The organism is Streptomyces sp. NPDC004539 (assembly GCF_040610055.1).
GTDB lineage: Bacteria > Actinomycetota > Actinomycetes > Streptomycetales > Streptomycetaceae > Streptomyces.
Genome location: NZ_JBEXLS010000007.1, coordinates 153,603 through 211,096 on the forward strand (window position 1 = coordinate 153,603; position 57,494 = coordinate 211,096).

The following is a 57,494-nucleotide window of genomic DNA, read 5'->3' on the forward strand; positions in this document are numbered from 1 at the left end:
CTCGCGCGGGCCTCCCCGGAGTCCGGCGGGCGGGCGTCCCGGTGTGCGGGGTTGACAAACACGGTTGCCGAAACTGCAATGCGGGGCATGAGTACCGAGGACGTTCTCGCCGAAGTGGGGCCCCGGCTGCGCCGTATCCGCAAGGAGCGGCAGGTGACGCTGGCCGGGCTCGCGGAGGCCACCGGGATCTCCGTCAGCACGCTGTCCCGGCTGGAGTCGGGGCTGCGCAAGCCCTCGCTGGAGCTGCTGCTGCCGATCGCGCAGGCGCACCAGGTGCCGCTGGACGAGCTGGTGGGGGCGCCGCCGGTCGGGGACCCCCGGGTGCGGGCGAAGCCGCTCGTGCGGGGCGGGCGGACGTTCTATCCGCTGACCCGGCAGCCGGGCGGCGTCCAGGCGTACAAGGCGGTCGAGCCGAAGCGGTCCGAGGAGCCGGAGACCCGGACGCACGAGGGGTACGAGTGGCTGTACGTGCTCTCCGGGAAGCTGCGGCTGGTGCTGGGGGAGCACGACGTCGTCCTGACGGCCGGGGAGGCGGCCGAGTTCGACACCCGGACGCCGCACTGGTTCGGGTCGACGGGGGAGGGGCCGGTTGAGTTCCTCAGCCTGTTCGGGCCGCAGGGGGAGCGGATGCATGTGCGGGCGCGGCCCAAGAAGGGGCGGGGCGCCGCCGAGGACACGTAGGTGTTCCTTCTCGGCAAGCGACCGCTTAGTATGCGAACCGACCCCGGTCAGACGAAGCAGTCCCCCGTGGAGGCACCACATGCAGGCATGGCAAGTGCACGAGAACGGCGAGCCGAGCGAGGTGATGCGGCTCGTGGAGGTGGCGCCGCCCACGCCCGGCGAGGGCCAGATCCTGCTGAAGGTGCGCGCCGCGAGCATCAACTTCCCCGACGTCCTGATGGCCCGGGGCCAGTACCAGGTCAAGCCCCCGCTGCCCTTCACCCCGGGCGTCGAGCTGTGCGGTGAGACCGAGGACGGCCGCCGGGTCATCGGCAACCCCGCCCTGCCGTACGGCGCCCTCGCCGAGTACGCCGTCGCCGACCCCGCCGCCCTGTTCCCCGCCCCGGACTCCCTGGACGACGCCGAGGCCGCCGCCCTGCACATCGGCTACCAGACCGGGTGGTTCGGACTCCACCGTCGGGCCCGTCTGGAGGCCGGCGAGACCCTCCTCGTGCACGCCGCCGCCGGCGGGGTCGGCAGCGCGGCCGTCCAGCTCGGCAAGGCCGCAGGGGCCCGGGTCATCGGCGTCGTCGGCGGCCCCGACAAGGCGGCCGTCGCCCGCGAGCTGGGCTGCGACGTGGTCATCGACCGGCGCGCGGACGACGTCGTCGGCGCCGTCAAGGAGGCCACCGGCGGCCGGGGCGCCGACGTGATCTACGACCCCGTGGGCGGCGAGGCGTACCAGCAGTCCGCGAAGACCGTCGCCTTCGAGGGCCGGATCGTGGTCGTCGGCTTCGCGAGCGGCTCCATCCCGAGCCCCTCGCTGAACCACGCCCTGGTGAAGAACTACTCGGTCCTCGGCCTGCACTGGGGCCTGTACGCCGTCAAGAACCCCAAGCTGATCCAGCACTGCCACGAACAGCTCACCGAACTCGCCGCCCAGGGCGCCATCAAGCCCCTCGTCAGCGAGCGCGTCCCTCTCGCGGGCGCCGCCGGCGTCGTCCAGAAGCTCGCCGACGGCGTCACCACCGGCCGGGTCGTCGTGGAGGTGTCCGCGTGAGCGACGCCGCCGAACTGAGCCGCCTCACCGCCGAGTTGCTCGCCGCGCACCCGCCGCAGAGCACCGGCCGGCTCGACTTCCTGCGCGCCCGCTTCGACGCCGGGCTCGCCTGGGTCCACTACCCCGTCGGTCTCGGCGGACTGGCCGCGCCGCGCGCCCTCCAGGCCGCCGTGGACGCCGAACTCGCGGCGGCCGGGGCACCCGACAACGACGCCCGCCGCAACGGCATCGGCCTCGGCATGGCCGCGCCGACGATCCTCAAGTACGGCACCGACGAACAGAAACGGCGCTTCCTGAAGCCGCTGTGGACCGGCGAGGAGGTCTGGTGCCAGCTCTTCAGCGAGCCCGGCGCCGGCTCCGACCTCGCCGCGCTCGGCACCCGCGCCGTCCAGGAGGACGGGGGCGACTGGATCGTCAACGGGCAGAAGGTGTGGACGTCCGGCGCGCACAACGCCCGCTGGGCCATCCTCATCGCCCGCACCGACCCGGCCGTCCCCAAGCACGCCGGCATCACGTACTTCCTGTGCGACATGACCGACCCCGGCGTCGACGTCCGCCCGCTGCGCCAGATCACCGGCGAGGCCGAGTTCAACGAGGTCTTCCTCACCGACGTCCGTGTCCCCGACGCGCACCGGCTCGGCGAGACCGGCGACGGCTGGCGGGTCGCGCAGACCACGCTGAACAACGAGCGCGTCGCCATCGGCGGGATGCGCCTGCCCCGCGAGGGCGGCATGATCGCGCCCGTCGCGAAGACCTGGCGCGAACGCCCCGAACTGCGCACCCACGACCTCCACCAGCGGCTGCTGAAGCTGTGGGTCGAGTCCGAGGTCTCCCGGCTCACCGCCGACCGGCTGCGCCAGCAGCTCTCCGCCGGACAGCCCGGCCCCGAGGGCGCCGGCATGAAACTCGCGTTCGCCCGCCTCAACCAGGAGATCAGCGGCCTTGAGGTCGAACTCCTCGGCTCCGAGGGCCTGCTGTACGACGACTGGACGATGCGCCGCCCCGAACTCGTCGACTTCACCGGACGCGAGGCCGGCTACCGCTACCTGCGCGCCAAGGGGAACAGCATCGAGGGCGGGACCACCGAGATCCTGCTGAACATCGTCGCCGAACGCGTCCTGGGCCTGCCCGCCGAGCCGCGCACCGACAAGGACGTCGCCTGGAAGGACCTGGCCCGATGAGCTCGACTCCCGACCTGCTGTACTCGGAGGAGGAAGAGGCCCTGCGGTCCGCCGTCCGGGACCTGCTCGGCGACCACTGCGACCCGGCCGGGGTCATCACCCGCGTCGAGTCGGACGCGCCGCACGACCTCGCCGCCTGGAAGGCGCTCGCCGAGGGCATGGGCCTCGCCGGACTCCTGGTCCCCGAGGAGCACGGCGGCCAGGGTGCCACGCACCGCGAGGTCGCCGTCGTCCTGGAGGAGCTGGGCCGCGCCGTCGCGCCCGTGCCGTACCTGTCCAGCGCCGTCGTCGCCACCGAGGCGCTCCTGGAGTGCGGGGACGCCGAACTCCTCGGGCGGCTCGCGTCCGGGCGGACCGTCGGGGTCCTCGCGGTCGGGCTGCACCGCGCGCCGGGCACCGCGTTCTCCGTCGCCCGCCTCGAAGACGGGCGGCTGCACGGGCAGTTGACGGGGATCGCGGACGCCGGGGCAGCCGACGTGCTGCTCGTCCCGGCGGAGGACGGCGGGCTGTACGCGGTGGCGGCGGCCGACGCGACCGTCACCCCGCAGGCGTCCCTGGACCTCACCCGGCCGCTGGGCACGGTCGGTCTCGACGGGGCTCCCGGACGCCGCCTCGGCGAGGCCGGGCCCGCCGTGCGGCGCGCGCTGCGGTCCGCCGCCGGACTGCTGGCCTCCGAGCAACTGGGCGTCGCGGACTGGGCGTTGACCGAGACGGTCCGCTACCTCAAGGACCGCAAGCAGTTCAACCGGCCCGTCGGCGGGTTCCAGTCGCTCAAGCACCGGCTCGCGCAGGTGTGGCTGGAGGTCGTCAACCTGCGCGCGGCGGCCCGGAGTTCGGCCGACGCGCTGGCCACGGGCTCGGATGCCGAGGTGGCCGTCGCGGTCGCCCAGGCGTACGCGTCGCCGGTCGCCGTGCGGGCCGTCGAGGAGGCGCTGCAACTGCACGCCGGGATCGGGATGACCTGGGAGCACCCGGTCCACCTCTACCTCAAGCGGGCCAAGGCCGACTCGATCGCGTACGGCACGGCCGGCGCGCACCGGACGACTCTGGCCGCACTGGTCGACCTGCAAGCCCCCTGACAGCCGAGGGCGTTCACCCCGCCGGAGCCCGCCCCACCTGGGGCGGGCTCCCGCATGTCCCGGGCCGCCCCCGGTGAACGCGTGACGGCGGTCCGGCCAACTCCCGCCCCGCTTCCTCCTCTTGAGGTGTCCACGCCCGCATACTCGCGGGGGACCCCCACGAGACAGGGAGCAGCGCATGGCCCTCACCACCCGTCGCAGAGCCCTCGGCGCGTTCGGCGCCGCCCTCGCGAGCACCGTCGCCCTGCCCGGCGTCAGCGCGCTCGCGGCCGAACGGCCCCCCACCCGCCGTGAACCCCTGTGGCGCGCGCACGCCCACAACGACTACGAGCACCCCCGCCCCCTCTTCGACGCCCTCGACCACCGGTTCGGCAGCGTCGAGGCGGACATCTTCCTCGTCGACGGACAGCTCCTCATCGCCCACGACGCGAGCGAACTCGACCCCACGCGCACGCTCGAATCCCTCTACCTGGCGCCCCTCGCCGCCCGGGTGAAGGCCAACCACGGCTCGGTGTACCGGGGGTGGCGGAAGCCCCTCCAGCTCCTGATCGACATCAAGACCGAGGGCTCCTCGACCTACCTGGAGCTGGACCGCCATCTCAAGCGCTACCCCGGCCTGTTCACCACCTACGCGCACGGCCGCATCCGCAAGGGACCCGTCACCGCCGTCATCTCCGGCGACCGCGCCGCACGCGGCCCCCTGGAGGCGCAGACCGTCCGCCACGCCTTCTACGACGGCCGCCTCGCCGACCTCGGCACCGCCGCGCCCGCCTCCCTGATCCCCCTGATCAGCGACAACTGGACCCTCAACTTCACCTGGCTCGGCGCCGGTCCGTTCCCCGAGGCCGAGCGGCAGCGGCTGCGCGGGATCATCTCCTCGGCGCACGAGCGGGGACAGAAGGTGCGGTTCTGGGCCACGCCGGACCTCGCCGGCCCCTCCCGCGACGCCCTGTGGACCGAGCTTCTCGCCGCCGGCGCCGACTACTTCAACACCGACGACCTCGCCGGCCTCGAAACCTTCCTCGACACCCACAAGGACACCCCCCGGGCCGGGTAACCACCCGTTCGAGGGACAGGTCACTCAGCCGCTTCGCCCCTCCACTGCGCCACACTTGCGGCCGAATGCCGCGAAAGCGGGCGTAGTGGAGGAGGTTGGCGTTGGCCGTGTCCGTTTCCCTGGTCGTGCTGCTGCTGATTCTGGTGGTGGTGTTCGTCCGCAACGGGGGATTGAAGGTGTCGCACGTGTTCACCTGCCTGCTGCTGGGGTTCTTCCTGGCGAGCACGAGCATTGCGCCGACGATCCAGAGCGGACTGACCGCGACGGCCGATCTGGTGGCGGGCATCCGGCCGTAGTCCCCGTCAGTCCTCGAAGACCCCGATGCCGTTGGGAACCGGGCGTTCGGCCCCGCCCGAGGGATGGTTGACGGCCTTCGTCGCGGTGGCCCCCGGCGCCCGCGTCACCATCGTCGTCGACCCTCCGCCGTCCAGGCTGAACCCCTCCCGGGCGCCCAGGTCCCGCAGCGCCCGCGCCACTTCGGCCACCGTCAGACCCGTGCGGTAGGCCGGGCCGCCGTCCAGGGCCAGGAGGACGACGTGGCGGCCGTCCGCCGAGACGCCGACCGCCGTGCGGACCGCGGACGTCGTGTCGTCCAGGCCGGACAGGGGGCGGCCCTGGCGCAGGAGGGGGTAGCCGCCGAGGGCGAAACGGAACGGGGGGTGGAGCACCTCGGCGGGGTAACGCACCGACAGGGCCTGGCCCTTGACCAGGGCCCGCAGATACTGGGCACCCCGCTCCCGGCCCAGCAGCACGGTCGTGCCCGGGGGGATGGAGCCCGCGCCGGGGGTCGCGGAGACCTCGGTGACCTCGCCGCCGCGCACGCTCACCTCGTACGTGTCCTTCGTGCACGGCGCCGCCCGGTCCGTGTCGGTGCCGCAGACCGCCCGGGTGCGGGGGAGGCCGCCCCAGCGGGAGGTGTAGGCGCCGACGGAGTTGCGGGGGAGGGCGTACTGGTTGAGGCCGGAGACCGGCAGACCGGAGTCGGTCGTGGCGCTGAAGGCGAGGGTGCCGAGGCGGGCGCGGCCGTCGAGACCGACGCCGACGACGTCCCGCGTGCTCGTGCCGGGCGGCGGGGTGGGGCCGAAACGCTGGCCGTCCGGGACCGCGCCCTTCAGGAACTCGCCGTCGGCGACCGCCGGTCCGACGCTCGCGCCGGTCGCGGTGACGCCCGGGTGCTGGGTCTCGGTGATGTTGAAGAAGTCCCCGTTCACCCCGGCGACCGCCCGCTGCGCGTCGGCCAGCCGGGAGACCGTCGCCCGCCCTGCGACGACCCCCGGGTACAGCAGACCGAGCCGCGCGAGCGAGAGGTCGACGCTCAGGACGTGCGCGTGGGCCGTACCCGCCGCACCCCGGATGTCGTACTGACGGTAGGTCACCCCCCGCGCCACGGCCGCGTCCGCCGGGGTTCCCGTCAGGGCCGCGCCCACCAGCGCGGTACACACCGTCAGGACCGTCGTCAGTCGTCTCACCAGTCGCCCCCTGCCAGTCCGTCGACGAATGACGGAATGCTCTTACGGCGAAGCGCCCCGGAACGGGTGAAACGGTGTCAAACCACAAGAAAAGGTGATGAAAGCACGCCTGTACGGACGGGTCACCCGGCGAACGGAGTGAAATGGGCGGGGGCGTGGTCGATCGGGAGGCCGGGCCGCCACGCCGTCAGGGACTGGGCGCTGCACACGAACAGCGAGGGCGGCAGCCCGTCCAGCGGGTACCAGCGCCAGTCCCCGACCCGCTCCCCGGGCTGGTCCGAGGGCTCGCCCCGCCAGGCGGAGACGACCGAGCCGACGGTGATCCGCACGACCCCGTCCACGTCGTCGAGCAGCGTCCCCAGCAGCCGTACCGCACCGGTCTCCGCCTCGATCCCGGTCTCCTCGCGCAGCTCCCGCACGACCGTCTCCGCCAGCGACTCGCCCGGTTCGACCGTCCCGCCGGGCAGCTCCCACGTGCCGCGCCGGTGCCGGCCGAGGAGGAGACCCCGGGGGCCGTACAGGATCGCGCCGACACCGAGCGCCGCGTGCGGGACGGGCGGCAGGTTCGTGCGCGGCCGGGAGGCGGTGCGCAAGGGGCGGTGGGCGCGCAGCACGCGGTACGAGTCCGGGCCGACCGTCTCGACGCCGTCCACCACCAGCCCGTGATCGGCCAACGGGCGGGCCCACACGTCCGGTTCCGGCACCCGCAGGCACAACGTCCCGCCCGGCGCGAGCGCGGTCGCCAGCGCGGGCAGCAGCCGGGCCGGGTCGAGGCAGGGGGCTGAATCCGCCGTGTCCACCGCGTACACGACGTCGTACGACGCCGGCGCGCGCCGCAGGTGGTCCACTGGGTCCGCCTCGAACAGCCGCAGCCCCGGCAGGCCGCCGTACCGGGCGCGGGCCTGTTCGATCCGCTCCGGCGACGTGTCGACCGCGTCCACCTGCGCCCCGTACGTCCGCACGAGGTGCGCGGCATGGCGGGCGGTGCCGCAGCCGAGGTCCAGGACGCGCCGGCCCGTCAGGTCGCCGAGGAGTTCGGGGCCGAACACTCAGCGCACCGGGTGCTTGCTCATGATGGACACCCGGTTGAACGCGTTGATCGTGACGGCCGCCCAGACCACCGCCGACAGCTGGTCCTCCGTGAACACCTCGCGCGCCTGCGCGTACGCCGCCTCCTGGGCGTCCGCGTCGGTGGTCAGGGTCGTCACCTCCGCGAGGGCGAGGGCCGCCCGCTCCTGCGGGGTGAACAGCTCGGTGTCCCGCCAGGCGGCCAGCACCCCGAGCCGGCGCGCGGAGTCGCCCTCCCTGAGCGCCGCCTTGGTGTGCACGTCCAGGCAGAACGCGCAGCCGTTGAGCTGCGACACCCGCAGGTTGACCAGTTCGATCAGGGTTCGCCCGAGCCCCGCCTCGGCGGCCGTCGCCCGTACCGCCTCCGAGGTCTGCACCAGCGCGTGGTACGCCTTCGGGCTCTGCTTGTCGATGAAGATCCGTCGTGTCACGGGAAAATCCAACCACGGAGAACGGGCGGGTGGTTCGGGCACCCCTCGGCATGCCCTAGTATTGATCTTGCGCCGGTCGCCCCAACTCGGGGGAACGGACGATGCGTTGGTGGTCCAAGGAAAGACGCCCCGCTTCCTGCGGGGAAATGCAGGTGCAAGGCTTGCCCAGCGCTCCGAGACGAGGCCCGTCCCACAACTGTGGGGCGGGCCTCGCGCGTTGGGGCGGGCCGTGCCGTCACACCGGCAGCAGCGCCACGATCGCCGGTCCGAAGCCGGCGCCGAGCTGGAAACAGAGGGTGAAGAGGCCGAGGGCGGTGGTGCGCAGACGCGCGGGGGCGCCGCCGACGGCGACGACCGAGAGGGTCGCCTGACCGGAGGCGGCGACGAAGACGGCGACCCCGAGCGCGGCGAGCGTCAGGAGCGCCGGGGCGCCGAGGGCCACCGTCACCGGGGCGACCACACCGAGGGTGAGCAGCACCGTGAGGACCGTCCCGCGGCGCAGGCGGTTCGCGGCGGCGGCCATGCCCCAGGACAGCGAGGACCCGACGAGCAGGGCGACGAGGACACCGGCGCCCACGGCGGACGTGTCCCAGCCGGCGTCGTCCGCGAGGAGCCGGGGGACGGCGTACAGCAGCGCGAAGTACGTCGTGGAGAGCGCGCACACCACGGCGCACGCCGTGAGATAGACCGGGGTTCGCAGCAGGGCGGCGGGCACGAACCCCTCCGGCCGGCGCCGGGTCCACACGGCGAGGCCGCAGACCAGGGCCACCGCGCAGAGCGCCGCCGCCGGCGGGAAGCGGCCCAGCAGGACGAGCGCGCAGATCAGCGCCCCGGTCAGCAGCGCGCCCACGGCGTCGAAGGGGGCGTGCCCCTCGGCGGGCCGGTGCGCGGGCGCGCGCAGCCACACGTACGGCGCGGCGAGCAGGGCGACGGCCGACAGGGAGAGCGCCGCGTGCCAGGAGACGTGGTCGCCGAGCAGGGAACCGCCGAGCGGACCGAGCGCCCCCAGCATCCCGCTGCCCGCCGTGACGACCCCCATCCGGCCGGGCGTCCCGGCGAGGTTGATCGCCGTACTGATCATCCCGCCCCCGCCGAACGCCTGGGCGGCCCGGCCGGCGAGCAGTACCGGCAGCGAGTCCGAGAGCAGGACGGTCAGCGTCCCCGCGGCGATCAGCGCGGCGCTGACCAGCACGGCCGTACGGACGCCCCGGTGGCGCAGCAGCGCGGTGATCATCGGGGTGCCGAGGGCCATGGCGAGCCCGAAGACGGTGGCCGCCCAGGTCGCCGTGGAGACCGAGATCCCGAGGTCGCGCGCGATGTCCGGCAGCGTCGTCGTCGCGGCGTTGGCGCTCAGCGCGGTCGGCGTGGCCAGCAGGCCGAGCGCGAGCGCCGCCGGCCGGGGCCCTCCGGGCGGCGCCCCGGGGCGTGATACCGGCGCGTTTTGGGACTGCCGGTCCGGTGCGGAACGGGTCATGGCGGAGAGCCCCCCTCTGGAGCGTGACGCAGGAGCGAACTGCTACGGCTGGAGTATGAGTTGCACCGATGGGTGCAAACAATGCGACGATCGATGTAGGTCCTCCGGCGTAGCCCCGAGGGACACCGGCCCCCCACCGGTGCCGGGTACGCTGCGCACCTGCGGCCGATCGGAGGGACTGCCATGGCGACGGGTACGGCGACGGCGGACGCCCGTCGCGGCATGCCGGAGAAGCGGCGGGCGATCATGCGCGCGGCCCGTGCCGTCTTCGGCCGCGAGGGCTACACCCGAGCGGGCGTGGACACCATCGCCCTGGAGGCCGGGGTCTCCAACCGCACCATCTACAACCACTTCGCCGACAAGGAAGAGCTCTTCCAGACGGTCGCCCTGGAAGGCGCCGAGCAGGTCACCGCCGCCGTCGCGGAGATCCTCGAACGCCACCTCCGCAAGGTCCTCGACATCCGCGAGGACCTCATCGCCTTCGGCCTGGAGCGCGTCGCGGCCGTCACGGCGTTCCCCGACCACTTCGCCCTGGTCCGCACGATCGAGGCCGAGGCGTCCCGCATCCCCCGGGACGTCCTGGAGGCGTGGCGGGACGCCGGCCCGCTCTCCGCCCACAAGCGGCTCGCCCCCTACCTGCGCCGGATCGCCGAACGCGGCCTCCTCGACCTCGACGACCCCGAGCGCGCCGCCAACCACTTCAACCTGCTGACCATCACCGACGTCAACCAGCGCACGTTCTACGGCGCGCTCCCGCTGCCCGAGTCCGAGGTCACCTCCATAGTCGTGGACGGCGTCGACACCTTCCTGCGGCTCTACGGCACCGCGGAGAGCTGACGCCCGCCGCGGTTCAGCCGCCCAGCGCCCGGTCCACCAGCGCCGGCGCCGCCCCCAAGTACGCGGTCGGGTCGCAGAGTCCGGCGATCTCGTCGGCGGGCACCTCGGGGACGAGGTCCGCCAGGACCCCGGCCAGCGGGCGGCCCGAGCCGTCGGCCTCGGCGGACGCGCGGGAGAGCAGCTCCTTCGCGCGGGCCCGGCCGAGCCGGGGTGCGAGGCGGGCCGCGATCCGCTCCGACACGATCTGACTGTCCGTCAAGTCCAGGTTGGCGCGCATGCGTTCAGGGCGGACCTGGAGCCCCGCCGTCAGCTCGACGGCGGTGTGCGCGGCGCCGCCCACCAGCCGCAGACACTCCCGCAGCAGCAGCCACTCGGCGTGCCAGGCCCCGGCCGACCGCTCGTCCTCCGTCACCATGCACTGCGTCAACGCCCCGCTCAGCGCCGGGACTTGCAGCGCCGCCGCGCGGATCATCGTGCTGAGCACGGGGTTGCGTTTGTGCGGCATCGCGGAGGACGCGCCCCGGCCCGCCGCGGCGGGCTCGGCGACCTCGCCGACCTCCGTGCGGGCCAGCGTCTGGACGTCCACCGCGAGCCGCCCCAGCGCGCCCGCCGTGAAGGCGAGGGCGGCGGCGAGGTCGGCCAGGGGAGTGCGCAGGGAGTGCCAGGGGAGGACCGGGACGGCGAGGCCGGTCTCGGCGGCGAACGCTTCCAGCAGGCGCGTCGGGTAGGCGGCGTCCGCGCCCGCGCCGTCCACCGCCGCGTACTCCAGATACCCGGCCAGCGTGCCCGCCGCGCCGCCCAGCGACACCGGCAGGCCCTCGTCGGCCACCCGGGCGAGTCGGCGGCGGGCGTCGAGCAGCAGCTCGCGCCAGCCGGCCGCCTTCAGTCCGAACGTGGTCGGGACGGCGTGCAGGGCCAGGGTGCGGCCCGGCATCGGGGTGTCCCGGTGGGCGCGGGCCGAACTCCCCAGCGCTTCGGCCGACTTGTCCAGGTCGGCGATCGTCGGGCGCAGCGCTCGCCGGGCGACCAGCATCGCCGCCGTGTCCAGGACGTCCTGGCTGGTGGAGCCCCGGTGCACGAACTCGGCGGCAGTCGCGTCGACTTGGGCCACCCGCCGGGTGAACGCCTGGACCAGCCCCACCACCGGGTTCGCGGTCTCCCGGGAGGCCAGCGCCAACTCCCTTACGTCCAGGGCGGCTTCGGCGGCGACGGCGGTGATCGTCCGGGCCGCCCCCGCCGGCACCGTACCCAGCCGGGCCTGCGCGCGGACCAGTGCCGCCTCCGTGTCGAGCATCGCCCGCACCCACGACTCGTCGGAGACCAGCGCCTCGACGGGGGTGCCGGCGCGGACGGGGGACAGGAGCCCGGAGTCGAGACCGGCGGCGGTCATACGACCACCCCGGTCCACTCGGTGTCGTCCTGCGCCGGGCGGACCTCGTGGGGGACACGGGAGAGCGGGGGGAGGGCGAGGACGGCGCGGGCGATGGCGTCGGAGTCGCCGAGGGTCACGGAGTCGACGCCGGGGCGGATACCGGCGGCCGTCACCCAGTGGACGGCCTCGGTGGGCACGCCGAACGCGAAGCGGCGCGGATGGGGGCGGCCCTGGCTGTCGAGGAGGTGGTACGGGCGCTCGCCGACGGCCAGCCCGCCGGTCTCGTACAGCGTCCCGCAGCTCCCGTCGATCCGGAACGGGCCCGCCTGCTCGGTCGCCAGCAGATGACGCAGCAACGGGTCGTCGCAGCGGCGGACGTCCGGCTCCGGGAGGCGTGCCTCGATCAGCGCGCGGGCCCTGACCGGCGGTCCCGGCACGGTCGTCGAGCGGGCGACGAACGACGGGTGCGCGGTGTCGAAGCGGATCTGCGTGCCCGGACCGGTGAGGGTCAGGAGACCGGCGTCGAGGAGCGCGATCATCTCCTCGACGCGGGAGGCGGGCGGGCCGATGGAGAGGAACGCGTTCAGGGGGGTGTACCAGCCCTCGACGTCGTCGCGGTAGGAGTTCCCGTCGATGCCGCCGTGGTCGACGGCGAGCCGGATCTCGTTGCGCAGGTCGCGCAGCACGTCGAGCGCGGCCTTCAGCGGCCCGTCGACGTTCCCGGCCCTCGCCTCGCGGACGTCCCGCTCCAGGTAGCCCCGCAGCCAGGCGCCGAACTCCTCGCGGCTCGTGAACCGCCGTGCCGCGAGCGGCGAGACGAGCCGCTCCCAGTCCCAGCGGGCGGCGGGCTCGACACCGTACCGCTCCAGCAGCGCGCCCGCGTCCGCGCCGGGGCCCAGCGCGAGGAACTCCCCGTCGAACGCCTCCGCCCGGCCGCCCCGGGAGGTGAGGAGCGTCGCGTAGTACACGCTCTCCACCTCCCAGCGGATCAGCGGCCACAGGTCCTCGCCGAAGTACGGCCGCCTCCCGTCGGCGGCCCCCGCGCGCAGCCCCTCGACGTACTCGGCGGTGAGCAGCCGGGGCAGGTGACGGCCGTGCGGGCCCTTCTGGTTGGTACCGCGCGCGTGGTACGGCACCCCGCGCCGCGAACTCGCGTACATCACCGGCTCCCGACCGCTCGGCCGGTAGCCGAGCCCGCCGTCCGCGCCCCGTTCGAAGACGCCGCCCCGGCCGAGCGTGAGCAGCGCCATGTAGTCGAAGAAGTTCAGGCCGAGCCCGCGCAGCAGCACCGGCTCACCGGCCCGTATCCCGCTGAGGTCGGCGTCGGCCGGGTTGGCGGGCGGCAGGTAGGTCAGGTGGTGGATGCGGGCGAGCGTGGCCGTCCGCTCCTGGCGCGACGTCGGCCGCGCCGGTAAGTGGCCCTGCGCGAGGACGACCGAGTCCAGGTCGGTCAGCCGGGTCCCGTCGGCGAGCCGCACGCCCTGCCGGCCCCCGCGCGCGCCGTGCACGTCGGACAGGGCGACCGCCTGCGAGCGGTGCACCCGGACCTCGACGTGCTCGGGGGCGCGGGCCAGGATCTGCCGGAAGCAGTCGCCCAGGTAGTGGCCGTGGAACGCGCGGCTCGGGTACGCGTCCGGCCCCAGCCGGCGGGCCTCCGCGAGGGTCTCCTCGTCGTAGTCGTGGCCCTCGACGCCGAGCAGCGCGAGCTGGCGCGACCAGTCGTACAGCGAGGGGCCCGGTTCGATCGGCCCGTCGATGCGGACGCTGTCGTCGGTGAACACGGTCACCTGCGAGGCGACGGTGTTCATCAGCAGGTGCCGGGACTGCTCCGGCCGCCACACCCGGCCCGCGCCGGGGGTGCCGGGGTCGACGAGATGCACGACGACCGGGCCGCCGGACGGGGCCCGGCGCGCGTTGGCGCACAGCCGCTCCAGCACCGACAGGCCCCGGGGACCCGCACCGACGACACAGATCTCTTTACGCCTTCTGTCCATCCGGCTCTCCTCGGACGCGCGGGACACGTGCACGGTGCAAGAGATAGCTGCGTGGTACAGCTATGCGAATTCTCTGGGAGCCTCCCGGCATACCGGGCTCGCGTCAACGCGGAATCCGGCGACAAGCCGCGTGTGTCGAATGTGGCTTGTCGAACGGTTCACCCTGGGACCACCGGGGCGGGAGCATCGGAGGAACCGGCCGGCCGCCGAGAACGAGGAACCACCCCCCACGGAGTCCGCATGCTGCGCATCCACTTCACCCGCGAGGACGTCGCCCGCGTGCGCGTCGCCCCCGGCCCCGACCCCCTGTGGGAGATCACCAACAGCTACCAGGCGCTCATCACCGAGGGGAACGCGCCGGTGTTCGGCGAGTGGAGACGCCTCGTACGGCCCCGGCTGCCCGCGGCGGGCCGGCTCCTCGGCCTGCTGCTGCCGCCCCAGGGCTACTCGCCCGACTTCCTCACCCCCGACCTGCGCGGACACGACGAACTGGAGGGCGGCGTCGACACGGTCCTCGCCACCCCCCGCCCGGTGCTCCACCGCGACCTGGGCCGCCTCGCCGCCTCCCGGCGCGGCAGCCCGTCCGTCCCGTCCGAGATCCGCGCCCTCGCCGACGGCGACCTCACCACCCTGCACCGGCTGCGCACCGCCCTCCTCACCCACCACCGCTACGCCCTCGCCCCGTTCTGGACGCACATCCGCGCCCAGCTCGACGCGGACCGGGCGCTGCGCGGCCGGGCGGTGATGGAGGGCGGCACCGACGGGCTGCTGGCCGGATTCCGCCCCCTGCTGCGCTGGCGGCCCCCCGTCCTGGAGGCCGACTACCCCGTCCACCGCGAACTGCGCCTCGACGGACGCGGACTGCTCCTCCAGCCGTCGTTCTTCTGCGTCCGGCGGCCGGTCATGCTCGCCGACCCCGACCTGCCGCCCGTCCTCGTCCACCCCGTCCAGCACACCCCCGGCTGGGCCCGCCGAGCCCGCGGCCTCCCCGAGCACCACACCCCGCTCGCCGCCCTCATCGGCCGCACCCGCGCCGCCCTCCTCACGGAGGCCGCCACCGGCCGCACCACCGGCGAACTCGCCCGCCGCCTGCGGATCTCCGACCCGGCGGCCAGCTATCACACGGCCGTGCTGCGGCGGGCGGGGCTGGTGCTGAGCATCCGGCACGGCAAGACCGTCGTGCACACCATCACCCCGGCGGGGCTGGCGCTCCTGCACGGGTCGGTGGGCACCGGACCGGGCGGCTGAACCACGGGCGCCGCCCACGGAGCCGCTGCCCCGTGGGCGGACACCGGGTCCGGCCGTCCGTCACACGGCCTTCGGCAGCAGCTCGTCGAGCCGGACCGAGGAGAGGACCGTCACCGGGCCGGCCGCCTTCACGCCGTCCCTTCCCGCGCCGTCCCTTCCCGCGCCGCTCGTTTCCGGGGCGCGGCCCACGAGGGCGATCCTGCCGTCCCACCCCGCGACCACGACCCGGTCGCCGTCCCAGGGCAGCATGCAGGACAGCCCCTGCCCGAACTCGTCGACGACCCGGCCGGAGGCGAGCGTGCCCGCGCTGTCCGACCAGTCGATCTCCCAGGCGTACAGCCCGAAGTCGTAGGACCCGGCCAGCACCACCGGACGCTCCGGACCGCCCAGGAGACCGACGCACTTCACGGACTCGTCGGGACCGAGCAGCGTCTGCACACCGGCGGCACGCACCCCGGAGGCCCCGCCGGTCAGCCGGCCCACCTTCACCGTGTGGTCCCGCGAGGCGCTCGCCACCACGCTCCCCGCGAGCTGCGCGACCGCGTTGACGAGGTTGCCGTGCTCCCACAGCGCCGTCCGGCCCGCGTACCCGCCCGACGCGACCGTCCGGTCCGTCGCCGCCGACAGGAACCCGCCGCCGTCGAGGGAGACCAGCGACTTCACCGAACCGCCGTGCGCCTCCCGCCGGCCCAGCACCTCCAGCGTGCCGGGGTCGAGCGCGATCAGCTCACCGTTGTAGGTGCCGGCCACCAGGACGTCGCCGTCCAGGCACAGGGAGGGGACCGGCGCCCCGAGCGGCTCGCTCGCGGTGCGCACCCCGTTCGCCCAGCGGATCACCCGCCCGTCGTAGGTCCCGGCGTAGAAGACGTCGTCCCGGACGGCCAGGGCGAGGACGGGACCGTCGGCGACCTGGTGGACCAGCGCCGGCGCCCCCGGCTCGTCGAGGTCGAGGGCGAGGACCGCGCCCGAGTCGCAGCCGACGAGCAGCCGGGTACCCCTGCGGGCCAGCGCGTTCGGGCCGTACGTGGGGGTCGTGGGCGCGGACAGCTCCCGGCCGTCGGACAGGGACAGCAGATGCGGGCCGCCCCAGAAGCTCCCGGCCGCGACGAGCCCCCCGGCCGTGGACACCGACCGGGGCCAGATACGGGAGTCCGAGATCTGCCGCAGCCGGTTCCCGGAGCGGTCGAAGAAGTGCAGACCGCCCTCGTAGGCGCCGACGACCAGGGTGGCGCCGTCGTCCGACCACTCGACGCTGCGCGCCGCCGACCTCGACACCTGGACGGTGGTGAGCGACTCCAGCCCGGGGGAGAGCAGTTCGACGACGCCGTCGTCCCGGGCGACCGCCAGCGCCGAGCCGTCGGGGGCCCAGGAGCAGCCCTCGATGGACGCGGAGTAGCGGCGGGTGACGGGCTCGGCCGTCTCGTCGAGGGCCGTCACGGAGACGAGGCCGTCCTCGCCGACGGTCGCGACGCGGCCCTGGACGCTCACCGACACCATCATGCAGTGCGCGGTGTGGGAGCCGATCTCGGACAGGAAGGCGCCGGTGGCGGTGTCCCACACCGTGGCGCGGCCGTCCTCCGACACGCAGATCAGCCGGCGGCCGTCCGGCATCCAGGCGACCGAGTTGATGTCGTCGGTGTGCCGGGCGAGGACGGTGACGAGGCTGCTCGCCCCGTCGTCCGCCACGTGCCAGACGGCCGTCGTCTTGTCCGCGGACGCGGTGGCCAGCAGCTGCGGGGTGACCGGGTTCCACGCCGAGGAGTTGACGAGGCGCCGGTGCTTGAGACCGGCCAGCCGGACCGGGCGCTCCGGCACGCTGGTGTCCCAGACGATCACCGAGCCGTCGTACGAGGCGCTGGCCAGCCGCAGGCCGTCGGCGCGGAACGCCACGTGGGTGAGGGGGGCGGCGTGCCCCGAGGGGCTTTCCGGGAGGTCGATCGTACGCATGGGTTCGTCCCTTGGGTCGTCGGGAGTTACTCGGCGGCCTCGATGACGAGGGCACCGGGCGCGGGGCGCAATGGCACGCCGTCCGCTCCGGGGGCGTTCACGAACTGGACGGACCAGTCCGGTACCGGCCGGTCCACCGAGACACGGGTGCGGCCGGCACGCCGGTCGACGGTGAACGACGCGAGGAGCGTGCCCTCGGCGTCCACGACGTCCGTCGTCGTGTGCAGTGTCGCGGGCGGCGCGTACAGGCGCAGGACGACGCCGGCCGCGTAGTCGTACTCGGGGCCGTCGTCCACGGCCCCCATCGGGAGCACCGAACCGGGCCTGACCAGCAGCGGCAGGCTGTCGAAGCCGTGCTGTTCCGCGACCCAGCGGGGGCCCGTCACCGTCCGCCCGGACAGCAGACACGTCCACTCGCCCTCGGGCACGTAGTAGCGGACGTGTCCCTCGGCCGAGAAGACGGGCGCGACGAGCAGCGAGTCGCCCAGCATGTACTGCGCCTCCAGAGGGGCGCAGGCCGGGTCGTCGGGGAACTCCAGGACCATCGGGCGCATCATCGGCAGCCCTCGCGTGTGCGCCTCGTCGGCGATCCGGGCCAGGTACGGCATGAGCCGCATCTTGAGCCGGGTGAAGTCGCGCAGCACCCGCACCGACTCCTCGTCGAACGCCCACGGCACCCGGTAGGAGCCGCCGCCGTGCAGCCGGCTGTGCGAGGACAGCAGCCCGAACGCGATCCACCGCTTGAACACGGCCGCGTCGGGCAGCCCCGCGAACCCGCCGATGTCGTGGCTCCAGTAGCCGAACCCGCAGAGCCCCAGGGAGAGTCCGCCGCGCAGGCTCTGGGCCATGCCCGCGAAGGTCGACTCGCCGTCGCCGCTCCAGTGCACCGGGAACCGCTGGGTGCCGGCCGCCGCCGCGCGCGCGAACAGCACGGCCTCGCCCTTCCCCCGGTGCCGTTCCAGGACGTCGAACACGACCTCGTTGTAGAGGTGGGCGTAGTGGTTGTGCATCCGCTCCGGGTCGGAGCCGTCGAAGTAGGCGACGTCCAGCGGGATGCGCTCCCCGAAGTCCGTCTTGAAGCTGTCCACCCCCATGTCGAGGAGCGCCCCGAGCTTCTCCGCGAACCAGGCGCGGGCACCGGGGTTGGTGAAGTCCACGACGGCCAGGCCCGGTTGCCACCGGTCCCACTGCCACACCCCGCCGTCCGGCCGGCGCAGCAGGTAGCCCGCCCGCCTGCCCTCCTCGAACAGCGGGGAGTGCTGCGAGATGTACGGGTTGATCCACAGGCAGATCCGCAGGCCCCGGGCCTTCAGCCGCTTCAGCATGCCGGGCGGGTCGGGGAACGCGTCCTCGTCCCAGGCGAAGTCGCACCACTGGTAGCCGCGCATCCAGAAGCAGTCGAAGTGGAACACCGACAGCGGCAGGTCCCGTTCGGCCATGCCGTCGATGAACGAGGTGACGGTGTCCTCGTCGTAGGACGTCGTGAAGGACGTCGACAGCCACAGCCCGTACGACCAGGCCGGCAGCCGGGCCGGGCGGCCGGTCAGCGCGGTGTAGCGGCGCAGGATCTCCTTGGGCGTCGGACCGTGGATCACGAAGTAGCGCAGGGACTGCCCCGGCACGCTGAACTGCACCCGCGCCACCGCCTCGGAGGCCACCTCGTACGACACCTTGCCGCTGTGGTGCACGAACACCCCGTAACCGGCGTCGGTGAGGTGGAACGGCACGTTCTTGTACGCCTGTTCGCTGGACGTGCCGCCGTCCGCGTTCCAGATGTCGACGGACTGCCCGTTGCGCACCAGCGGCCCGAACCGCTCGCCGAGCCCGTAGACGTGCTCCCCCACCCCGAGGTCCAGCTGCTCCCGGACGTAGGGCCGGCCGTCGGACGTGATCACCGCCATCGCCTTGGGCCCGCTGCGGGTCAGCACCCGGTCACCGGCCAGGAAGTCCATGCTCCAGGTGTCCCCGCGCGCGAACCGCACGGACAGCTCACCGCTGGTCAGGACGGCGGTGTCGTCGTCGACCGTCACCTTGACCGGGGCGGCCCCCGAGAGGTCCAGGTCCGGTTCGGGGCCGGCCGGCTCGTCGCCCGCGAAGTGGCTGATCTCCACGGCGATGACGTCCGGCAGCGGGCTGGTGCAGCGGACGGTGACGACGGGGCCGCTCGTCAGATCGCCCTTGGTCCTGATCGGCTTGACCGGCGCGAGGACGGTCAGGGAGTCCGGGGTGGCCGTGGCGCGGTACACCTGTGCGGGGTGGACCGCCTCCGTGCCCTCCCGCCACAGCCAGTACCCGTCGGTGAACTTCATGGCGGAGTCACTCTCCTCACGGACGTACAGGAGCGGACGTACAGGAAAGGTGGGGACGTACGGGGGTGTCAGTTCCCGGCGCTCTCGTAGCGCCGCAGCCCGTGCCGGAACACGGAGCGGGCCAGCAGATGGAGCAGGACGGCGGCCACCGGCGCGGCCGGCAGGACCCACAGGGAGCCGTCGCCCGTCAGCGCGGTCACCGGGAGGTAGGTGACGAACGCGAACGGCAGCGGGAAGAAGAAGACCGCGGACAGCAGACGCGGATACATGCCCAGGGGGAACCGGGCCAGGTCGGTGAACTGCTGGACGAGGAACGGGACGTTGTGCAGCTCCCGGAACCAGAAGCCCAGCGCCGCCGACGCCAGGTTGACGGAGCCGTAGATCACGCTGCCGGACAGCACGCACACCACCAGCAGCGGCAGCGTCCACACCCCCGTCCGCAGCTCCAGATGGCCCGCCGCCAGCCCCATCGCGACACAGCCGACGGCGAGGTCGCCGAGGCCGTGCAGGCTCACGTTCCGGGTGAACAGGTTCAGCACGGGATCTACGGGACGGAGCAGCAGCGCGTCCAGCTCCCCCTTGCGGATCAGCTCCGTCAGCTTCCACACCCCGTCGAAGAGGAGGACGTTGAGACCGAGGGGCGCGGTCGCCAGCCCGTACAGGAAGATCATCTTCCAGGTGGTCCAGCCCTCCACCGCCGGCGTGCGGCGCAGCAGCACCAGCAGGAAGACCAGCCAGGTGCCCTGCCGCAGCAGCGCCGACACGATCTGGAGGGCGAGGTCGGCGCGGTACGCGGACTTGGCCCGGTACTGGAGCCGCAGCAGCAGCGCGAAGTGCCTGACGGCGGCGGTACGTACGGACGCTTCAGCCGCCATAGCCGTCCAGCCGCCGGAATCCGCGCCGCAGCAGCAGCCCCGCCACCCCCGCCAGTACGCCGAGCCACACCGCCTGGACCGCGACGAGACCCGCCGCCTCCCCGGCCCCGACCCGGCCGAAGTAGATCAGGGCCGGGGTGTTGAAGGTGCCCTGGAACGGCAGCGCGTACGCCACCGTCCGCAGCCAGTCCGGCAGCATCTGGAGGGGGAACATGGCACCGGACAGCAGGAGCGCGAGCGCCTGCCGGCAGGCGATCAGCCCGAGCACGTTGGTCGTCCAGAAGCAGATCACCCCGGTGGTGACCGCGATCGCCGCCTTCAACGCCACCGCCAGCAGGAACGACAGCGCCAGCAGGGTGCGCGTGCCCGTCGCGGGCGCCACCGCCGGCAGGACCGTCAGGACCGCCGCCGCCAGGCACACGCCGACCGACAGCAGCTCCATCAGCAGCGCCGCCAGCAGCTCCGCGGACCGCAGCGTCAGGTAGGGCACCGGCTTCAGCAGCTCCATGGAGACACTGCCGTCACGGATGCTCGCCGACACCCGCTCCTCCGTGCCGAACGACAGGAGCAGTGTCAGCAGGAAGGACAGCAGCAGATAGGTCCGCATCTGCGGCCAGTCGTACCCCGACTGGCTCCGCCCGTCGCCCATGATCGCGCGCCAGACGTAGAACAGCACCGATATCTGGACCAGCCCGATGAGCACACCCACCACGTACCGGCCCCGGTACATGAAGGCTTCCTGGGCGGCCACGCCGACCAGCGCGCGGAAGGCCGTCAAGGCGGCTCACCCCCGCCGCTCGGACGCGGTCGCGGGACGGCGGAAGAGGCGCTGCACGATGTGCTCCAGCGTCGGCTCCCGCAGCTCGAAGTCGATGATCTCGTGGTCGCGCATGATGACGCCGACCAGCCGCGCGGCGCTCGTCGTGTCCCGGTCGAACGCGCAGGACAGCCGCTGCCGGTCGAGCACCGTGCAGCCGACGCCGGTGGCGGCGCGTACGGTCGCGGCGACCTCGTCGACGTCCTGCGAGGCGGGGACGGTCACGACGAGCCGCCGGTCGGCGGTCAGCCGCCGCTTGACGCTCACGATGTCGTCGTCCAGGACCTTGCCGCCGCGGTCGAGGATGATCAGCCGGTCGCACATCCCCTCGATGTCGGCCATGTCGTGGCTCGTCAGGAAGACCGTGGTGCCCTGCCGTTGGTTGAGGTGGCGGATGAACTGGCGCACCGCCGCCTTGGAGTTGACGTCCAGTCCGCCGGTCGGCTCGTCGAGGAAGACGAGACGCGGGTCGTGCAGCAGGGCGGCGGCGAGGTCGGCCCGCATACGCTGGCCCAGGGAGAGCTGGCGCACGGGGACGGACAGGAAGTCGTCGAGTTCGAGGAGTTCGGTGAAGAGGGCCAGGTTGGCGCGGTAGGCGGGGTCCGGGATCTCGTACATGGCGGCGAGGGTCCGGAACGAGTCGATGACCGGCAGGTCCCACCACAGGCCGGTGCGGTGGCCGAAGACGGCGCCGATGCCGCGTACGTGCCGCCGGCGGTCGCGGTGCGGTTCGAGGCCGTTGACCCGGACGTGGCCGGCCGTGGGGGACATCAGCCCGGTGAGGATCTTGATCGTGGTGGACTTGCCGGCGCCGTTGGAGCCGAGGTAGCCGACGGAATCGCCCTGCGCCACCTCGAACTCCACGCCGTCGAGGGCCACCTTCGCCCGGTACCGGGGACGTAGGAAGTGCCTGACCGTGCCCGCAGGGCCCGGTTCCTTCTGCGGAATCCGGTACTCCTTGCGGAGACCGTGTACCTCGATGGCCTTCATGGCCCTCCTCGGCCCGTGGCGCTGCTTGACGTGCTCGGTACTGGGGGTGGGTGCCTGGTGTGCGGTCCCGCGTCCTCGGGGCCCGGGTCAGCCGCCGGCCGCGACCCGGAAGCCGATGTCGTGCGGTGTCGCGTCGTAGACCCCGTGGCGGCGGGCGCAGCGTGCCAGGTCCCGGTTGTGGCGCCAGGAGCCGCCGCGCGTCACGTGCGGGTCGCTGGCCCACGCCTCGTCGGCCGGCACGCTCCCCGGCGCGCCCGGGTAGGGCTTGTACACCGTCGACGTCCACTCGTCGACGTTGCCCGCCATGTCCAGGGTGCCGAACGGCCCGGCGCCGGACGGGAACGAGCCGACCGGTACGGGCCCGCCGTGACCCGCCGTCAGCAGGTTGGCGTGCGCGTCGTCGAAGCGGTCCCCCCACGGGTAGACCCGGTCGTCCCCGCCGCGCGCCGCCCGCTCCCACCGGGTCTCCGAGGGCAGCTCCACCGGCAGACCGGTCAGGTCCGCGAGCCACGCGCAGTACTCCGTGGCCGTGCGCCAGTCGACGCCCGTGACGGGGAGGCCGTCGCCGTCCCCGGCCTGATGGGCGGCCAGCCCCTTCTCCAGGGCGAAGGGCGCCCACTGGGCGCGGGTGACCGGCGTCCGGCTCACGGCGAACTCCGGGACGTGCACCTCCACCCGCGGACACTCCTTGAGGAACCAGTCTGCGGGGATGCCGAGATCGGCGTGGTCACGGACCAGCGCGGGGACGTCCCGCTCGTCCGTCCCCCGCACGAGCACGCCGGCCGGGACGGTCACCCAGTCGATGTCCGGGAGAGTCATGTGCGTACCTGCCTGTTCTGTCGAGTTCCGGTCACACGTGCCCGTCGCCGCGCACGCTGTGCCACACCTTGTCGTCGGTGGCCAGCTCGAACACCGCCCGCCACCCGGCGACGCCCTGGACCAGTTCGAACGCCAGGAGCGTCCACCAGCCGTCCTTTATACCCAGGTGACGCCACTGCGGTGAGGCGGCCGTGCGCGCGATCCGGACGGCCTCCAGGGCGAGCGCGGCGAGCGCGATCCGCCGGGTACGGCTGCCCCGCCGGGCCAGCAACAGGGCGGGCGGCAGGGTCAGTTGGGCCACGATGCTGGCCCCCGTGGCGGCCAGCGCCAGGCGGCCGGCCGGGGTGAGCCGGGGGGACGGCAGATGCTTGAGGGCGGCGAGCTGCCCGCGCAGCCAGCGCACCCGCTGGCGCAGCGCGGTCGTCAGTTCGTCGATCGGCGCCCCGTAGGAGAAGTTGGCGAGAAAACGGACCTGCGGATCATGCCGGCCGGCGAACATCGACCACACGAAGCACTCCTCGGCCTCGTCGTCGATGAAGCCGCCGGTCTTCGCGAGGAACGCGGTGCTGACGTAGACGGAGCTGCCCTGGAGGAACGGGGTGCCGAGGCGCTGCTGGAGGAACATCATCGACGCGATGTGGGCGGCGTTCTCCGCGGCGATCGCCCGGCCCACCCAGGTGCGCGCCTCGTGGAACTCGAACGCCTCGACGAGGTCGGCGCCCTCGTCGAACGCCCGCACCACGTCGGTGAGCTGCGTGGGGCCCGGCATGACGTCCGCGTCGAGGAACAGGACGATGTCGTGGCCGTTCAGGTCGGGCAGCACGTGGTTGAGCGCGCGGCCCTTGGGGCGCATGTCCGGCACGGTCCGCACCTGGGACCTCGGGTCGAACCCGGCCGTGGCCAGCCGCGCGAACGCGGCGCGTGCGGGGCCCAGGCTGAGTTCGTCGCCCTCGGGGACGAGCCACAGGACGGTGATCCGCTCGCGGGGGTGGGCCAGGCGCAGCATGCCGGATGCCGAACGGGCGCAGGTCTGCGGTGACTCCCGGTACATCGGGACGACGATGACGATGTCGGCGGGGGTGGGGTCCGCGCCGGGGCGGGGAGTGTCTTGGTCAGCCTGCCGTTCGGCGGTGGGAATCAGGAAGCCGGTCACGGGAGTCCTCTCCTTCGGCCCCGGGGTGTCAGGGGCGTGAGCATTTCCTGACGGGATTTCCCGAGAGTCACCCGACGAGATTTATGGTGTGCCCGCCGATTTCCGCTTTCACTCGCAGATACTGTGTATTGCGTTCCGTCCGGAAGACCTGGGTGGCCTGTATTCCCTCGATCTCGATCCCCTGCGCCTCAAGCTGCCGCACCTTGTCGGGATTGTTGGTGAGAAGGCGTACCCGGGAAACATCCAGGGCGCGCAGCATCTGTGCGGCGGGACGGTATTCCCGGAGATCGTCCTCGAATTCCAGCGCACGGTTGGCCGCGAACGTGTCGAGCCCCTTGTCGTCCTGCACCTGATACGCGTCGAGCTTGTTGTACAGCCCGATGCCGCGGCCCTCCTGCCGCAGGTACAGGAGGATGCCCCCGGAGCCGGCGAACCGCTCCACGGCCTCCCCGAGCTGCGGCCCGCAGTCGCACCGCGCCGAGCCGAAGACGTCGCCGGTGAGGCACTCCGAATGCACGCGTACGAGGGGTGCGGGCAGGTGTGCGGGCGCGGAAACGGCCGAGGAGCCGTCGGAGAAGACGACCGCTATGTGCTCCAGCCCGTCGGCGAGGCCGCTGAAACTCACCATTTCCGCGGTCCGCCACAATCCGTCGCCGATATGCACGGGAACCTCCACCCGAGTGCGTACGGCGACCCCTTCGTCATTCTCCTTATCGGCGGTCCGAGCTAGGCGATTCCCTCTCGTCAAAGGCATGGAAAGACACCCTCTCCGTCCACTGAACCGATTTAGTGGAACGATAACAGGGGCGCTGTTGAGGGTGTCAACTATTGCTTGATCGGCCTGGCCGGTTTACATCCCGTGCGGCGCTGTCGGACGGCTCGGCGTGAATAGTCGAATCACCAGGCGAACTGCCCTTTCTTCCCTGGTGATCTTCGGCGCGTGCGGGTGTCGCGGATTCCGGTTGGCTTGTTCGACGGATCATCGAACGGACCGTCCGGCGAAGGTCCGGGACACATCACCCGCCGATGAGCGGGAATCCGCGCAGCACCTGCTGGACATGGACGACGTCCCGGGGAAAGAACTCGGCGACGGTCGTCCCCACCACGTCGGCCGCCCCCGCCAACTCCCCGGCGATCCGCCGGACCTCGGCCCCGGTGAGCCCGCCCGGCACCTTCCCGAGGCCGAGCACCCCCTCCCGCGCGTCGACGGTGTCGACGTCGAAGTGGATCGCGACCCGCGAACAGCCCGTCCCCGCGAGCCAGTCCAGCAGCGGCCGGCCGGACTCCCGCAGCTCGTCCGGCCCGAAGGCGGTCAGCCCCCACTCCCCGACATGCCGGTAGGCGTCCTCGACCCAGTCGTGCAGCCCGACCAGGGCCACCCGCTCCGGCGCCACCGTCCCCGGCAGCAGCGCCGACAGCTCCGCGTCACCGCGCCCGGTGATCATCGAGACGGCCATCGCGTGGTAGCCGTTGTACTCCGTCCCCCCGGTGTCGACATCGGGATGCGAGTCGATCCATACGACGGCGAGGTCGTTTCCGTACCGGGCGGCGAGGGAGGCGAACGGGGCGACACTCACCGCACAGGTGCCGCCGAACGTCGTGATCCGGTCCGGGTCGTGCTCACCGATGATCCGCAGGGCGTCGGCGAGCTGCCGCGTCACCGCGGTCTTCGACTCGACACCGTCGCGGTCCGGCTCGGCGGGGTCCTCTAGGGGGACGGGTACGGCGGCCACGGGACCGTCGTGCGGTGGCATCACGGCCGTCAGGACGGCGGTGCCGACGGTGTAGGCGCGGCGGGCCACGTCGAGCGGGAACTCGGGGGCGAGCTGACCGACCACGTCGGCGCCGGCGCCCTGCCAGTCGGGCCAGAGGAGACGGAGGTGGGCGGGGCTCATAGGGGGCCTTTCAACGAGGTCGGCAGAGCCGGCGGGCTAGGCGGGCTTCGTGCGTTCAGCCGGTTCGACGGGACCGCTGGATGCGCCGGCCCCGGGAGCCGTCCAGTCGGCCAGCAGCCGCAGGGACTCGGCGGAGGCGCTGCCGGGTTCGGCGGTGTAGAGGCAGAGTTCCTGGCCGGGGTCGGACGGCAGGACGAGGGTCTCGTGGCGCAGGGTCAGATCACCGACGACGGGATGCCGCACGCGCTGTTCGCCGTACGCGCACTGGCGCACCCGATGCGTGTCCCACCACCCGCTGAACTCCGGCACCTTGACGCACAGTTCACCGACCAGCTCGTTCAGCAGCCGGTCCTCGGGGCGGGTGCCGGAGGCCAGCCGCAGGACGGCCACGAAGGTCCGCGCGACCTCCTCCCAGTCGCCGTACAGCTCCCGGGCGGCCGGATCGAGCAGGACGAACCGGGCCAGATTCCGTTCGCGGTACGGCCGTGCGTCGAAGTCGGTGAGCAGGGCGCGGGCGAGCCGGTTGGCGGACAGGACGTCCCGGCGATGGTTGACGACCAGGACGGGCGAGGTCTCGCCCAGCACGTCCAGCATCTGATGGACGGCGGACCGGACCCGAGGCACCGCGCCCGGCCGGCCTCTTCCGCCCGAGCCGATGTTGTTCGTGCGGACCAGCCCGTGCAGGTACTCGCGCTCCACCTCGTCCAGCCGCAGTGCCCGGGCGATCGCGTCGAGCACGGCGGCGGACACCTGCGGATGCCTGTTCTGCTCCAGCCGGGTGTAGTAGTCGGGGCTCACCCCCGCGAGCAGCGCGACCTCCTCCCGCCGCAGCCCCGGCACCCGCCGCGTCCCCGTCCCCGCCTCCAGCCCGGCCTCCGCCGGCCCCAGCCGTCCGCGCCGCGACCGCAGGAAGTCCCCCAACGCGGTGGTGTGATCGCTACCCATGCCTCCAGGATCTCCCTCGCGGGACACGGAGGCGCGCGGGAGGGTGGCCCAGTCGGGGCCAGGCTGGGAGAGCCGGCGGGCCCCCTTCCCTCAGCCCAGCCGCAGCGAGTACCCGAGTTGCTCGGCGAGCCCCAGCTCCTGGCACATGAACCACATGTCCCTGACCCTGCCCACGTCGTCGAAGCGCAGCACCGCGACCTCGTCCCATGCCACCCGCTTCCCGGAATCCCGTCCCGGTGGCCGCGTACAGATCGGCGAAGCCCGCCCGGTCGATCGGGGCGCCGGGGGCGACCAGTGAGCGCATGAGCTCCCGGTCGAGAAGTTCCCTCACTGGACGAGCCGTCACACGCGCCGCCGGTCCGGGGGCGTTCCCCGTCCTCACGACGACACCAGGGTGCCCGCCCGGGGAACTCCCGGGCGGGCGGACCCCGGTGTGTGGATCACTTGCTCAGGAAGGCCAGCAGAGCGGCGTTGACCTCCTCGGCGTGTGTCCACAGCAGACCGTGCGGGGCGCCCTCGATCTCGACGTACTCGGCCGAGGGCAGCAGCGCGTGGAAGGGGCGTCCGGTGGAGTCGACCGGCAGAATCCGGTCGGCGGTGCCGTGCAGGATCAGCGCCGGTACGTCGATCTTGGCGACGTCCGCGCGGAAGTCGGTGATCCAGGTCGGCACGCAGGCCACCGACGCGTACGCCGACGCCCCCGCCGCCACGTTCCAACTGGCCCGCACCGCCTCCTCGCTGATCCTGACGCCGAGCGTCTCGTCGAGGTTGTAGAACGCCTCGTAGAAACCGGTGAAGTAGGCGTAGCGGTCCTTCGTGACCGCCTCCAGGATGCCGTCGAAGACGGACCGGTCGACGCCGTCCGGGTTGTCGTCCGTCTTGAGGAGAAAGGGTTCGAGGGAGGCCAGGAAGGCGGCTTTGGCGACGCGCTGCGAGCCGTATGTGCCCAGGTAGCGGCCGACTTCCCCGGTGCCCATGGAGAACCCGACGAGCACCGCGTCGGTGAGGTCCAGCTCGGACAGCAGCGCGTCGAGATCGGCGGCGAAGCTGTCGTAGTCGTAGCCCGTGGTCGGCTGCGACGACCGGCCGAAGCCGCGCCGGTCGTAGGTGATGACCCGGTGGCCCGCGTCGAGCAGGGCCGGGAGCTGCTTCTCCCAGGAGTGGCCGTCCAGCGGGTAGCCGTGGATCAGCACGACGGGCCGCCCGCTCCCGTGGTCCTCGTAGTACAGCTCGATGTCGGTGGAGTTCTCCTGGCCGACGGTGATGTACGGCATGTCGGTTTCCCTTCGTGGGTGGGTGAGGCCGGGTCAGGAAGTGGCGCGGGCCGCGGTCTCGATGACGTGCGCGGTGGTGCCGGGACGCGAGACGAGGACCGCGTGCGAGGCGCCGCGGACCACCACGGTGTGGGAACCCGCACGGCGCGCCATGGCCTGCTCGGCGGCCGGCGGGATGGCGCGGTCCGCACCCGCGACCAGGAACCAGGAGGGAACGGTCTTCCAGGCGGGCGCGCCACTGGGTTCCGCGAACGCGGCCAGCGCCACCGGCCGTTGTCCCGCCGCCATCAGCCGGGCCTTGCCCGCCGGTACGTCGGCGGCGAAGACCTGCCGGAAATCGGCGGGGTCGACGTAGGCGTCCTGCCCGCCCGGGAACGGCCGGACCGTCAGCGACGGCGGGAGCCGGCTGCCGGGGTACTGCCCGAGGATCGCGAGGCCCGACTCGCCCTGGTCGGGGGCGAACGCGGCGATGTACACGAGGGCCTTGACGTTCGGGTGGCCCACCGCGGCGTCGGTGATGACGGCGCCGCCGTAGGAGTGGCCGACCAGGATCACCGGCCCTGGAAGGGTGTCCAGGACGCTGGACACGTAGGCCGAGTCCGCGGCCAGGCCGCGCAGCGGGTTCGCCACGCCGATCACGGGATACCCCTGGCGTTCGAGCCGCGACATCACCGCGTCCCAGCTCGACGAGTCGGCGAACGCGCCGTGGACCAGGACCACGGTCGGCCTGGGCGCGCTCGGTGCGGCGGACGCCGGGCCGGCGGGCGTGGCGGCGGACAGCGCCGGGACCGCGAGCAGTGTCGCGAGCACCATCGCCGAGAACATCGGTCTCCTGCGGCGTCCTGTCGTCATCGCCGGCCTCCCAGGAAGTCCAGCAGCAGGCCGGTCGTCTCTTTCGGGTGCTCCTCGTAGATCCAGTGGCCGGAGTCGGGGACGACGGCCGGGGTGACGTGGGTGGCGTAGCGGCGTACCTGCTCGGCGACCGACTTGCCGAGGCTGCCGTCGGCGCCGATCGCGAGGACCGGCATGGTCAGGGGCTTCCTCTGGAACCGGGCGTTGTCGGCGATGTCCTGCGGGAGGGTCCGGAACCAGGCGAGGCTCGCCTCCAGGCGTGCGGGGTCGCGCAGGTAGGAGGCGAAGACCTGGAGGTCCTCGGGGGTCAGGGCGTCCTTGTGGACGGCGATGCCCCGCATGAAGCCGGTGGCCCAGGTCAGTTCGCGGCCCTGGATCAGGCTCTCGGGGAGTCCGGTCCGCAGGGAGAAGAAGCCGAAGTGCCACGCCCCGGGGCCCTGGGCCGTCAGCGAGGGGAACTCGTAGATGCCGGGGTCGGGGAGCGGGGCCTCGCTGAGGACGAGTCTCCGGACACTGCGCGGGTACTGCGCGGCGTAGGAGTAGGCGACCATCGTGCCGATGTCGTGACCGACGACGTTCACGTCCTCGTCCTTGCCGAGCGACAGCAGGAGCGCGTGCAGCTTGGCGGCCATGGTCTTCTTGTCGTAGCCGGACGCCGGGGCGTCGCTCTTCCCCGCGCCGGGCAGGTCGGGTGCGATGACGGTGTAGTGCTCGGCGAGCGCGGGCATGATGCCGCGCCACTCGTACCAGGTCTGGGGGTAGCCGTGGATCAGGACCAGGGTCGGGCCGTGGCCGCCGATCACGTAGTTGATGCCGGTTCCGGCGACCCGGGTCTTGTGTTCGCTGAAGCCGGCGGGCATCTGCTCACCGACCGGCCGCGCCGGTTCGCCGGAGGCCGCGGCCGTGACGGTGACCGATCCGAGGACGACGGCGAGGGCGAAGGCGGCGGCCGTCAGACGGCGGGAGCGGGGTGGGCGGGGGGAACTGGGCAGGCGGGGGGAGCGGAGCAGGCGGAATCTCACGGATCTCTCCGGGGAGTGGGGGCGGGAGCTCATCGACGGGGGTCCAGACCCTGCTGCCGCAGCCAGGCCAGGACGGTGTCCGCGACCTCGCGCCAGCCGGAGTCGATCGTCAGGGAGTGCCCGCGGTCGGGGAAGTCGGTGATGTCGGTGACGGCCTCGGAGTGCCGGTACTGCTTGAGGGTGGCCCGGGTGACGGCCTCGGGCACCGTGTGGTCCTTGCCGCCGGAGATCAGCAGGAGCGGACCGCGACCGCTGTTGCGCGTGTCGACCTTCGCCGGCGAGTGCGGGTCGAAGTTGGCGGCGGCGGCCTCGTACAGCGGCTTGCCCGGCGCGGGGATGGTCCACCGCTCGTACAGGGCCGTGGACTCCTCCGCCGAGATGGCGTTGCCGAACGCGAACCGGAACTGCTCCGCGGTCAGCGAGACCGACCGGTGCTTGTTGGCCGGGTTCTTGAAGACCGGGAACGTCGCCCGCAGCGCGGACAGCGGCAGCGGCAGAACGCCCTTGATCTGCGCGGCGTCGATGGCGACCGCGGCGGCGGTGCGGTCCTGGCCGAGCAGCTTCTGCGCGATCATCCCGCCGAAGGAGTGACCGATCACGACGGGCCGCGCCGGCAGCTCCGCGATCAGTGCCGCGTAGTGCTCGACGACGTCGTCGATGCCGTGCCCGGCGATGCTCTCCGGGTTCTGGCGTGCCTCCTCGACGGTGTCCGGGTCGCCGGGCCACCCGGGCGCGGACGGGTCGTATCCCTCGTCGCGGAACAGGTCCGTCCACGGCTGCCACGAGGTGCCGTGCAGCCAGAGACCGTGGACGAAGACCACGGGAAGCGGAGCGGTCATGGTGGGGCCCTTCTCGTACGGATGCGCCGACCGGCGTACCCACACGGAACCGCGGACCCCGGCGCACTCGCACCGGGGTGACACCCCAGTGGTTCAGGGGCGGACGCCGAACGGCCCGAGGACCCCCGCGTCGATCCGCAGGGACTCCAGCAGCGTCCAGGCGTTGTCCTTCGTGAAGACGTCGGCGGCGGCGAGGACGCCGGTGTACTGCGCGGCCACGGGAGCCGCCGCCGCGTCCGCGACCGCGTCGAGGAAGGTCTTGAAGATCGCCCACGAGTTCCCCTGCGCGCCGTACTTCGCGAAGAACGGGTTCGGGTCGACGGCCGCGATCGCGGAGCGGGTACTGGCCTCCGGGTCGTCCATGTACCGGATCTGGAGGGCGCCGTCCGCGCGGACCCCGAGCCGCCCGAGATGGCCGCCGACGAACGTCCGCCACGGATAGTCCATCGCGATGCTCTGGGCCTTGATCCACGCGGGGATGTCCTGCGACACCGCGAGGTTCTTGAACGGCACCCAGCCCGGGTACAGGACGTCGACCAGCATCAGGGTGGCGTACTCGGGCGCGTAGACGTAGATGTTGTCCGGGGAGTGGTTGGGCCCGTGGTACGCCAGGTGCAGGGTTTCGCCACCCACCCTGAGCTGGTACTTGTCGCGGAACGTGACCGTCGGCAGCGGGCGGTTGGGGTCCGCCGCGCGGGCCAGCAGGGCGGCCGTCGCGGCGTGCGAGATCCGGACGACGTCGGTTCCGAACAGGCCGGCGGCGCCCGTGTGGTCGGCGTGCGAGTGCGAGTAGACCAGGTGGGTCACCTTGTCCGGCCGGCCGTTGACCCGGGTGACCTCGCCGATCGCGCGCAGCAGGTTGTGCCCGATGGTCGGCGGGGCGTCGACGAGGACGACGCCCCGCGTGGTCGTCAGGAACATGGACTGGTAGTAGGAGTCGGTGACCCAGTACAGGTTTCCGGCGATCCGGCCGACGTGGTAGCCGTCCGGGTTCATCCTGGGGCCGGTCGAGGCGGCCGGGATCGGGGCGAAGTCGGGCAGGCCGCCGCCCTCGACGGCGTGGGCGGGCCCGGCGAGCGCGCCCACACCGAGGGTCGCGGCGGCGGCGCCTCTGAGGAATCCGCGGCGGCCGGTCGCAGGCAGGGGTTCGGGAGACATGGGAGTCGGGTCGCCTTTCGGTTCGGGGATCGACGGCCACGTCAGGACAGCACCGCGTGAACGGCGTTCGCACCGGGGACCCACCCCAGTGGGACGCGCCCACCTCAGGAGAGAGACCGTCGGTCACTCGGCCACGGCGGCCGATGTCCGCAGCTTCGCCCGCACCTCGGCCGCCCACGGGGGATCGATCTCCGTGAGGATCTCCCCCGCCCGCGCCCACACCGCGCGAGCGGCCTCGTCGTCGCCGGTCGCCGCGTGGGTGTCGCCGAGCCGGGTGAGACTGCCCGCCTCGTTGTAACGGTCGCCGTTCCTGCGCAGCATGCCGATGGCCCGCAGGTAACAGGTGCGCGCCCGCCCGAAGTTGCCCAGCCGGTGATGGGCGTAGGCGAGGGTGTCCCAGGCGTTGGCCTCGTTCGGGCCGCCCCGGTCGCTCATCCGCCGGTACAGGGCGAGCGAACCCACGGCGTCGGCCATGGCCTCGTCGTAGTCGCCGAGCACCGCCTCGTACCAGGCGATCGCGTTCATCGCGTCCGCCTGCCCACTCAGATGGCCCGCGATGCGGTAGAGGTCCAGGGCGTGCCGGGTCTGCCGGATCGCTTCGCCGTGCCTCTCGGTGCGGGTCATCACCCAGCCGAGGGCGCGCCGGGTGTGTGCCTGGCTGAGGTCGTCGCCCAGGGCCTCGAACAGGGACAGGGCGTGGCGCAGGTGGTCCTCGGCCTCGGGGTAGCGGCGCAGCAGTGAGCAGGCGCGTCCGAGACCGCCGTGGGCGTGCGCGACACCGACGGGGTCGGCGAGCCGCTGGGCCGCGACGAGGGCGACGCGCTGGAGGTCCGCCCAGTCGTGCCAGTGCCCGAACCGTTCGTGCACCGGGTCCAGCAGCCGCGCCAGCCGCCACGTGTGGCCGCCGAACCCGTCGTCCACCGCCTGCCGCGCCACCTCCAGCAGGACGAGCCGCTCCGTGCTGAACCAGCTGAGGGCGGACTCGGCGTCCCGCAGGACCACCGGGGTCCCCGTCGTCCCCGGTGACGGGGCCGGCGAAGGGAAGACACCCGCCGGATCGAGGAGAGGGGCGCTGGCGTACGCGGTGAGGAGATAGTGGTCGAACATGCGGCACAGCGCGTCGCGCCGTTCCTCCTCGCTGTCTCCCGCACCGCCCTCGGCACGGGCGAGTTCGTTCGCGTACGCGCGCAGGAGGTCATGGAAGCGGTACCGGCCCGGGGCCTCCTCGGTGAGGAGGTGCGTACGCGTCAGTTCGCCCAGCAGGGAACGGACCCGGCCGGCCGGGCGGTCCGCGAGCGCGGCGGCGGCGTGTGTCCCGATGTCCGGCCCGGGATGCAGGGACAGCAGCCGGAAGAGCCGGGCCGCCTCACCGGTCAGCGTGCGGTACGACCAGCCGAACACGGTCCGTACGTCCGTCGTCGCGTCGAAGCCGTCGAACGCGTCGAGGCTCCCGTTCGCCTCCACGAGCTCCGCCGCGACGCCGGACAGCGAGAACGTCGGGTTCATCAGGGCGCGGGCCGTGATGATCGACAGCGCCAGCGGCAGCCCGCCGCAGAGGGAGACGATCGTGTCGACGGCGGCGGGTTCGGCGGCCACCCGGTCGGCCCCGAGCCGTCGTACGAGCGACCGCCTGGCGTCTTCCGGGGACAGGAGGTCCAGGGTGAGGGGGTGTGCGCCGCCGGACACCACCAGGCTCGTCAGCTGATTGCGGCTGGTGATCAGGACCAGGCAGCCGGCGGCGCCGGGCAGCAGCGGACGTACCTGGTCGGCGTCGCGCGCGTTGTCCAGCAGGACCAGGACGCGCCGGTCCGCGAGGAGGCTTCGGTACAGAGCCGCCTGGGCCTCGGGGCTGTCGGGCATCTGCGTGCGGCTGACCCCCAGGGCTTCGAGGAAGCCGCGCACGGATTCCGCCGGGTCCATGGCCGCGCCGTGCAGATCGAAGCCCCGCAGGTTGACGTAGAGCTGGCCGTCCGGGAACCGGTCCGCCACCCGATGGGCCAGCTGGACGGCCAAGGTGGTCTTGCCCACTCCGGCCATGCCGCCGATCGCGTTGATCACCATGGTGGTCCCGGGTCCGCCGGGGCCCGGGGCGGCCGGGAGGCGGCGCGTCAGGTGGGCGATCTCGGCCTCGCGGCCGGTGAAGTGTTCGTAGGCGGCCGGGAGTTGGGCGGGCCGGGGCAGCGGGACGAGCAGGTCGTCATGAGCTGTGCCGGGAGCAGTGGCCCGGCCGGGTGAGCCCTCGCCGTCCGAGGCCGCGAAGGGTGCCGGGAGGGTCCGCGCGGTCAGCACTTCGCGGTGCGCGGCCAGCAGCTCGGAGGACGGCTCGACGCCCAGTTCCCCGGCCAGCAGCACCCGGATCTTCCGGTAGGTCTCCAACGCCTGGGCCTGCTGGCCCGTCAGCGACAGCGCCCGGATCAGCCGGCTGTGCAGCGGCTCGTCGAGGGGATGGTCGTCCGCCAGGCCCTGTAACTGGGCCAGCACCTGCTCGGCCCGGTCGCGGCGCAGGGCCGTGTCGGCGGCCTCCTTGACCGTGGCCAGCCGCTCGCCGTCGAGCCCCGCGAACACCGGGTGGCCGCGAGCCCGGTCCGGTGTCCCGGCCGCCGCGTGACCGCGCCACAGCGCCAGCGCCTGCGCGTACAGCTCCAGGGCGTGCGTGCCGTCGTCCGCCTGGTCGGCCGCACGCGCCCGGGTCCGCAGATCGCGGAAGCGCAGCAGGTCGAGTGAGGTGACGTCGACGTCCAGCCGGTATCCGCCGCCCTCCCGCAGCAGCCAACTCCCGGTCGCCATCCGGGGCAGCCTCGGCTCCAGCACCCGGCGCAGCGCCCCCACATAGCGGCGTACGACGTTGACGGCGCTCGGCGGCGCGTCCGGCCCCCACAGCATGTCGACGACTTCCGCGACGCCGACGGGCCGGCCGGCGTTCGCCAGCAGCAGGGCGGCGAACGCCTGCTGCTGCGGGGGCCCCAGGCTCAGCTCGGCGCCGGCCCGCCAGGCGCGTACCGGACCGAGCACGGCGAAACGCGGCGTCTCCTGCGGACCGTCGGAAGGACCGGTCGGGTGCCCGGCCGACGGACCCTTCACCGGGCGGCGCACCGGACACGACGACCGGCGGGGCGCGAGCCGGTGCCCGTACCTGCCGTCGCCCTGCCGAACGCGTCGAGCACCATGGTCATGAACCTCCCCGTCCCGAGGCCCCGGCCGATGCGCGTCCCGGCCGTGCCGTCAGGGACCTTCCCCCAGCTCACAGTACCCCGGACCGCCGGGCGAAGACCGGTCGTACGGGGCCGAGTTCGGTCGGCCGCGCGCGTGCGGCGACAGGGCTGCGGGGCGGGGAGCGGCCGAGACCGGGAACGACGGACGTCGGCCGGTGCGCACGGCCGGCGGCATAGACTCCGAGCTGTGCGTTTCACGGTGTTGGGGCCCGTCGGAGTGTGGCGGGGCGAGACGGAACTGACTCCGGGGCCGGCCCAGCGGCGTGCCCTGCTGGCCCTGCTCCTGACGCGGGCGGGGGAGCCCGTTCCCGTCCACGAGATGGTCGATGTGCTGTGGGGCGAGAAGGCGCCGGTCAGCTCCGTCAATGTGCTGAGCCGTCATGTGGGCGCTCTGCGAGGGGTGCTGGACACGGAGCCGTCCGGGCGGAGCACGTCGAGCCGGCTCGTACGCGGCTCCGGGGGCTACCGCCTGATACTCGGCGCGGGGGAGCTGGACCTCCAGCGGTTCCGTGCCCTGCGCGACGAGGCGGGTGCGGCCCGGGAGCTGGGCGATCCCGCCCGAGCCGCCGTGTCGCTGCTGGAGGCGCTCGCCCTGTGGCGCGGTCCCACGGCGTCGGGGATCGCGCCACAGGTGCGCGCGCACCCCGTCTTCGCGGCGGTGGACCGGGAGTATCCGGCCGCGGTGAAGGAAGCCGCCGTGGCGGCCCTCGAAGCCGGACCGGCGCTCACCGGGCAGCTGCTGCCGGTCCTCAGGCGGACGGCCGCCGCCCACCCCTTGGACGAGGTGCTCCACGCGCGCCTCGTCACGGCGCTCGTGGCGACCGGCCACCGGGCCGAGGCGTGGCACGCCTACCGGGACGTCCGTACGCGACTCGTCGACGAGCTGGGGCTGGACCCGGGACCGGAACTCCTGGCCGCCGAACAGCGGTTGCCGCGCGGCGCCGCCTCCACACCGCCGGGCCGGCCGGGGTCCGGTGCCGGTGCCGGTGACAGCGCACCCCGGCCGGCGTACGGCGGCGTACCGGAAACCCCCGTCGGCGTGAGGTGGGTCCGTCCCGCGCAACTCCCGCCCGACCTGGTCATGTTCACCGGCCGCCGCGCCGAACTGGACCGGGTGCACGCCCTCCTGGCCCCGTCGGACGATCCGCCGAACGCCGTGGTGATCAGCGCGATCGGCGGCATGGCGGGCGTCGGCAAGACCAGCCTGGCGGTGCACTGGGCCCACCAGATCGCCCACCGCTTCCCCGACGGCCAGTTATACGCCGACCTGCGCGGATTCGACCCGTCGGGTTCGGTCGCGAACCCCGCGGAGGTGATCCGCGGCTTCCTCGACGCCCTGGGCGTCCCCGCGCACCGCATACCGGCCGGCCTCGACGCGCAGACCGCCCTCTACCGGAGCCTGCTGGCCGGCCACCGGGTCCTGGTGCTGCTGGACAACGCGCGCGACACGCAGCAGGTCCGCCCGCTCCTGCCGGGCTCCGCCGGCTGCCTGATCGTCGTCACGAGCCGCAGCCACCTGCACGGCCTGGTCGTCGCGGACGGCGCCCACCCCCTCCCGCTCGGCCTCCTGACGGCCGCGGAGTCCAGGGAGTTCCTCGCGAGGCGGCTCGGCACGGAGCGGGTCGCCGCGGAACCGGCCGCCGCCGACGAGATCGTCGCACTCTGCGGCTCCCTGCCGCTGGCACTGGCCGTCGTCGGTGCCAGCGCCTCGGCCCGACCGGAGTGGAGCCTCGCGTCCATCGCCGAGAACCTGCGGGAGACCCGCGGCAGCCTCACCGGCTTCACCGGCGGTGGTCCCGCCACCGACCCCCGTACGGCGTTCTCGTGGTCCTACGACGCTCTCACGGCGGGTGCGGCGAGAGCGTTCCGCCTCCTCGCGCTCCACCCCGGCCCCGAGACGTCCACCGCGACCGCGGCGGCTCTGCTGGGCCTGCCGCTCAGGGACGTACGCCCGCTGCTCACCGAACTGGTCGGCGCGCATCTGCTCACCCCGCACTCCCCGGGCCGCTTCGGCGCCCACGAACTCCTGCGGATCTACGCCGCCGAGCTGACCGAATCGCACGACACCGCCGAGGAGCGGGACGCCGCACGCCGCCGGCTGTTCGACCACCTCCTGCACACCGCCCACCGGGCCGACAGCCTGCTCGCACCCCACCGGGAACGTCTGACCCTGCCACCGGAGGCCGCCGCCGGAGCCGGTCCGGTGGTGTTCGACAGCCAGGAGAAGGCCGCGAGCTGGCTGAACACCGAGCGTCCGGTCCTCCTCGCGGCCGTGCAGGACGCGGCCCGGTCCGGTCTGGGCGGCCACTGCTGGCAGCTCGCCGCGACACTGGAGCTCTTCCTCGACCGGCATGGCCGGTGGCAGGACCAACTGGTCGTCCAGGCCGTGGCGTTGGACGCCGCCGAGGAGCTGGGCGACCTCTCGGGACGCGCTCACGCGCACCGGGCCCTGGGCTTCGTGAACGGGCGTCTGGAGCGCCCCGCCGAGGCACGCGAACACCTGGCCACCGCGCTGGAACTGTTCGCCGCGGCCGGTGACCGGCCCGGCCAGGGGCGCGTCCACCGCTACCTCGCCTTCCAGGCCAACCGCCGGGGCCGGCACCACGAGGCGCTCGACCACTACCGCGAGGCGCACGCGCTGTACGAGGCGGCCGGTCATCTCAGCGGACAGGCGGGCATCTGCAACGAGGTCGGCTGGACCCGCATCCTGCTCGGCGCGTACGAGGAGGCCCTGGCCGACTGCCGACGGGCGATCACCATGAACCAGCGGCTCGGCGACCGCAACGGGGAGGCCGCCGCCTGGGACAGCCTCGGCTACGCCCACCACCACCTCGCCCGGTACCAGGAGGCCCTCACCTGCTACGGACACGCGCTGACCGCCTACCGCGAGATCCACGACGACTACCTGGAAGCGGACACGCTCGTCCACATCGGTGACGCGTGGCAGGCCGACGGCTCCCCCGAGCGGGCGGCGGACGCCTGGCGGCAGGCACTGACGGTCCTGGAGACCATCGCGCACCCCGACGCCGAGGACGTACGCGCCAAGCTCCGGCGCCCCGACGGGACTTGACCCGACGCGCGGCCGGTTCACGCCGTGGCGGAGGTGAACGCCCGCCCGGCGGGGCGTTCACCTTCTCGGCACGCTTTGCGCACGCCGACCCGCCTACCGTCGATGGACAGCCGGGAGGCCGCGGCACCGACTGCCGGGAGGCCGCGGCACCGGTGGCGGGGAGTCTGCGGCACCGATGGCCGGGAGGCCGCGGCGCCAGTGGCCGGGAGGCCGTGGCACCGCTCTTCCTGCCGTCCCGACAAGGAGATCTCATGGTGTGGTCCGGGGTTCACCGTGCGGCGCCGCCGATGGTCGGCCGGCACGCGGAGTGCGCGGCGATCGGAAGGCTGCTCGCATCGGTCCGTGACGGCTTCGGCGGAGCCCTGGTGCTCAGCGGCGACGCGGGAGTCGGCAAGTCCCGGCTGCTGGAGTACGCCGCCGAGTCGGCCGCGGACCTGACCGTCGTCAGGCTGGTCGGCGTGGAGGCCGAGACACGGCTGGGCTACGGCGCCCTGCACCGGCTCCTGCGGCCTCACCTAGGCCGGCTGCCGGCGCTGCCGCAGCGTCAGCGCGACGCCCTCAACGCCGCGTTCGGGCTGACCGACGCCTCGCCCTACGACCGTCATCTGGTGGGACTGGCCGCGCTGACGCTGCTCTCCGCCGCGGCCACGGCGGCGCCGATGCTCTGCCTGGTCGACGACGTGCAGTGGCTGGACCGCGAGTCGGCGGAGATGCTCGCGTTCGTGGGCCGGCGCCTGTACGCGGACTGCCTCGGGCTGCTGTTCGCCGGGCGGGACGGGGCCGGCGGCCACGACGTCTTCGGCGCCCTGCCCGCGCTCCGGCTGGAGGGGCTCGCGGAAGGGGAGGCCCGGGCCCTGCTGGCCGACGGCGTGACCGGGCACCTGGACCAGGCGGTCGCCGAGCGGCTCGTGGCCGGCACCGGAGGCAACCCGCTCGCGCTCCTGGAACTGGCGGTGAACCTGGGCCCGGAACAGCTGGCCGGAATCACCCCGCTGCCCGAACCGCTCCCGGTGAACCGGCAGTTGGAAGAACACTTCCGGCGGACGGCGGCCCTGCTGCCCGCCGACACCCAGACCCTGCTGCTGCTCATGGCCACGACACCGACGGACGACCAGGCGGCGCTGTGGCGCGCCGCCGGCGCCCTCGGGCTGTCCGTCCGGTCGGCCGCGCCCGCGATCGCCGCGGGGATACTGAACCGCGGTACCGTCGCCGAGTTCCGCCACCCGCTGATCCGGTCGGCGGTCCACTCGGCGGCGTCCCCGCAGGAGCGACGCGGTGTCCAGGCGGCCCTGGCCGCCACGAGCGCCCCCGAGCGCCGGGCCTGGCATCTGGCCGAGGCGACCGACGGTCCGGACGACAGCGTGGCCGCACAGCTCGAAGCCGCCTCCGAACTGGCCCAGACGCGCGGCGGACACTCCGAACAGGCCCTGGTCCTCACCCGGGCGGCGGAGCTGACCGCGCATCCGGGCAGGCGGGCCGAGCGCTATCTCGAAGCGGCGGCGGCACACCTCGCCTCCGGCAACCTGCCTGCGGTCCGCACGCTCCTCGAACTCGCCACCCCGGACCTGACCGGGCCGACCGCCCGGGCCCACGCGATACGGCTGCGGGCGTCCGTCGAGATGGTGTGCGCCCGCCCCCGCGAGGTGCCCGCGATGCTGCTCGACGCGGTGGCCGACCTCGGCGCCACCGATCCCGCGGCGAGCTGGGAGCTGCTGCGCGAGGCGACGTACGCGGCGATCGTCGGCGGCCGGACGATCGCGGGGACCACCGTCCGCGAGGTCGCCAAGGCCACCGCCGACGGCTGGCGCGAGACGGCGTCGCCGGCCTGGAGCCACGATCCGCTGATGGCGGCGATGGCACGCTCGATCGCGTACGGCTACGCCGCGGGCGCCCCCGCCCTCGCCGCGGCTCTGGCCCGGCTGCGCACCGCCGGCGAACTCCGGGACCGGAACACGTTCAGCGCCATGGTCAGTCTCGCGGGCGACGAGCTGTGGGACATCGAGGCCAAGCGGGAGATCCTCGGGAAGCTGGTGACGGCGAACCGTGATCGAGGGGCCCTCTACGGGCTCAGTTTCGCCCTGGTCGCCCTCGCCACCGTGGAGATCTGGGACGGCCGGTTCGCCGCCGCCGAGAGCTGCTACAACGAGGCGGACGACTACCTGGTCGCGACCGGGCACGGCGCGTCCGGAGACTTCCACAAGGTCCTGCTGTACGCCTGGACCGGTCGGGAGGCGGAGTTACGGGCCTCGGTCGCGACGATGCGCGCCATGTCCGAGGACCTGGGGCTCGTCCGGTGGACCGGCCAGGCCCTGAGCATCTTCGAGATCGGCCGTGGACGGTACCGGGAGGCGCTCGACGCCCTGCTCGCGGTGTTCGACCACGACTCGCTGGTCCTCGGCGACGTCAACCTCGCCGGCATGGTCGAGGCCGGGCTGCGGGCCGGTGACCGCAGGGCCGCCGCCATGGCCATGGAGCGCCTGGAGGAGCGCGCTCCGCTGGCCGGCACCCCGTGGGCGTTGGGGCTGCTCGCCCGCTGCCAGGCTCTGATGACCGACGGTGCCGGGGCCGAGCTGCTGTACCAGGAGTCGATCTCGCAGTTCGAGAAGGTCCCGGTGGCCGTGGAGCTGGCGTGGTCGCGCCTTCTCCTGGGCGAGTGGCTCCGCCGTCGCAGGCGCCGCGCCGACGCCCGGGTCCAGCTGCGGGCCGCGTACGAGTCCTTCGAGTCCTGGGGAGCCGCGCCCTTCGCCGAGCGGGCCAGGGCCGAGCTGCTGGCCACGGGGGAGACCGCGCGCAAACGCACCGTCGACACCCAGTGCGACCTCACCCCGCAGGAACGCCATGTCGCCCTGCTCGCCGCGTCGGGAGCGACCAACGCGGAGATCGCCACCCGGCTGTTCGTCACCACCTCCACCGTCGAGTTCCACCTCAGCCGCGTCTTCCGCAAGCTCGGCATCACTTCACGCAAGCAGATCGCACACAAGCTGAGCGACACCGACTCCGACGAATGACCGTGAACCGCCGAACGGGGCGAAGCGGAGGCGAGCCGGCTTCCCGCCTCGCCGTGCGAACGACGGGCCCGAAGGGCGCCCGACCGGGAGTCTCCCCTGGAGGGACGCCCTTCGTGCCTGCCTAGAAGAAGCCCAGCTTCTTCGGCGAGTACGAGACGAGGAGGTTCTTGGTCAGCTGGTGGTACAAGCTCGACAGCGCTCTGACCAGCAGAAGCGGTAAGAACTGACGTGCAGGATGCTGTGTTGGCCCGCGTACGGTCCGGATCTTGGAAGGGCGGTGTCGCCCTTCCTCCATGCAGCACGGGACGCTGCCGGCTGAGAGACGTGTTCATGGTCGGACGTCAGGTCGATGTGTCGTGCTGGATGACTTTCGCTTTACGACCGTTCCTGGCGGCTGTCCTCGAAGAACGCGCGGTCGACGACGCCGCTGGGGTCGTCGAGGGTGGCGAAGACGACGCGTTTCCCGGAGCGGATCGGCGGGGTCTGGACGGCGCTCTTCGCTCCGGCGACGAGGACGGCCTGGCCGTGCGGCAGGTCCTTGAGGCGGACGGCGGGGACGACGCCGAGTTCCTCCAGGAGTTCGCGGTGGTCGGTCATGAGGTGGCGGGAGGCGTCGAGTCCGAGGGTGCCGAGTTCGGCGGCGAGCCGTTCGGCGTCGTCCATGTCGGGCAGCCGCAGCGGGGCCGCGCGGCCGTCGTCGGTGAGCGTCAGCTGCCCCGGGGCCGCGTCGCGCCCGCGCCGGTGGAGTTCGGTGAGGTGCAGGAGCAGGTCGCGGCGGTTGTCGCCGAACCGGTCCAGGGCGCCGACCTGGACGAGGCGTTCGGCGACGGGGCGGGAGGGGCGGGCGCGGGTGACGAAGTCGTCGAGAGCGGCGTACGGCCGTCCCGCGGTGATCCGTTCGGCCTCGTCGTCGCTCATGCCGTGGACGTCGCCGAGCGCCAGCCGTACCCCGTACACGTCATCGGGCACCAGTTCGATCTTCTGGCGCGCCTGTGGGCGGAGCTCCGAGCACGTCCACCACGACGTGTCGTCTGCTGACCAGCTTGCCGCCGTCAGACCCGCGGTTGTCGGAGCCGACGGCGGCGTCCGTCTCGACCGACTGCGGATCGATCACCTCCGCCGCCGGCTCCGCGTCCGCCCCGGCTCCTCGCGGACCGTTGTCCGGAGTCGGTCACGGAACTCCTTGACCAGTGGATCGCCGAGCAGCACTTCCCCCACCTGATGCAAAGCCGGGGACTCAGTCCGGTGCACCAGCCTGAAGCTGCGTGTGCTGCGGGGCGAGGTGCAGGTGACGGTCCGGGACCGGAGGCACCGTATGGCCGGCTTCCGCGGTGTCTGTCTCGGCGTGCTCGTCGGCGCCGGGCGTGCGGTCTCGGTGGCCGACCTGGTCGGTGAGCCGGTGCCGGGTTTCCTCCTTCCAGGGAGCCGCCCAGATCTGGACGAGGTGCTCTTCCACGACGGCGTCACCCTCATCGGCGTGGACATCGCCGACTTCGGCTGCGGCGTCCCGGCCACGGGCATGGATTCGGAATCTCCACCACTGGTGTTCGCCCGGATCTCCGTGGAGGGGCACTTCGTCCAGATCGCTGGAGAGGGGGTCGCCGACCAGAGGGCCCTCGGCCGGAAAGTACAGGCTGACCTCCACGACCTCGTCCCAGCCCTCGCAGTCCAGCGGCGGCTCAGCGGCAGCTACAGCGAACACGAGACCGACATCGCCGTAGGAGGTGCCGGTCAGGACGCGGGCGTAGGTCGACTCGCCGTTGACGCGGACGAGGCCGTTGCCTTCGGCTCTTTCACCGGTGCCCGGTTCCTCGGCATCCGTGTCGAACATGACGTACTGATGGTGCGAAACCTGGACTCGGCCTGGCCTCTGAACGGTCATCGTTCTCCGATCCTGAACTCCGGACACCGTGCTGTGGTCCACACGCCCGAACCACAGCACGGATCTCGCGCGTCGCCTCAGACCGCGACCCAGAAGCCATCCTTGTCCATGACTCGCTCCTGTTTGTAGAAGCCGATGAGCAGGCCGCCCTGTTGGTTCTGTTCCGTGGCCGGGACCATGGCGATGCCGCGGCTCGCCTTCGGCAGCGCCGTGCCTCCTTCATAGGTTCTGGCGAACGGATACTCGTCGCACGACTTACCGGGGACAGGCGTCACGCGCCCGCAGACGGCCCGGCGGTTCGCGTTGGCCTTCGCATCGTCGGTGAGGCGGTGCAGCGGGTGTCCGGAGCCAGGCTTTCCGTAGTGACCGCCCTTGCCCTGGATGTTGCGGATGTTCTTGGCGATGTTCGGCAGAGTGCTCATGCTCGTCAGGGTGGGCTGGTACTTCGGAAAGACACAGCCCGGGCTGAGGATACGGCGGGTGTTGGCCGCGTTCCAGAAGGAGTCGTCGCAGCGGAAGCCCAGCGAGGAGTACGAGAAACCTCCCAGGGTGTAGCCCGGCTTGGTGAATGTGAAGGTGTACTTGGCTGCGCTGTTGTGGGTCTTGTTCTTCTTGACCCCGTCGCTGTAGTCGACCGTGCCCGAGAAGGCCGCACCCAGCGTGTGCGGGGTGACACGGTTGGTCGCTTTGCACGGGTTGCCGCAGGAGACTGACATCCCCATACGGATACCGCCGCCGCTTTTGACGATCACCGCTTTGCTGACGCGTGTGGTCTCCGACCACTTCAGCGTCTTCTTGTTGAGCGTCATCTCATGACTGATCGTGAACGTGGCCCGCCCGATCTCGGCTCCGTTGCGCAGCACCTGGACTCTCGCCTGGGAGGTCAGGCACGCCACGCTCCGGTTGTAGACAACCGCGTTGACTCTACAGGTGGCACCGGAACTGACAGCCGCGACCGCCGGGCTCTGAGTCACCCTCAGTTCGCTCCGCCCCGGTCCGGCTTGAGCCGCACCCGTACATGTCCCCGCAACGGCAAGCACCGCGGCCGCGATCACAGCGGTGCGTATTTTCCCCGACAACAAGGTGTTTCCCCCTAGCCGTCGCATCGTCCAGGCACCCTGCGCACCCGTCATGACGACAGCGCGACGAAGCTATGGCCAACGCCACACCATAATGTGATCATTTTTACCAAAAGGCCGAATAGCCCCACGGGAATGTCCGATTCCCACCTCTCGCACCAGGACTCGCTCGGCACTCACGCCTGCCGTGTCCGGCAGGCGTTGCGGTGAGGCGGCAGTCCCTGCCGGATCGGCCGTTTCACCGGCTGGACGACAGGGGCGTGACCTGCGGTCGCGATCGCGTGCGGGAGTGCTGAGCGAGCCGGCCAGGGCGTCAGCGTCGGTGGTGAGTCCGCACCGCCGGTCGAAGGACGTCTCGTCGGGCTGGTACTCCAGCCGGACTTCTGTATTTCTGCTGTTCAACGGCCTGGTGGTGGCGGGTCAGGCGGCTAACAGACCATACGGAGAGGGCCGGCCGGAACATCGGTAGCTCGATGTTCCGGCCGGCCCTCTCCGCTGCTGCCCCAAGTGCGCAGGTGCTCGCGAACGCCGGGAAACTGGCGAGGCGTACTCAATACCGCAATCACCCACATTGGTGAATATATGTGCCATTTGGTGTTCGTTGGGTATGTCGGTCTTGACGTTCTCCCTCCCGTCAATCCCCTGGAGTCCCCATGAAACACCTCCGCCTGGCCGTGCTCGCCACTGTCGGAACCCTCTGTGCCGCCGCCCTGTGCACCGGGGCCGCCACGGCCGACGCCGACCCGGCTCCCGTGCGGGTGCAGACCCCCCACACGATCAACGTAGGGCGCCCCCAGACCGTGGCCCCCCATTCGGGGACCAACGTCAACGTCCCCTGTCAGTCACCCGAGCAGAGTTCCGGAGGGGGTGTCCGGACCACCGGCACCGGAGTCTTCATCGCCGCCTCTTGGTCCTCGGCGGGCTGGGAGGCCGACGTCTACAACGAGTCCAACAGCCCGCAGACGGTCACGCCCGTGGCGATCTGCACCACGCAGCGTCACACACGCCGATCGAGCATCCCCACCGTGCGTGTGCCGGCCGGGCAGTCGGGGCTCGCCCGCGCGTTCTGTCCCGCCGGCATGGTGACCACCGGCGGCGGAAACATCGGCGGCACCCAAGGCGCGAGCCGGATGTATATGAGCCAGTCGTCCGACATCGGCGCCAGCGAATGGGTCGTACAGGCGTTCAACCACTCCGCGTTCGAGCAGCAGCTCCCCGCTCAGGTGGTGTGTACCGACACCCCCCACAGCGCGCGGGCCAGCGGCGGCACACAGCTGACCCAGGGCGCCACGGGAACCGCTCACATCGACTGCCCTGCCGGTGAGGTGCCGACCGGGGGCGGCGGCCTCGGCAACCCCGCCGTGCAGTTCAACGAGTCGTACCCCACGGCCACCGGATGGACCGTGCGCGCCACCAACAACGGCAGCCAGCCGCTCACTCTGTTCGCCCGAGTGACCTGCACACGACCCTGATCCCAGGTGGCGCGGAACCGGTCGGGATGTCAGCGGTTGACGCTCATGCGGAGCATTGCCGACGCGTTCGGCCACGTCTGTGGACGCCCAGTGCCGAGCCCGGCCGCCCGCTTCAGCTTTCATCCATACCAGGACAACGACAACCACCAGCTCAGGACATGAAGTCCCACTGGAGTACTCAAGGTTGTCCCGTAAGCGATCTTGAGGGTCGTAGGGGCGGGCGGCCGGGGCCCGGTCATCCGGTGAGGACGAGGTTGTACAGGCGGGCGATGCCGAGCATGGCGTAGTGGACGCCGTCGCCCTTCAGGCGGCAGTCACGGAGGATCTTCCAGCCCTTCATGCGGGCGAAGGTGTGCTCGACGCGTGCCCGAACCCGTATGTGCGCGCGGTTGTGTGCCTCCTTCCAGGCCGGGAGTTCCTTGCCTCTGGCTCGGCGGTGCGGAATGACGAGTCCGGTGCCCTGGTAGCCGCCGCCAGCGATGGTTGTGGTGCGGCCGACGGCGTCCTTGGCGCCGGATTCCTCCCAGCCACGGGAGTCATGACGGTTGCCGGGCACAGGCCGGTCGACTATCACGACCGCCCTGGTGTCGGTGTCGATGACGACCTGGTGGGCGGTGGAGCAGCGATAGTTCTTGGACTGCTCGGCAATGCTGCGGTCGCGGGTCGGTACAAGGGCGCCGTCCACGATCAGCACTGCGTCCTTCGCGAACCGCCTGCGTGGCGTGAGCGCGAGCTTCGGGCCAAGGCGGTCGATGATGCGACTGGCCGCGGACTTCGACACACCGAACAGCGGCGCCAGTTGCCGTAACGTCACGTTGGTCCGCCAGTAAGCGGTCACCAGCAGCACACGGTCTGCCAGTGACAGCCTCCACGGGCGCCCGCGACTCGGAGGGTCGGCTCCCTCTCTCTGCAGCTGGGTCACCAACTTGCCCAAGGTGCGCGGGCTCAGTCCCGTGAACGGGGTTGTCCAGGACGGCTCCGCCGCCGTGATCACACCAGCCATCCAGAGATCTGGGCACCGAGCAAGTAAGGGGACGAGATGGGACTGATGCTCTTCCCAGGTGACGACGACGTGGCGAGCCCAGACGTCTCCTGGTCCTACACCGGCTTCAGCCTGTTCAGGAAGTGGTTGGCCCAGGCCGAGGGGTTTACGCTCGCCGAAATGGACGGCTTCGGCGGAGACCGCCAATGGTCCAGCGTCTCCACCACGCTGGTGCCACTACTCAACCATCCAGACGACGATGGCCCCGACCTCACGCCTGCACAATGCGCGTCGATGTTGCCCCGGCTGACAGCAATTCTCGACCAACGTCAGCCTGACGACGGCGATCCTGTCCACCGACGGCTCATCGAAGACGTCAGTCAGCTGGGCACTGTCCTGTGGATCTGCGTGGACAAGGACGTCGAGCTCATCTTCGGCTAGCCCCAGGAGCGCGGCTTGGCCCGTTGTTGAAGGGACGGCCCGCGGTTATTGGGACAACCTTTAGCTGCGTGAATGACGAAGTCAGAGGGTGCCTGACCAGGAGAAATGCCTGGTCAGGCACCCTTTCGCGTGCCTCTAGAAGAAGCCCAGCTTCTTCGGCGAGTACGACACGAGGAGGTTCTTGGTCTGCTGGTAGTGCTCCAGCATCATCTTGTGCGTCTCCCGCCCGATCCCCGACTGCTTGTACCCGCCGAACGCCGCGTGCGCCGGGTACGCGTGGTAGCAGTTGGTCCAGACGCGGCCAGCCTGGATCGCGCGGCCCGCCCGGTACGCCGTGTTGACGTCACGGGTCCAGACACCGGCCCCGAGGCCGTACGCCGTGTCGTTGGCGATCTTGATGGCGTCGTCGAAGTCGTCGAAACCGGCGACGGAGACGACGGGCCCGAAGATCTCCTCCTGGAAGACACGCATGCGGTTGTCGCCCTCGAAGATGGTCGGACGGACGTAGTACCCGCCCTTCAACTCGCCGTCGTACTCGGCGCGTTCACCACCCGTGAGGATCTTCGCGCCCTCCTTCTGGCCGATCTCGATGTACGAGAGGATCTTGGAGAGCTGCTCGCTGGACGCCTGCGCGCCGATCATCGTCTCGGTGTCGAGCGGGTGCCCCGGTTTGATCAGCTCGGTGCGGGCGACGGCCGCGGCGAGGAAGTCGGGGTAGTTGCCGCGCTGGATCAGCCCCCGGGAGGGGCACGTGCACACCTCGCCCTGGTTCAGCGCGAACATCGTGAACCCTTCGAGGGCCTTGTCGCGCAGGTCGTCGTCCTTGTCCCAGACGTCGTCGAAGAAGATGTTCGGCGACTTCCCGCCCAGCTCCAGCGTCACCGGCTTCAGGTTCTCCGCCGCGTACTGCATGATCAGCCGCCCGGTCGCGGTCTCCCCGGTGAACGCGACCTTCGCGACGCGCGGGCTCGACGCGAGCGGCTTGCCCGCCTCCAGACCGAAGCCGTTGACGATGTTCACGACCCCCGGCGGCAGCAGGTCGGCTATCAGGGACATCCAGTAGTGGATCGAGACGGGGGTCTGCTCGGCCGGCTTGATCACGACCGTGTTGCCCGCAGCCAGCGCCGGCGCGAGCTTCCACGTCGCCATCAGGATCGGGAAGTTCCACGGGATGATCTGCGCGACCACCCCGAGCGGCTCGTGGAAGTGGTACGCGACCGTGTCCTCGTCGACCTCGCTGAGCGAACCCTCCTGCGCCCGCACCGCCCCCGCGAAGTACCGGAAGTGGTCGATGGCGAGGGGGATGTCCGCCGCCAGCGTCTCGCGCACCGGCTTGCCGTTCTCCCAGCTCTCCGCGACCGCCAGCGCCTCCAGGTTCGCCTCCATCCGGTCGGCGATCCTCAGCAGGACGTCCGAACGCTCCGTCGCCGACTTCCGCCCCCAGCCGGGCGCCGCCGCGTGCGCCGCGTCCAGGGCCTTCTCCACGTCCTCCGCCGTGCCCCGCGCCACCTCGGTGAACGGCTGCCCGTTCACCGGGCTCGGGTTCTCGAAGTACTGCCCGCGCGCCGGCGGCACGTACTCCCCGCCGATGAAGTGGTCGTAACGCCCCTGGTAGGAGACGAGCGCCCCCTCCGACCCGGGCGCGGCGTAACGAGTCATCCCATGCCTCCCTCACCAGCGCTGCCCGCCGTTGGACAGCTCCCTCGGACCGTACGCACCGGGACGTTGCACCGACGTTGCGCGCCGCACCGGCACCGGACGCCGCGAGCCACGCCCCCGCCCCTACAGCTCCCAGCCTCCCGTCCCCGTCAGCTCTGCCTCCAGCGCCGCGAGCCGCGCCCGCACCGGCGCCGTCGGCCGGACCGCCGCGAGCGCCCGCCACACCTCCAGGTCGTCCTCACCCCACGGAGCGTGCGCCCAGTCGGTCAGCAGGTCCGGGTCCCGCCCCGCGATCAGCGCCGCCCGCACCCCGTCCGCGAGCTGCCGCCTGAGCCGCGTCACCGCGGGTGCCCGCGAGGCCGGCAGCAGCGGGCCGCCGTACGCGGAGAGCGCCGCCGTCACCGCGCCGGCCGCCAGCCTGCGTTCCACGACGGCGACGTCCGACTCCACCGGGACGGTCAGCCGGTACGGCCGTGAGGCGAGCAGCTCCGGGCCCAGCACCCCGCGCAGCCGGGCCAGTTCGGCGCGCAGGGTCACCGGCGTCACCGACTCGTCCTCGTACAGCGCGCACAGCAACTCGTCCCCGGTCAGCCCCTCCGGGTGACGGGCCAGCAGGACGACGATCTCGCTGTGCCGTCGGCTCAGCCGCACCTGCCTGCCGTCCACCGTCAACCGCGCCTCGTCCCGCCCCAGCGCCGCCAGTTCGGACGACTCGACGGCCGGCCGGTCCCGCGCCAGCAGCGCCAACTGCCCCTCCGCCGCCCGCGCCACCGCCTGCACGAACCCCAGGCTGTGCGGATGCGCCAGCGCGTTCCCGCCCGTCACGTCCACGGCGCCGAGCACCCGCCCGGTCCGCGGATCGTGCACCGGGGCCGCCGCGCAGGTCCAGGGCTGCGCCTGCCGCGTGAAGTGCTCCGCCGCGAACACCTGCACCGGCCGGTCCACCGCGACCGCCGTCCCCGGCGCGTTCGTCCCCACCGCGCTCTCTGCCCACCGCGCGCCGGGCACGAAGTTCATCCGCCCCGCCTTCCGCCGGACCGCCGCGTCCCCCTCGACCCACAGCAGCCGGCCGTGCGCGTCGCACACTGCGAGCAGATGCGCCCCGTCCGCCGCGAAGGGCGCCATCAGCTCCCGCAGCAGTGGCATCACCGGCGCCAGCGGATGCTCCGCCCGGTAGGCCCCGAGCGCGCCCTCCGACAGTTCCACGTCCGCCGTGCGGTCCGGCCCCACTCCGGCCCGCGCGGACCGCCGCCACGAGTCGGCGACCACCCGGCGCACCGGCTGCGCGACCGTCCCCGCGACCGTGAACGTCTCGTGCGCCCGCCGCAGCGTACGGACCCGCTCGGCGGGGTCGGCCCCGGGTTCCAGGGCCACCCAGAGATCGGTCAACTCGGCCTCCCGGAAGGTGGGATCGGGCGGTGCGGGGTGCTGGGACGGCGCTGTTCGCCGCGCGTCGGGCGTGCTTTCGGCCATCGTCACTCCGGGGGCGCACGCCGACAACCGTCGCGGCACCACTCGCCCGGATCGGGCCGCTCAGACCTGGGCGACGAGTCTCATGTACCGCGCCCAGTCCCAGTCGCGGCCCGGGTCCGTGTGGTCGCTGCCCGGCACCTCGTAGTGGCCGATGACGTGCGCCCGGTCCTTGGGGATGCCGTACCGGTCGCAGACCGCCGCGGTGAGCCGCGCGGAGTGCTCGTACAGCGCGTCCGTGAAATAGGCCGGCCGGTCCACCCAGCCCTCGTGCTCGATGCCGACGCTGCGCGCGTTGTACTCCCAGTTCCCCGCGTGCCAGGCGATGTCCGCCTCCCGCACGCACTGGGCGACCCGGCCGTCGGAGGAACGGACCACATAGTGCGCGGACACGCGTTTCTTCGGGTTCTGGAAGATCGTCAGGGCCTTGTCGAACGACGTCTGCGTGACGTGGACGACCACGAGGTCGACGGGATGCCGAGGGGAAGGGCGGTCGGAGACGGTGTAGTTGGCGGCGACGGCCGGCGCCCACAGAGCCGACGGGTAGTCGGCGGCCTGCGTCTGCGCTCCGGCTCTCGGCTCGGGCAGCACCACGGCCGAGGCCGCGGCCAGTGCGGCGCCCTTCAGCAGCTGCCGCCGGCCGGGGAGAGGACTGGCTCGGTTCATACAAGGCCCTTCTGTCACGGGGAAGTTCGCCGCCCCGCCGCTGCGGTGCGTGTGATCACACCGTACGGCGGCCGGGCAACCCGCAAGTGGGCCCTTCGGGAATCTGTGGACAGACCAGGGCCTGTGGATAACGCGCTCACTCGAAAGGAGTAATTCCGCTTCCGCAGGCGGGGGTTGTCCACAAGATGGATCGTTTCTCCTCGCCCCGAGGCCCGATGATCACACCGGACCGGCTCCGCTTCACCCAGCCCCGGCCCCGACCCCCACGGGATCGTCCAGCACCCCCCGCACCACCGAGTGCGCCGCCCCCAGCAACGGCCCCTCCGACCCCAGCCGCGACACCGACACGGGACACACCGGCCCCGCCGTCCGCCTGGCCAACTCCGCCTCCAGCGACGGCAGCAGCCACGGCGCGAGCCCGGCCAGCGCCCCGCCAAGGACGACCCCTTCCGGGTCCAGCAGATTCACCGCTCCGGTGAGCGCGATCCCGAACGCCGTCCCCGCCTCCCGCAGCGCCCGCCGCACCGCCTCGTCCCCGTCCGCCGCCCGCCCCGCGAGCAGCCCGACCCGGTCACCGCCCGGCGCCAGACCGGCCGCCCGCAGGACGGCCTCCTCCCCGGCGTACTGCTCCAGGCACCCCCGCCCGCCGCACACGCACTCCGGCCCGTCGGGATGCACCGGCACATGCCCCAGCTCGCCCGCGAACCCCCGCTTCCCCCGCAGCAGCCCGCCGTCCACGACGACCGCCGCGCCGATCCCGATCTCGGCCGACACGTGCAGGAAGTCGTCCGGGGTGTCCTCGCCCAGCCAGAGTTCGGCGAGCGCCCCGAGATTGGCCTCGTTGTCCACGGTGAACGCCGGCTCCCCGGGCAGCAGCCCGCCGAGATCGACGTCGTGCCAGTCGAGGTTCGGCGCGCGCACGACCGTACGCCCGTCCCGCGCCACCAGCCCCGGGACGGCCACGGCGAGCCCGGCCGCCCACAGCCCCTGCTCCCGCGCCTCCGCGACGACACCCCGCACCAGCTCGTCCAGCTCCGCGACGACCGGACCGGGGGAGCGGCCCCGGTTCGTGCCCTGCCGTTCGGCACGCGCGCGTACCTCACCGCGCAGGTCGACCGCGCAGACCGCCAGATGGTCGACGCCGATCTCCGCGCCGATCCCCGCGGGGCCGCGCCGGGACACCGCGAGCGCCGACCCCGGCCGGCCCACCCTCCCCGGCCGCTCCGGGCCCAGCTCCTCCAGGAGCCCGGCCCGTATCAGCTCGTCCACCAGCGTCGACACGGCCGTCCGCGTCAGCCCGATCCGGGACGCCACCGCCGCCCGGGACAGCGATCCCTCCGCGCTGACGGCGTGCATCACGCGCGCGAGGTTGCGCCGCCGCATGCCCTGCTGGGTGTCGGAGGACACCCGGCCGGCGGCGGTGGGACGGGGGTCGTGCAGCGGGGCGGTCATACGGGGGCGTCCTTCGGCCGACGGGTCAGGAGTCCGTCGAGGTTCTTCCGATATCAACCCAGTTTTGCCCTGTCCCTGTCGTTTCCGCAGCCCGGTGACGTACGGCTGTGCGGAGCGCTCCGGTGCCGCCCCGCCCCCTCGTGATCCTTCCCCCTCCCGCGTGCCCTCTGACGGGCCATTTCTGGACAGTACCCCAGTTGCTCCGGGTGCCCTCGTCCCGTGCGACGGGATCAGCCGGCCAGCCGGTGGACGGCGCCGGTGGCGATGCCGGCCACGTGGCCGGGGGTGGCACCGGGCGTGCCGGTCAGCTCGACGATGCCGACGCGCAGACCGCTGCGGATCACCGCGACACCACCGGCGGCCTCGCCGTCGCCGTTGTAGGACGGGTACCAGTTGCCCCGGCCGTCCTCGACGGTGAACGCGTGCGCCTTGCCGTAGTACCAGTGCCCCGCCGGCTCGTTCTGGCAGCCGCGCACCAGCTTGTTGAGCTGCGCCTCGTACGATGCCGCCGACGTGGCCGTGGAACCGGCGGCGACGGACTCGGTCAGCAGGGTGCCCTTGGTGGCGAACGACCAGGCCGCCTCGGCGTAGGCGACGCTCTTCCCCCTGGTCAGCGTGCGCATCGTCTCCTCGCCGGAGCACGCGGAGAGGGACTGCTCGCCGGTCAGGGCCACGGTCGCGCCGACCGGGGACAGGCCCTGTCGGACGAGGTCCTCGCTCTGCAACAGGTTGCCGGTGCCGAGGGAGGGCTCGGCGGACGGGGTGGCGCTCGCGGCGGCGGGGTGCGTGCCGACGGCGATCGCGATCAGGGCGGCGCAGGCGGTGGCGACCGCTCCCGCTGTGCGACCGCGACGCGAGGACCTCTTGCCGGCTGCCTGGTGGTCGAACATGTCGAACATCTCGTCTCCTGTCCGGTGGTGACGCGGTTGGCGTCGTACAACCAGGGAGATGCCGCAGGTCCGCGAGATGTTGGAGGGAAAGTCGCGGCAAGGGGTGTGATCTGGGTCACTCGCCGGGGTGGGCTCGGGACGGCTTCAGAGCCGTGTCACGGCCGTACGGACGATCCGCGTCATCGCCGCCGTGTCCAGGCAGGCGCCGACCTCCAGGACCCCGTAGTGGGAGCCGCTCCGGAGCACGGCGATGCCGCCGCACGGCTCCTTGCCGCGCGGCGCGGCCCCCGTGGTGTTCAGGTCACCGCCGTAGGTGCCCATCCAGCTCGCGGTGACACCCGGAGCGACGGTGATCGTGCGCGTCGGCCCGTACACCCAGTGGCCCGCCGGTTCCGTCTGGCACGGCACCTCCTCCAGCAGCAGGCGCTCGGCGAAGTTCTGCGCCAGCGTCGCGGTCCCGGCGTCGGCGGCGACCTCGCGCGCCACCTGATCCTTCAGGTCGACCGCCAGCGTCGGGTCGTCCGGGTCCGTGTTCTCGATCGTCACGAACCCGCGGAAGTGCGCGCCAGGCCCTCCCAGGGTCTGGCTGAGGGTCTTCTCCCCGGCGCAGGCCGCGTTCGCGTACCTGCCGTCCCCGAACCGGTCCCGCACGTGGACGCGCTGCGAGAGCCCGAACGCGTCCGGCGTCAGCAGATTCCTGTCCGTCACAGGGCCATCGGCGGGCTTCGCCCCAGTCGAGGGGGTACCCGATGGAGACGCCACAGCGTCGGCCGCCGTCGAGCGGGCGGGCAGCACGAACCGGCCCGTCAGCAGACCGAGCCCGACGGCGGCCGTCAGGATGACGGCGATCGTCCGGATGCGCACGGCGGCGCCCCCTCCCTGTCGCCCAGGCCGCGCGACGTCTCAGCGGTCATCGGCGAGACGGTCCCGCATGAAGCGGCGAGCCTGGTGGATACGGTCCTTGACAGTACCCAGGGGAGCGTTGGTCGCCTCCGCGACCTGCGCGTACGTCAGGTCCCCCAGATCGCGCAGCACGAAGGACTCCACCAGCGCCGGATGCCGCTTCTCCAGCGCCGTCAGCGAGTCCATCAGGTCCAGGCGGGTGCCCGCGATGACGCTCGTGGTGCGGGGATCGGCGCCCTCGGGGAGGAACGCGTGACTGTCCTCCGCCCGTCGGCGCATCGAGCGGTACGTGGACCTGGCGGCATTCGAGGCGATCACGGTCACCCACCCGAGGAACGAGCCCCGTCCGCTGTAGTCGTGCAGATGGGTGCTGATGGACAGCAGAGCGTCCTGCGCGGCCTCCTCGGCGTCGGCGTGGTGCGGCAGGAAACGGGAGCAGCGGCGTACGACCGTGGGGCGGAGCCTGGTCAGCAGGCGCTCCAGGGACGCCCGGTCACCTGCCTGCGCGCACGCCACGAGCCGCGTCAGCTCGTCCTCGTCGATCATCCCGTTCCCCCTCGTTCACGCACGACCCCGCACTCCACTGACCTGGACTCCACCCGACCACCCCGCAGTTCCCGGCCGACGCCTCGGGCAGAATGTCGCCGCATGCGGAAGCTTGGTCGTTACCTCCTCGAAGACAGACTGGGAGCCGGTTCGTTCGCGACCGTCTGGAGGGCGTACGACCCCGAACTCGACACGGACGTCGCGGTCAAGGTCCTGGCCGACAACTGGGCCGCGAACGCCGACGTACGGCAGCGGTTCCTGGCGGAGGCGAGGCTGCTGCGGAGGATCGCCAGCCCACGTGTCGTGCGCGTGCACGACGTCGGTGTCCAGGACGACCGCCCCTTCTTCGTCATGGACTACGTCCGGGGCGGCACGCTGGCCGAGAAGGTCGGGCACTGCGGGCCCGAGGAGGCGCTCCGGCTGGCGGCCGAGGCCGGATACGCCGTGCAGGTGCTCCATGACGCGGGCGTCGTCCACCGTGACGTCAAGCCGTCGAACCTCCTGATCGACGCCGGCCGCACACCTGCCGCCGTACTCGTCGCTGATCTCGGCAGCGCGAAGCGACTGGCGGACGCGTCGGGGCTGACCGTGACCACGGGCACGCCCGCCTACATGGCACCCGAACAGGCCCTCCAGACCGGCGGGTTCGACGGGAGGGCCGACGTGTACGCCCTCGGTGTCGTCACCTACGAGCTGCTGACCGGGCACAAGCCCTTCGGCCCCGGCGGTCGCGCGACCCTCCTCGCGACGCAGACCCCGCCGCCGTCACCGACGATCCCCGTGGAACTGGGAGTCCCGAGAGGCGTCGACGCCCTTCTGCGCGCCGCTCTGTCCGTGGAACCCGAGGACCGTCCGCGCACCGCGCGGGACTTCGCGGACGCGCTGTCTTCCCAAGGAGCCCAAGGAGCCCATGGAGTCCACGGCGCTCAAGGAGTCCAAGGAGCCCGAGGCGGAGAGGAGCCGGCGTCGGCCACGCGCTCATGGCCGACCCCCCTTGTCGTCTGGCTCGCGGCAGCCGTCGTGTTCCTCGTGACGACGGCGGTGACCTGGGCGGTCCGCTGAGGGCGCGGCAGCCGTCGGGCTACCCGGAAACCCTCGCCGTCAACCCTTCAGCGGCAGATCCGGCAGGGCCTCCTGCGCCCACGGGGCGAGACCGGCGGGCAGCCGGGCGACGAGGGCCGCGAGCCGCTCGACCGCACGGACGGCGTCGAGGTCGTAGTCGGCCGGATCGTCGCCGGTGCCGCCGTCCTGGGGGTCGTCCGGCTGGTCCCTGAGGACGGTGAGGACGTCCCGCCCCTGGACCGACCACTCCCTCGTCCCCGTGTCGAGCATCGCCCGCACGGTCTCCTCGGTGACCAGTGCCTCGGCGAAGTCCGGCCGCAGGGTCTCGATCTCCAGGGCGTACCGGTTGCGGCGGCCCCGCAGCGCGACCCGGACGGAAGGGAAGGCCGCGTCCAGATGCACGGCGCAGACGGTCACATGGTGGTGCTGCCAGGCCGGGAACGGCGCGAAGGGTTCGGGCTCGAAGGCGTCCGCGACCGTGAACCGCACGCCTTCGTGGGTGCCGGACATCACCGCGAAGGGGGCCCGGAGCCCGGCCCGGGGCGGGGCGTTCAGCACCTCGGCCGGAGTGGCTGACAGCCGTTGCAGAGGGCCGGGCTTCCACCGCCGGGTGAGAGACGGCAGCCGGTCCTGGAACGCCCATCCACGGGCCCGCGCGAACGCTCCCCGCTCGGCCACGGTGACGGCTTTCGGCGGGCGTCGCCGGAAGTACGGCAGGGCGTAGTAGAGGGCTGTCAGGGCGCCGTACCCGGCCACGGCTACCGGCCAGTGCACCCATTGCAGCGTCCAGCCGGCGAGGAGGAGACCGGCCGCCGCCAGGAAGTACGGTGAGAAGCTCTGGAGGGGTGTCCCGCCCGCCCGGTGCCGGGAACTCCACACCGTCTCGTCGCTCCCCGGCACCTGGTCCGGCGCCTCCGTACGGTTGCAGGCCACGGCCGCCACCAGGTTGACCAGGCCGAACACCAGGGCGATCGGAACGGCGACGAGACACGCGGTCGCCCAGTCGCCGTCCCGCGCGTCGGCGACGGCGAACCAGACGGCCGTCAAGGCGCCCAGCAGCGCCGGCGGCAGACATCCCAGACCCGAGTACGCGAGCATCGTCGTCCCCCTCCTCCGTAGAGAGTGCCGCTCTCTAAGACTGCTGCCGGCGCCGTGCCGCCATCAGGCCGATCAGGCCCACGATCGCGAGCGGGGCCGCGACGAGGGTGACGACCGGTGCCCCGGCGACGAGGCCGAACGCGTTGCCGAGCACTCCGACGAGGAGCAGGGCCCTCCATCCGGCGAGGCTGCCGTTCGTCTGCTGCTGTGCCATGTCACTGCCTCCGCTCGTCGGGCCTGATGGAGCCGCACCGTAGGCCGCCGGTGCTTCCTCCCGCCGCGCGTGTGCCCTCCCCGGAGGGCATCGGAGCAGGTCGGACCGGGTGGGGTGGCGGTGCGGGAAGTCCCCGGAGCGGGCCGGACCGGGAGTCCGCAACAGGCTCCCGTCCCCAGGGCGTTCCGCCTAAGATCGCTGAGATGGAAGAGCCGGAGCCCCCGGAGTCACCGAGAGCGGCGTTCGCCGACGCGCTGACGCGGCTTCGGCGCCGAGTGCCGGATCTGTCGGACGAGGTGCTGGCCCGCCGGGCGAGCCGTACGGCCCTGCCGTCCGGGCGCCGCGTCGACGTCAACGCCCGCCGCCTCGGCGAGTGGCTGAGCGGACGGTCGGTGCCCCGTGACTTCCACGCCGTGATCGCCCTGGTACGCGCCGTCGAGTCGGCGGCGGGCCCCGCCGGTCCGCGCTCCTCGATCGCCGACTGGGAGCGGCGGTGGCGCGCGGCCTGTGAGGACCGCGCCGCCGCAATGCCCGCGCCGCGTCCCGCGGCCACCGTCGACGAG

At 72.6% G+C, this 57,494-nt stretch carries 49 protein-coding genes and 1 pseudogene (1 of these 50 only partly in view); 14 read left to right on the plus strand and 36 right to left on the minus strand.

Features of this window, described 5'->3' with window-relative positions:
- The first annotated feature begins 87 nt into the window (after positions 1-87).
- The 6 genes from ABZX85_RS17070 to ABZX85_RS17095 all read left to right on the plus strand — a co-directional run bounded on the left by ABZX85_RS17070 (position 88) and on the right by ABZX85_RS17095 (position 5,333).
- Positions 88-681, plus strand: coding sequence for an XRE family transcriptional regulator (locus tag ABZX85_RS17070; protein ID WP_355868378.1), 594 nt, complete (start codon positions 88-90; stop codon positions 679-681).
- A 79-nt stretch (positions 682-760) separates the two neighbouring features.
- Entirely contained in the window at positions 761-1,720 is a 960-nt protein-coding gene (locus tag ABZX85_RS17075; protein ID WP_355868380.1) for an NADPH:quinone oxidoreductase family protein, read from the plus strand.
- On the plus strand, positions 1,717-2,901 hold the full coding sequence (locus ABZX85_RS17080) for an acyl-CoA dehydrogenase family protein (protein ID WP_355868383.1): 1,185 nt from the start codon (positions 1,717-1,719) through the stop codon (positions 2,899-2,901). The genes ABZX85_RS17075 and ABZX85_RS17080 overlap by 4 nt, the downstream gene beginning before the upstream one ends.
- Entirely contained in the window at positions 2,898-3,980 is a 1,083-nt protein-coding gene (locus ABZX85_RS17085) for an acyl-CoA dehydrogenase family protein (protein ID WP_355868386.1), read from the plus strand. Before ABZX85_RS17080 ends, ABZX85_RS17085 begins: the two co-directional genes overlap by 4 nt.
- A gap of 178 nt (positions 3,981-4,158) precedes the next feature.
- Positions 4,159-5,037: a phosphatidylinositol-specific phospholipase C/glycerophosphodiester phosphodiesterase family protein gene (locus ABZX85_RS17090; protein ID WP_355868389.1), complete on the plus strand. Its 879-nt coding sequence runs from the start codon at positions 4,159-4,161 to the stop codon at positions 5,035-5,037.
- Positions 5,038-5,138: 101 nt separating this feature from the next.
- Positions 5,139-5,333 carry a hypothetical protein gene (locus tag ABZX85_RS17095; protein ID WP_355868392.1) on the plus strand — a complete coding sequence of 65 codons (195 nt, stop codon included), beginning with the start codon at positions 5,139-5,141 and terminating at the stop codon, positions 5,331-5,333.
- A gap of 6 nt (positions 5,334-5,339) precedes the next feature.
- Here the strand turns inward: ABZX85_RS17095 and ABZX85_RS17100 are convergent, their stop codons facing one another.
- The 4 genes from ABZX85_RS17100 to ABZX85_RS17115 form a co-directional block, all read right to left on the minus strand.
- Positions 5,340-6,506, minus strand: a complete 1,167-nt coding sequence (locus tag ABZX85_RS17100; RefSeq protein ID WP_355868395.1) for a phosphodiester glycosidase family protein — start codon at positions 6,504-6,506, stop codon at positions 5,340-5,342.
- Positions 6,507-6,628: 122 nt separating this feature from the next.
- On the minus strand, positions 6,629-7,555 hold the full coding sequence (locus tag ABZX85_RS17105) for an NUDIX domain-containing protein (RefSeq protein ID WP_355868398.1): 927 nt from the start codon (positions 7,553-7,555) through the stop codon (positions 6,629-6,631).
- Entirely contained in the window at positions 7,556-8,005 is a 450-nt protein-coding gene (locus ABZX85_RS17110; RefSeq protein ID WP_355868401.1) for a carboxymuconolactone decarboxylase family protein, read from the minus strand. It abuts the gene before it with no gap.
- A 235-nt stretch (positions 8,006-8,240) separates the two neighbouring features.
- The gene (locus ABZX85_RS17115; protein ID WP_355868404.1) at positions 8,241-9,479 is read right to left on the minus strand and encodes an MFS transporter; all 1,239 of its coding nucleotides are present in this window, start codon (positions 9,477-9,479) and stop codon (positions 8,241-8,243) included.
- Positions 9,480-9,662: 183 nt separating this feature from the next.
- Between ABZX85_RS17115 and ABZX85_RS17120 the strand changes: the two genes are divergently transcribed.
- Positions 9,663-10,316 (plus strand): TetR/AcrR family transcriptional regulator, encoded by a 654-nt coding sequence (locus ABZX85_RS17120; protein WP_355868407.1) that lies wholly within the window; start codon positions 9,663-9,665, stop codon positions 10,314-10,316.
- 13 nt (positions 10,317-10,329) lie between these two features.
- Here ABZX85_RS17120 and pcaB read toward each other — a convergent pair whose 3' ends face one another.
- Positions 10,330-11,706, minus strand: a complete 1,377-nt coding sequence (gene pcaB, locus ABZX85_RS17125; RefSeq protein ID WP_355868410.1) for a 3-carboxy-cis,cis-muconate cycloisomerase — start codon at positions 11,704-11,706, stop codon at positions 10,330-10,332.
- Positions 11,703-13,682, minus strand: a complete 1,980-nt coding sequence (locus ABZX85_RS17130; RefSeq protein WP_355868413.1) for an FAD/NAD(P)-binding protein — start codon at positions 13,680-13,682, stop codon at positions 11,703-11,705. Before ABZX85_RS17130 ends, pcaB begins: the two co-directional genes overlap by 4 nt.
- Positions 13,683-13,922: 240 nt before the next feature.
- Here ABZX85_RS17130 and ABZX85_RS17135 point away from each other — a divergent pair, with 240 nt between their 5' ends.
- Positions 13,923-14,930 carry a helix-turn-helix domain-containing protein gene (locus ABZX85_RS17135; RefSeq protein WP_355868416.1) on the plus strand — a complete coding sequence of 336 codons (1,008 nt, stop codon included), beginning with the start codon at positions 13,923-13,925 and terminating at the stop codon, positions 14,928-14,930.
- A 60-nt stretch (positions 14,931-14,990) separates the two neighbouring features.
- Here ABZX85_RS17135 and ABZX85_RS17140 read toward each other — a convergent pair whose 3' ends face one another.
- The 17 genes from ABZX85_RS17140 to ABZX85_RS17220 form a co-directional block, all read right to left on the minus strand.
- Entirely contained in the window at positions 14,991-16,877 is a 1,887-nt protein-coding gene (locus ABZX85_RS17140; protein WP_355868419.1) for a WD40 repeat domain-containing protein, read from the minus strand.
- Between the two features lie 26 nt (positions 16,878-16,903).
- Positions 16,904-19,186, minus strand: coding sequence for an alpha-xylosidase (yicI, locus tag ABZX85_RS17145; protein ID WP_355868422.1), 2,283 nt, complete (start codon positions 19,184-19,186; stop codon positions 16,904-16,906).
- 68 nt (positions 19,187-19,254) lie between these two features.
- Positions 19,255-20,061 (minus strand): ABC-2 family transporter protein, encoded by an 807-nt coding sequence (locus tag ABZX85_RS17150; protein WP_355868425.1) that lies wholly within the window; start codon positions 20,059-20,061, stop codon positions 19,255-19,257.
- Entirely contained in the window at positions 20,051-20,839 is a 789-nt protein-coding gene (locus ABZX85_RS17155) for an ABC-2 family transporter protein (protein ID WP_355868428.1), read from the minus strand. Before ABZX85_RS17155 ends, ABZX85_RS17150 begins: the two co-directional genes overlap by 11 nt.
- Positions 20,840-20,845: 6 nt before the next feature.
- Positions 20,846-21,868 carry an ATP-binding cassette domain-containing protein gene (locus ABZX85_RS17160; RefSeq protein ID WP_355868431.1) on the minus strand — a complete coding sequence of 341 codons (1,023 nt, stop codon included), beginning with the start codon at positions 21,866-21,868 and terminating at the stop codon, positions 20,846-20,848.
- A gap of 87 nt (positions 21,869-21,955) precedes the next feature.
- Complete coding sequence (locus ABZX85_RS17165; RefSeq protein ID WP_355868434.1) at positions 21,956-22,687, minus strand: SUMF1/EgtB/PvdO family nonheme iron enzyme; 732 nt, start codon at positions 22,685-22,687, stop codon at positions 21,956-21,958.
- Positions 22,688-22,718: 31 nt separating this feature from the next.
- Complete coding sequence (locus ABZX85_RS17170; protein ID WP_355868437.1) at positions 22,719-23,840, minus strand: glycosyltransferase; 1,122 nt, start codon at positions 23,838-23,840, stop codon at positions 22,719-22,721.
- A 67-nt stretch (positions 23,841-23,907) separates the two neighbouring features.
- Positions 23,908-24,594: a GTP cyclohydrolase II gene (gene ribA, locus ABZX85_RS17175; protein ID WP_355868440.1), complete on the minus strand. Its 687-nt coding sequence runs from the start codon at positions 24,592-24,594 to the stop codon at positions 23,908-23,910.
- Between the two features lie 262 nt (positions 24,595-24,856).
- On the minus strand, positions 24,857-25,735 hold the full coding sequence (locus ABZX85_RS17180) for an arginase family protein (RefSeq protein ID WP_355868443.1): 879 nt from the start codon (positions 25,733-25,735) through the stop codon (positions 24,857-24,859).
- Between the two features lie 36 nt (positions 25,736-25,771).
- A complete protein-coding gene (locus ABZX85_RS17185) occupies positions 25,772-26,680 on the minus strand; it encodes a helix-turn-helix transcriptional regulator (protein ID WP_355868446.1) in 909 nt (302 codons plus the stop codon).
- A gap of 90 nt (positions 26,681-26,770) precedes the next feature.
- On the minus strand, positions 26,771-26,893 hold the full coding sequence (locus tag ABZX85_RS17190) for a hypothetical protein (RefSeq protein ID WP_355868449.1): 123 nt from the start codon (positions 26,891-26,893) through the stop codon (positions 26,771-26,773).
- A gap of 227 nt (positions 26,894-27,120) precedes the next feature.
- Entirely contained in the window at positions 27,121-27,954 is an 834-nt protein-coding gene (locus ABZX85_RS17195; protein ID WP_355868452.1) for an alpha/beta hydrolase, read from the minus strand.
- Positions 27,955-27,987: 33 nt separating this feature from the next.
- Complete coding sequence (locus tag ABZX85_RS17200; protein ID WP_355868455.1) at positions 27,988-28,806, minus strand: alpha/beta hydrolase; 819 nt, start codon at positions 28,804-28,806, stop codon at positions 27,988-27,990.
- Positions 28,803-29,828: an alpha/beta hydrolase gene (locus ABZX85_RS17205; protein ID WP_355868458.1), complete on the minus strand. Its 1,026-nt coding sequence runs from the start codon at positions 29,826-29,828 to the stop codon at positions 28,803-28,805. The genes ABZX85_RS17200 and ABZX85_RS17205 overlap by 4 nt, the downstream gene beginning before the upstream one ends.
- Before the next feature lie 29 nt (positions 29,829-29,857).
- Positions 29,858-30,667, minus strand: coding sequence for an alpha/beta hydrolase (locus ABZX85_RS17210; protein ID WP_355868461.1), 810 nt, complete (start codon positions 30,665-30,667; stop codon positions 29,858-29,860).
- A gap of 93 nt (positions 30,668-30,760) precedes the next feature.
- Entirely contained in the window at positions 30,761-31,825 is a 1,065-nt protein-coding gene (locus ABZX85_RS17215) for an MBL fold metallo-hydrolase (RefSeq protein ID WP_355868464.1), read from the minus strand.
- Positions 31,826-31,948: 123 nt separating this feature from the next.
- Complete coding sequence (locus tag ABZX85_RS17220; protein WP_355868467.1) at positions 31,949-34,837, minus strand: BTAD domain-containing putative transcriptional regulator; 2,889 nt, start codon at positions 34,835-34,837, stop codon at positions 31,949-31,951.
- Between the two features lie 387 nt (positions 34,838-35,224).
- Between ABZX85_RS17220 and ABZX85_RS17225 the strand changes: the two genes are divergently transcribed.
- Both ABZX85_RS17225 and ABZX85_RS17230 read left to right on the plus strand, forming a co-directional pair.
- A complete protein-coding gene (locus ABZX85_RS17225; RefSeq protein WP_355868470.1) occupies positions 35,225-38,107 on the plus strand; it encodes a BTAD domain-containing putative transcriptional regulator in 2,883 nt (960 codons plus the stop codon).
- 251 nt (positions 38,108-38,358) lie between these two features.
- Positions 38,359-41,115: an AAA family ATPase gene (locus tag ABZX85_RS17230; RefSeq protein ID WP_355868473.1), complete on the plus strand. Its 2,757-nt coding sequence runs from the start codon at positions 38,359-38,361 to the stop codon at positions 41,113-41,115.
- Positions 41,116-41,508: 393 nt separating this feature from the next.
- On the opposite strand, the pseudogene ABZX85_RS17235 reads toward ABZX85_RS17230, so the two are convergent.
- The 3 genes and pseudogenes from ABZX85_RS17235 to ABZX85_RS17245 all read right to left on the minus strand — a co-directional run.
- A pseudogene (locus tag ABZX85_RS17235) lies at positions 41,509-42,096 on the minus strand (DNA polymerase III subunit alpha); the annotation flags it as partial.
- Positions 42,097-42,352: 256 nt separating this feature from the next.
- Positions 42,353-42,946, minus strand: a complete 594-nt coding sequence (locus ABZX85_RS17240; RefSeq protein ID WP_355868476.1) for a hypothetical protein — start codon at positions 42,944-42,946, stop codon at positions 42,353-42,355.
- 128 nt (positions 42,947-43,074) lie between these two features.
- The gene (locus ABZX85_RS17245) at positions 43,075-43,893 is read right to left on the minus strand and encodes a NucA/NucB deoxyribonuclease domain-containing protein (RefSeq protein ID WP_355868479.1); all 819 of its coding nucleotides are present in this window, start codon (positions 43,891-43,893) and stop codon (positions 43,075-43,077) included.
- A gap of 836 nt (positions 43,894-44,729) precedes the next feature.
- Here ABZX85_RS17245 and ABZX85_RS17250 point away from each other — a divergent pair.
- Entirely contained in the window at positions 44,730-45,548 is an 819-nt protein-coding gene (locus tag ABZX85_RS17250; RefSeq protein WP_355868482.1) for a hypothetical protein, read from the plus strand.
- A 235-nt stretch (positions 45,549-45,783) separates the two neighbouring features.
- Here the strand turns inward: ABZX85_RS17250 and ABZX85_RS17255 are convergent, their stop codons facing one another.
- The gene (locus tag ABZX85_RS17255) at positions 45,784-46,551 is read right to left on the minus strand and encodes a transposase (protein WP_355868485.1); all 768 of its coding nucleotides are present in this window, start codon (positions 46,549-46,551) and stop codon (positions 45,784-45,786) included.
- Between the two features lie 36 nt (positions 46,552-46,587).
- Here ABZX85_RS17255 and ABZX85_RS17260 point away from each other — a divergent pair, with 36 nt between their 5' ends.
- On the plus strand, positions 46,588-46,971 hold the full coding sequence (locus tag ABZX85_RS17260; RefSeq protein WP_355868488.1) for a hypothetical protein: 384 nt from the start codon (positions 46,588-46,590) through the stop codon (positions 46,969-46,971).
- A 135-nt stretch (positions 46,972-47,106) separates the two neighbouring features.
- Here the strand turns inward: ABZX85_RS17260 and ABZX85_RS17265 are convergent, their stop codons facing one another.
- From ABZX85_RS17265 to ABZX85_RS17295, 7 genes are all read right to left on the minus strand, one after another.
- Positions 47,107-48,630, minus strand: a complete 1,524-nt coding sequence (locus tag ABZX85_RS17265) for an aldehyde dehydrogenase family protein (protein ID WP_355868491.1) — start codon at positions 48,628-48,630, stop codon at positions 47,107-47,109.
- A 123-nt stretch (positions 48,631-48,753) separates the two neighbouring features.
- Complete coding sequence (locus ABZX85_RS17270; protein WP_355868955.1) at positions 48,754-50,019, minus strand: GAF domain-containing protein; 1,266 nt, start codon at positions 50,017-50,019, stop codon at positions 48,754-48,756.
- A gap of 144 nt (positions 50,020-50,163) precedes the next feature.
- Complete coding sequence (locus tag ABZX85_RS17275; protein ID WP_355868494.1) at positions 50,164-50,766, minus strand: N-acetylmuramoyl-L-alanine amidase; 603 nt, start codon at positions 50,764-50,766, stop codon at positions 50,164-50,166.
- Between the two features lie 240 nt (positions 50,767-51,006).
- Positions 51,007-52,218 (minus strand): ROK family transcriptional regulator, encoded by a 1,212-nt coding sequence (locus ABZX85_RS17280; RefSeq protein WP_355868497.1) that lies wholly within the window; start codon positions 52,216-52,218, stop codon positions 51,007-51,009.
- 230 nt (positions 52,219-52,448) lie between these two features.
- A complete protein-coding gene (locus tag ABZX85_RS17285; RefSeq protein ID WP_355868500.1) occupies positions 52,449-53,117 on the minus strand; it encodes a hypothetical protein in 669 nt (222 codons plus the stop codon).
- A gap of 135 nt (positions 53,118-53,252) precedes the next feature.
- Positions 53,253-53,972, minus strand: coding sequence for a hypothetical protein (locus ABZX85_RS17290; RefSeq protein WP_355868503.1), 720 nt, complete (start codon positions 53,970-53,972; stop codon positions 53,253-53,255).
- A gap of 39 nt (positions 53,973-54,011) precedes the next feature.
- Positions 54,012-54,557: an RNA polymerase sigma factor gene (locus ABZX85_RS17295; protein ID WP_355868506.1), complete on the minus strand. Its 546-nt coding sequence runs from the start codon at positions 54,555-54,557 to the stop codon at positions 54,012-54,014.
- A 102-nt stretch (positions 54,558-54,659) separates the two neighbouring features.
- On the opposite strand from ABZX85_RS17295, the gene ABZX85_RS17300 reads away from it, so the two are divergent.
- The gene (locus ABZX85_RS17300) at positions 54,660-55,619 is read left to right on the plus strand and encodes a serine/threonine-protein kinase (RefSeq protein WP_355868508.1); all 960 of its coding nucleotides are present in this window, start codon (positions 54,660-54,662) and stop codon (positions 55,617-55,619) included.
- A 39-nt stretch (positions 55,620-55,658) separates the two neighbouring features.
- On the opposite strand, the gene ABZX85_RS17305 is transcribed toward ABZX85_RS17300, so the two are convergent.
- Together ABZX85_RS17305 and ABZX85_RS17310 are read right to left on the minus strand one after the other, a co-directional pair.
- Positions 55,659-56,717, minus strand: coding sequence for a hypothetical protein (locus tag ABZX85_RS17305; RefSeq protein WP_355868511.1), 1,059 nt, complete (start codon positions 56,715-56,717; stop codon positions 55,659-55,661).
- A 34-nt stretch (positions 56,718-56,751) separates the two neighbouring features.
- On the minus strand, positions 56,752-56,931 hold the full coding sequence (locus tag ABZX85_RS17310; RefSeq protein WP_355868514.1) for a hypothetical protein: 180 nt from the start codon (positions 56,929-56,931) through the stop codon (positions 56,752-56,754).
- Positions 56,932-57,134: 203 nt separating this feature from the next.
- On the opposite strand from ABZX85_RS17310, the gene ABZX85_RS17315 reads away from it, so the two are divergent.
- Positions 57,135-57,494 carry the 5' portion of a tetratricopeptide repeat protein gene (locus tag ABZX85_RS17315; protein ID WP_355868517.1) on the plus strand. The gene runs 2,262 nt beyond the window's last position, so only the first 360 of its 2,622 coding nucleotides appear in the window; it begins with the start codon at positions 57,135-57,137; its stop codon lies off the right edge, out of view.

Coding starts and splice junctions, on each gene's coding strand:
- ABZX85_RS17215 (WP_355868464.1), bottom strand. CDS start 31,825: ATGTCTCCCGAACCCCTGCCTGCGACCGGCCGCCGCGGATTCCTCAGA.
- ABZX85_RS17140 (WP_355868419.1), bottom strand. CDS start 16,877: ATGCGTACGATCGACCTCCCGGAAAGCCCCTCGGGGCACGCCGCCCCC.
- ABZX85_RS17240 (WP_355868476.1), bottom strand. CDS start 42,946: ATGTTCGACACGGATGCCGAGGAACCGGGCACCGGTGAAAGAGCCGAA.
- ABZX85_RS17300 (WP_355868508.1), top strand. CDS start 54,660: ATGCGGAAGCTTGGTCGTTACCTCCTCGAAGACAGACTGGGAGCCGGT.
- ABZX85_RS17275 (WP_355868494.1), bottom strand. CDS start 50,766: ATGAACCGAGCCAGTCCTCTCCCCGGCCGGCGGCAGCTGCTGAAGGGC.
- ABZX85_RS17135 (WP_355868416.1), top strand. CDS start 13,923: ATGCTGCGCATCCACTTCACCCGCGAGGACGTCGCCCGCGTGCGCGTC.
- ABZX85_RS17150 (WP_355868425.1), bottom strand. CDS start 20,061: ATGGCGGCTGAAGCGTCCGTACGTACCGCCGCCGTCAGGCACTTCGCG.
- ABZX85_RS17120 (WP_355868407.1), top strand. CDS start 9,663: ATGGCGACGGGTACGGCGACGGCGGACGCCCGTCGCGGCATGCCGGAG.
- ABZX85_RS17210 (WP_355868461.1), bottom strand. CDS start 30,667: ATGACCGCTCCGCTTCCCGTGGTCTTCGTCCACGGTCTCTGGCTGCAC.
- ABZX85_RS17280 (WP_355868497.1), bottom strand. CDS start 52,218: ATGACCGCCCCGCTGCACGACCCCCGTCCCACCGCCGCCGGCCGGGTG.
- ABZX85_RS17085 (WP_355868386.1), top strand. CDS start 2,898: ATGAGCTCGACTCCCGACCTGCTGTACTCGGAGGAGGAAGAGGCCCTG.
- ABZX85_RS17310 (WP_355868514.1), bottom strand. CDS start 56,931: ATGGCACAGCAGCAGACGAACGGCAGCCTCGCCGGATGGAGGGCCCTG.
- ABZX85_RS17260 (WP_355868488.1), top strand. CDS start 46,588: ATGGGACTGATGCTCTTCCCAGGTGACGACGACGTGGCGAGCCCAGAC.
- ABZX85_RS17195 (WP_355868452.1), bottom strand. CDS start 27,954: ATGCCGTACATCACCGTCGGCCAGGAGAACTCCACCGACATCGAGCTG.
- ABZX85_RS17305 (WP_355868511.1), bottom strand. CDS start 56,717: ATGCTCGCGTACTCGGGTCTGGGATGTCTGCCGCCGGCGCTGCTGGGC.
- ABZX85_RS17180 (WP_355868443.1), bottom strand. CDS start 25,735: ATGAGCCCCGCCCACCTCCGTCTCCTCTGGCCCGACTGGCAGGGCGCC.
- ABZX85_RS17165 (WP_355868434.1), bottom strand. CDS start 22,687: ATGACTCTCCCGGACATCGACTGGGTGACCGTCCCGGCCGGCGTGCTC.
- ABZX85_RS17070 (WP_355868378.1), top strand. CDS start 88: ATGAGTACCGAGGACGTTCTCGCCGAAGTGGGGCCCCGGCTGCGCCGT.
- ABZX85_RS17265 (WP_355868491.1), bottom strand. CDS start 48,630: ATGACTCGTTACGCCGCGCCCGGGTCGGAGGGGGCGCTCGTCTCCTAC.
- ribA (WP_355868440.1), bottom strand. CDS start 24,594: ATGCCTTTGACGAGAGGGAATCGCCTAGCTCGGACCGCCGATAAGGAG.
- ABZX85_RS17130 (WP_355868413.1), bottom strand. CDS start 13,682: ATGGACAGAAGGCGTAAAGAGATCTGTGTCGTCGGTGCGGGTCCCCGG.
- ABZX85_RS17075 (WP_355868380.1), top strand. CDS start 761: ATGCAGGCATGGCAAGTGCACGAGAACGGCGAGCCGAGCGAGGTGATG.
- ABZX85_RS17255 (WP_355868485.1), bottom strand. CDS start 46,551: ATGGCTGGTGTGATCACGGCGGCGGAGCCGTCCTGGACAACCCCGTTC.
- ABZX85_RS17285 (WP_355868500.1), bottom strand. CDS start 53,117: ATGTTCGACATGTTCGACCACCAGGCAGCCGGCAAGAGGTCCTCGCGT.
- ABZX85_RS17090 (WP_355868389.1), top strand. CDS start 4,159: ATGGCCCTCACCACCCGTCGCAGAGCCCTCGGCGCGTTCGGCGCCGCC.
- yicI (WP_355868422.1), bottom strand. CDS start 19,186: ATGAAGTTCACCGACGGGTACTGGCTGTGGCGGGAGGGCACGGAGGCG.
- ABZX85_RS17295 (WP_355868506.1), bottom strand. CDS start 54,557: ATGATCGACGAGGACGAGCTGACGCGGCTCGTGGCGTGCGCGCAGGCA.
- pcaB (WP_355868410.1), bottom strand. CDS start 11,706: ATGACCGCCGCCGGTCTCGACTCCGGGCTCCTGTCCCCCGTCCGCGCC.
- ABZX85_RS17160 (WP_355868431.1), bottom strand. CDS start 21,868: ATGAAGGCCATCGAGGTACACGGTCTCCGCAAGGAGTACCGGATTCCG.
- ABZX85_RS17230 (WP_355868473.1), top strand. CDS start 38,359: ATGGTGTGGTCCGGGGTTCACCGTGCGGCGCCGCCGATGGTCGGCCGG.
- ABZX85_RS17250 (WP_355868482.1), top strand. CDS start 44,730: ATGAAACACCTCCGCCTGGCCGTGCTCGCCACTGTCGGAACCCTCTGT.
- ABZX85_RS17185 (WP_355868446.1), bottom strand. CDS start 26,680: ATGGGTAGCGATCACACCACCGCGTTGGGGGACTTCCTGCGGTCGCGG.
- ABZX85_RS17115 (WP_355868404.1), bottom strand. CDS start 9,479: ATGACCCGTTCCGCACCGGACCGGCAGTCCCAAAACGCGCCGGTATCA.
- ABZX85_RS17200 (WP_355868455.1), bottom strand. CDS start 28,806: ATGACGACAGGACGCCGCAGGAGACCGATGTTCTCGGCGATGGTGCTC.